Source organism: Thermoflavifilum thermophilum (assembly GCF_900116565.1).
Taxonomy (GTDB): domain Bacteria; phylum Bacteroidota; class Bacteroidia; order Chitinophagales; family Chitinophagaceae; genus Thermoflavifilum; species Thermoflavifilum thermophilum.
Genome location: NZ_FPCJ01000001.1, coordinates 346,029 through 403,699, shown reverse-complemented (window position 1 = coordinate 403,699; position 57,671 = coordinate 346,029). Strand labels below are relative to the sequence as shown.

Here is a 57,671-nt window from a genome sequence, read left to right as displayed (position 1 = left end):
GATTTTTCCATCCCGCTGGATGGAGACAAAATTGTTTTTGATGCCGTGTTCAATATTATTCATGGCACACCCGGCGAAGATGGCCGGCTGCAGGGCTATCTGGACATGCTGGGTATTCCCTACACAGGTTGCAATGCCATTACATCGGCAATCACATTCAACAAGGCTTTCTGCAATAAAGTGGTAGCCTCATATGGGGTTGTGAAAGTAGCCAGAGGTCTGCATTTAATAAAAGGTCAGCCGGTGGACATGCAAAAACTGGCAGAACATCTTTCCTATCCCTGTTTCGTAAAACCTGCTGAAGGCGGTTCGAGTGTAGGCATTTCAAAAGTAAAAGCCAAAGAAGAGTTGAGAGATGCTGTGGATAAGGCATTTGCGGAAGATCAACAGATATTGATTGAAACCTGCATCAGAGGACGTGAATTCACCTGTGGGTTATTTGACCAAATAAATGGAGAAATTACGGTATTGCCCATCACGGAAATTGTTACCCAGCGGGAGTTTTTTGATTATGTTGCCAAATACACACCGGGTGCATCTGACGAAATTACTCCGGCCGATATACCGGTGCATGTGGCCAATCGGATCCGGGATGCAGCCAAAACAATTTATCTGAAACTCAATTGCAAAGGACTGGTACGAATTGATTTTATCCTGGAGGACGGTACGGAAGACTTGTATTTTCTGGAGGTCAACACCGTACCTGGCCAGTCGGCCAACAGCATTGTGCCTAAACAAATACGTGCTGCTGGTATGCAGCTGAGCGATGTGTACCGGCAATTGGTTGAAGATTGTCTGTTGCGGGCTGGCGTGGTTACCGGGAATCAGGTAAAAGATTGAAATGAATTGTATGCCTATGAATCCGGTGAGATGGTTATTGCAAAAGCCCTTCTGGGTAAATCTGCTGGCAGTATGCATGCTCGTGGTGCTGCTGGGTGTGTTGTTTTTTGCCTCTTTGCGATGGATTACCCGTCACGGCGAAACTGCTACTGTACCCGATATCATGGGCAAGCCTTATGATGAGGCCGTCCGCTTGCTGGAGCAGGCACATTTCCGGGTAGTGGTGCAGGACTCCGGATATACCGATACGCTGCCACCACTTACGGTGTTGCGCCAGGAGCCCGAAGCCCATGCAGTAGTGAAGGTGTACCGTACCGTATATCTGACCTTAAACAAGATTGTGCCCCCCATGGCAGTGATGCCCAATCTGGTAAACATGTCGTATCGCAGTGCAGTATTGACTTTGCAGACTTTGAAACTCAATGTGGGGGATACCGTTTACAAACCGGATATTGCTCGAAATGCCGTGCTGGCGCAATTGTACAACGGGCAGCCCATCAAGCCAGGGATTTTGATTCCCGAAGGCAGCCGGATTACGCTTGTGCTGGGCGATGGCATTGGCAACCAGGCCAACCCCGTACCCAACCTCATCGGACTTACCTTTATGCAGGCCCGGGAGCTGCTCAGTGCAAGCAATCTTTCGGTAGGGGTGGTTTTGTTTGATGGGCCGATTACGGATACCGCATCCGCTTACGTGTATAAACAGATTCCGGCTCCTCTGAATGCCAATGGCCAGCCTAACCTCATCTATGCAGGACAAAGCATAGACTTATGGGTTTCCCAAACACCACGCGACAGCACAGGGCAGCCCTTGCCACAGCCAAATTTCTGATGATTGCCCTGTGCTATTGAATCACGGCCAACTGCAAAATCAGTCTCAACGATTGTTTTAGGGGGGCTGTTTCATACAATCTGCAAGGGGTTGCCTGCGGCGTAATCGTAATTTCTGGAAACGCAGGTAAATTTGTATAAACCTTAAATGCTTTTGGATATGGATAAGATTACGGTTGAAGAACTCAAACAGCGGATGGACGCGGGAGAAGAGCTGTATATACTGGACGTCAGAGAACCGCACGAACATGAAGAATTCAACATCGGCGGTAAGCTGCTGCCATTGGGCGATATTCGTGCCATGATGATAGATGAAATTGAAGACTGGAAAGATAAAGAAGTAATTGTGTATTGCCGCAGCGGAAATCGCAGTGGGCAGGCCTGCCAGTTGTTGGAAGCCTATGGCTTTGTGCGGCCACGCAACCTGGAGGGAGGTATTTTACGATGGAAAGAAAAATTCGGAGGCTAAGGGCCAACGCTCAGCACCGTATCCAGCCTGCCTATTCTTCCTCTGTCGTCCATGCCTTCAATTACTACATGATAACGACGGGTAAAGTCATTGTTGTAAAACCGGATTTTAGCTGGTCCACCAAGGCTGTCTGATTGCAAATCGGGATTCCAGTACAGGGTAATGCGTTGATCCGGCAAATCATTATTGGGATTGGTTACGCCATAGTCGGGCGAATAAAATTGTTTCACCAACGTGTAACCCACCTTTTTATCCCGGGCCAAACCGCCGGTTGTGCTGCTACCTCCGCCTTTTTTCGTATAGACGGCAATAGCTCCGTTAGCCCCGTTAAATCCGCCCATAAATGGCGGCCTGAACACTTTCACCAGGGCAATATCATTGACATTGATACTGCTTAAGGTCTGCGCATCCACGGGCATTTCATCCAGATAAAGGGCCGGCCGTCCTCCCCGCCAGGTAATAACCGGATCGTTTAAATCACCCGTAATGCTAAGCCCGGCTACACGTCCCTGCAGATATTGAAAAATATTCAGGTAAGCAGCATGTTCCTGGGTAAGATCGAAACTCACTGCATCACCTCCCCGAAACATGCCACTGGTGTATTCTTCATCCAATTTCTGTGCTGCTGTTTTCTTTTCTCCGGTAATGGTAACAGATTGCAGTAAAATGCTGCGGCTGATCATCATCCGGTTGATGCGGTTTCGTTCATTGGCAGCTGTCAGAAACTGAATCAGCTGCTGCTTGTCACGAATTACAGGTGGATACAGGGGGCTTTCCAGTGGTATTTGTGCCAGGTTATCAGTAAAGGATCCGCTCAGGTGGATGTTTGCGCTGGAATATTGATCTTTACCCGTTTGTCCTTGAAAAAATACCTGTGCTGTATCGTGAAATTTCAATCCTGTCACCATAAACTCACCCAGATTATTCACCGGTGCACTCACAAAAAAAGTTTGGGTGTCGGCTGGCACACGGATGATCATGTTCACCGAGCCTCCGTTCATGGCATAAGCCTGTCCTTTAATCACCAGGTTGGCATTTTCTGCCGGGTAACGGATGGCAGGGAACTGATTTTGCAGGATTTTTTCCCATGCAAATCTGCGCCAGCCATGGGTGAGCATCACCAGGTCAAGTGCCTTCAGGGTAGCGGTATCGGTATTGCGGAAATACCATCCCGGATGGTAGATATAGCCTTTGATATCAGAGTTCAGCAAGGTGTACGACAAAATATTGTTTTCGTCCGGAAATGATAGCAGGGCATCCGCATCGGTAATGGAAATGGAAAAATGCCCATTCACGGCGTCTGGGGCACTTAGTTGCCAAAGGTTGAGCGAACGCGGATTATTGTGCAGCTCATCTGTTGTGAGTTTTAAATGAAGTTCGTCGGGTTGACTGACGAATACCAGGCGTTCGGCCAGAGGCGTGGCGGTGGTGTCAAATACGGTAATGTGGAGCACGCCTGAAGGCAGTCTATCAGTAGGAATCATGCCGCCCGAAAGCCCTTCATCAAAATTGATATCGGCCATGAATACGGGCACCTCTTCCATTTGAGCCACAATCTTCAGATGATTGTACCGCTCCTTGTGCTGTTCGCTGCGCATCACATTGAAAAATATCCTCGAAGGAACCGTGTAAGAGTTTAGCACATGCAGCACAATACCTTCAGGCCGGGCTCTGGGCAAATCAAAAGATTGCACTGCACCATTGCTTTGTGTAAAAACGGCCCGGTACAGGCGACCCGGCTGAGGTGTAAGCGTAAAGCTGCCCATGCCGTCATGCAGTGAATGAAGGGTAGCCACCTGATGTCCCTGATCATCCATCACCTTGCCATCCACGTTGATCGGCAGCCCGTTTTCATCGACTGCTGCAAAAGCTACTACAGAAGGCACACCTACAACCAGATCACCTCCTTCAGGCAGAAACTTCACGCTGTAATGCAGCTGGGTGGTAGCATGCACGCTGGCAGCCTGTTGTACCAGCGAGTCGGGAATAGATTGCCCACGCGCCAGGGCCGGGAAAATGCGGATATCTTTATGAAACAGAAAAGCATGATCAAAATTCAGCATCCATGCGGTATAGGCGCGGATCCGATATGCCCCCGGTGGTGTTTGGTCGGATAATTCAAAATCACCGGCAGCACCGCCATGCTCAATGGGCAGGATATCGCGCTTCACAATCTCACCCCGGGCGTTGATCAGTTCTACGTACAGATTGGTGCTTAGCGGGGTGGGTGTGCGGTTTAATGTAACATAGGCTTTAAACCAGATGGTCTCACCCGCTGCATAATAATCCTTGTCTAACTGCACATATACTTTCTCTTGCGGGTATTGCTGGTGAAACTGATGCAGGGCCTGCAAAATGCGCTCGCCCAGCGGATCCTCAGCCACAAAAGATAAAGCTCCCAGCAAAAGAATGACCCATAGACCAAACACCAATCTATTTTTCATGAGCTCCGTAAGTTTAAAGTCAGGCAGTAGCTATCCATATACAAGCGGATAAAATTAAGAGATTTACAGGGAAAGATAGTGCACGCCAGGCTCATACTCGTAATCCAGTGCGTGTACAATTTGCTCGAATTGTTCTGGTTCATGTTCAAAATCGGCATCCGATACATCAATCATCAGGGTAGGCAGTGATTGCTGGCGAATGAATTGTACATACATCTCCTGAATTTTAAACAGGTACTCATCGGGAATATGCTGCTCATAACTGCGATTTCGTTTTTTGATATTTTGTTGCAAACGAGCCACAGGCGCATAAAGAAATATCAGCAAATCAGGCTGGGGGACCTGCGGATGAATGATATCGAACAAGCGATGAAAAAGATGATATTCATCATCCAACAGATTAATGCGGGCAAACAACAGCGATTTCATCAGCAAATAATCACTGACCAGCACTTCGGCAAACAAATCGGGCTTGGCAAACATGTTTTTCAACTGCTGGTAGCGTTCAGCCAGAAAAAACAATTCCAGCGGAAACGCATATTGCCTGGGATTTTCATAAAACTTCGGAAGGAAAGGATTATCGGCAAATTGTTCCAGCATCAATCTGGCCTTCAACCGATCGCCCAGCATTTTTGCCAGGGTGGTTTTCCCCGCACCGATGTTGCCTTCGATAGTGATGAAACGATATATCATAACCAATAATCAAAGCGGGTTGCAAGTTCAGGATAATGCTGAAAGAAAGCAATAAGCAAGGGTCAGGATGCTGAAACCAATGAAGGGTTCCTGAACGGTGTAGGCTGAGGATGTGGTTTCCAGTATTTTACGGCAGATGGATCCGGGCACAGGCTTAATAATTCGGCGATGGATTTATGGTAAACCGGATGGATATAGCCGGGGATGAGTTCAGCCAGAGGTATCAATACAAATTTCCTGACTGCTATGCGTGGATGGGGTAATATCAGCCGTTCGGAATGATAGATGAGCCTGTCATAGAAAATCAGATCGATATCCATCACCCGGGGCTCCCACATGCGGGTCCGTACCCGACCCAGCTCGGCTTCAATCTTTAATGCCACATCCAGCACCTGTTCGGGCAATAAAGCAGTTTGTACCCGCAATGCCTGATTGAGGTAATCGGGCTGTTGATCGCCGCCCCAGCAGGCCGTTTCATAGATGGCGGAAGCTTCCATCAGCTCCCCAATCCGAGTTTGAATGGCTGCCGTGGCCTTTTGCAGATAGGCATATCGGTCGCCCAGATTACCGCCCAACAATAAAATAATATCACTCATGGATAAGCTGCTGATCAAAAGTAAGAATAAACCTTATTTTTGAAACGTTTTTCCATCCTTCGGTTTCCCGGGGAGGAAGCTGTTATACAACAGATGGATATTTCGGGAAAATATCTCAACATTCATTTGCAAAACACGTAAACCGCATGAAACGTTTTCTGAGCAGTTTTCTGGCTTCTTTACTTGCCCTGATTGTGTTTTTTCTGATATGCTTTTTTTTGCTTTTGGGCATTGTGGGCGGACTCACCATGACTACCAAAAAAGTTTCGGTTGAATCCGGTTCCTGGCTGGTCATGGATCTGAGCAAGCCATTGCTGGAGCAGGAATTGCAAAACCCCCTTCTAGTTATTGCAGGCAAGGGGCAAACAACTATCATGGGTTTGCATGATGTGGTAAGGGCTATTCACCAGGCAGCACACGACCAGCGCATTGCAGGGATTTATCTGAAATTGGGAGAAACACCCAACGGATTCGCTACTGCTGAAGAAATTCGCAATGCCCTGGAGGATTTTAAACACCAAAGCCATAAACCTATATATGCTTACGGTGATATAGCCTCGCAGCGGGCCTATTACATGGCTTCCGTGGCCGACAGTATATTCCTCAATCCACAGGGTGTCTTCGAATTCAGAGGTTTTGCCGTACGCCTGGCTTTTCTCAAAGGCCTGCTCGACAAATTGGAAATCAAACCTCAGATTTTTTACCAGGGAAAATACAAGAGTGCGACGGAACCTTTTCGCCTTACCCGGATGAGTGAAGCCAACCGGATTCAGACAACTGCTTTTCTGCAGGATTTTTACCGGCATTTCCTCAATGGCATTGCCCTGGCCAGGAATCTGGATACTGCTGCACTTGCCCGATATGCGGCGCAGGGTGTAATTCAGCAGCCCGTAGATGCCGTAAAGCTCCACCTGATTGATGGTGTGAAGTATGATGATCAGATGCAGGAAACGTTGAAACGCGCAGTGCAGCTTGGCGAAGACGAAAGGTTGCATACCATCACCATCAGCAATTACTGGAAAGCTATTGCCGACAGTGTGCATGGACAGGGAGCCGGCCAGCCTGCCATAGCTCTGATTTATGCGCAGGGCGAGATCATTGATGGCAGTGCAGAAAACCAGCCCGGAGATCAGGTCATTGCTGCCGATGACTACATCAAATGGATTCGGGAAGTGCGCAGGGATGATCGTGTAAAAGCCATTGTTTTCCGTGTAAACTCACCCGGAGGAAGTGCACTGGCGGCCGATAAAATCTGGCGGGAGCTCTATCTGGCTCGCAAACAAAAACCCGTAGTGGTGTCAATGGGCGACTACGCGGCATCTGGCGGGTATTATATTTCGTGTATGGCCGATAGCATTTTCATTCAACCCAATACACTTACCGGTTCTATCGGCGTTTTTACCATTATCCCCAATCTGCAAGATTTCTTTCAGCATAAACTGGGGGTAAGTTTTGATGGCGTAAAAACGGCTCCTCTGGCAGATATGGGGACTATTGATCAACCCCTGACAGATGTAGAAAAAAAATGGATCCAGAATCAGATTGATACGGTGTATGCAACTTTTTGTCAGCGGGTGGCTCAGGGCCGACATATGCCAGTAGCATTGGTTGACAGCCTGGCGCAAGGCCGGGTGTGGAGTGGGCTGGCGGCAGTTCAGAATGGATTGGCTGACCGGATTGGCGGACTCGATGATGCCTTGCAATGTGCAGCCAGCATGTCGCATCTCAAAACCTACCGGCTCGAGGAGTATCCACCCGTGAAAAATCCTATCCAGAAAATCATTGAAAGTTTCAATGAAGAACTGACCACCAGTAGGCTTAAAGCCACATTGGGTAACTATTATCCGCTGCTTCAGCAATGGTCGGAATTGAAATCAGCCATGGGTACACCTCAGGCCAGGCTTCCTTTCTGGATCTTTTTGCCCTGATTTAACGGAACAGATTCCCCAATGTCGGGAAGCGTTTCTTAAGTTTGCATCGGTTTTTTGCAACATGGAATATTCGTACAGTCAATTTAGGGCTATGATGGCCGTGGCGAGGGCCAGTTTCATTGCCATCCTCAAAAGCCCGTCTGCCGTGGTGTTTAGCATAGCATTTCCGCTGGCTTTTATTCTGGTGTTTGGCTTTATTGGCCAGAATCAGGTTTTGCTGAAAGTGGGCTTTGCGCCACAAACGGATGTGCATAGCCCTATTTATCGGGCATTGGTGCAGATTCCTGCTTTGAAGATTGTCCGGGAGCCACAACAGCAGCTGCTGGCCGATTTGCAGAAAGGGCGGATTGATGGTATTCTGGAGATTGACAGTATGAGTACCCATCCTGCAGATCCAGTTCCGCCGTATCATGTCAGTGTGCTATTGTCAACCGCCAATGCCGGTACAGCACCTGTTTTGGAAGGGGTGGTAAGCAATACCATTTACCGGATTGATTCCACGCTATTTCCCAATCGACAATCCGTAGCGAAACTGGAAGTGAAACAGATTCCCGGCCGCAGATATAAACCTATTGACTTCATTTTGCCTGGCATGCTGGGCTTTGCCCTCCTCAGTGCTGGCATTTTCGGTACTGCATTCGTATTTTTTAACCTCAGACAAACACTTGTACTGAAACGCTTTTTTGCTACGCCTATCAAAAAAGGTTACATTGTGTTGGGTGAAGCCATTGCTCGGGTTGTGTTTCAGATGCTCAATGCGATCATAATCATTGCTCTGGGTTATTTTGTGTTTGGATTTACCCTGTATCATGGGTGGATAACAGTTTTGGAAATGCTGTTGTTGTCGTTTGTTGCGCTGACCGTGTTTATGGGTTTTGGTTTTATCATCAGCAGCATTGCCCGCAATGAAAGCAGCATTCCGCCGCTTGCCAATATTGTAACGTTGCCACAGTTTTTGCTGGCGGGTACCTTTTTTCCGATTGATGTATTGCCTGGATGGTTGCAACCCATTTGCCGGATCATGCCATTGAGTTATTTAAACACGGCCCTGCGTTCTGTAGCATTTGAAGGTGCGTCCTTTCAACAGATTGCAGGCCCTTTGCTGGGAATCTTGGTCTGGGGAATAGTGATTTATGCAGTTACTTTCCGGGTCTTTCGATGGGATTGAATGTTTTTGATATATGATGCGCTGGCTCAGGTTTTTTATCATTATCTTAATCGGCTTTCTTGTCTTTGTATTTTTATTTTCCCTGTTTTTGCCTTCTGTGGGGCATACGGAAAGAGCCGGGATGATTGACGCTCCTTTGGATACTGTGATGATAAGGCTTACGGATGTACATCATCTGGCCCGCTGGTTGCAGGGATGGTCAACGGATTCTGTGGACGCAGCCTTGCAGTTTCAGTTTCCGCAAACAGGCCGGGATGAGCAACCCTGTTTTAGCTGGGCCTATCATCCCACTGAAAATCGTGACGGAGGAAGTTTTTGCATAACCCATGTAGACCTGAAGAAGCATCAGGTGGATTATCGGATGGATATGAAAAGTCTGCCGCCGATTACCGGACATTTTGTGCTGGCTCCGGCACTGGATGGAGAACACACCTGGATCAAATGGACGATGGATTTGCAGCTGGGTTGGTGGCCCTGGTGGAAATATTATGGTGTGATGCTCGATAGGTTGGTAGGGCCCGGTATGGAGCATGCTTTGGGAAGTTTAAAAGCTGATTGTGAACGAGCCGACACGCTGGGCTATCAAATTCATCGCATACCACTGCCTTTTCATACCATCCTTGTATATGCCGATACGATTCCGGTTTCATTTAAATACCAGGCACTTCAATATGCTTATCGTGTATTGCAAAATCGTATCCGGCAGCTGGGCATCTCTCAACAAGCCCCTGTGATTGCACAATATTTGCCCATGCGAGATTCACTTTGTGAAATTCATGTGGGTATTCCTGTTCAACTACCCCGGAATATGACTGCCAATCAGCTGCAAAGTCGGCTACGGGCAGCTATGCATGTGCTAACCATGCCTGAAGGTGGTTTTGTATTGGTGGCCAACATGAAAGGACAAGCTCGCCAGATTCCGGCTGCGTATCAGGCTCTGCAACGATACCTGTATAAACAGCATCTGCAATCGCCTGCAGGTCCATGGGAACAATATCCGGAAAGGCTACCAGACAACGACACCAGCCAGATACTGGTAAAGGTATATTGGCCGGTGTTCTAAACCATTATGCTTTCTGTAACAGTTTATCACCCAGCGCATAGGTGGCTTCGTACACCCGCTGCAATTGTGCATCCGTAATGCAGTAGGGTGGCATGATGTAAAGGGTATTACCCAGCGGACGCATCAACACACCCCGTTCCAAATAAAACAGATACAATTCATCGCGAAGCGGGCTGGTATAATTCGATTCGCTGAGCACTTCAAAAGCTGCAATGGTGCCTAAACAGCGAGCGTTACGAAAACAAGAGTAGGCCTGCAGCTTCTGCAAAAATTCCTGATGCCTGGTCATAATCCGCCGGATTTGATGTTGCGTGGAAGTGGTTTGCAAAATATCCAGGCTTGTCAGGGCAGCTACACAGGCAATGGGATTGGCTGTATAGGAATGCCCGTGGAAAAAGGTTTTGCGTTTATCGCGGGAAAGAAAGGCTTCGTAAATTTTTTCCGTGCAGGCCGTAACGCCCAGGGGCAGTGTGCCGCCGGTTAATCCCTTTGATAGACAAATGATATCTGGTTTGCACTGCAGGTAATCGCATGCAAACATTTTACCGGTCCGATAAAATCCTGTCATCACTTCATCGGCAATCAGCAGCACATCGTGTTTCCGGCAAGTCTGCAGCCAGGCATCGAGCGCTGCTGCATCGTACATACGCATGCCTCCGGCTCCCTGAATCAGGGGCTCGAAAATGAATGCCGCATATTGTTGCAGGCTCGCTTCATCCAGCGGAAAGGGTTTTTCAGCTTCAGGTAGCGGAAGATAGGTTACTTCAAAAAGATAAGGTTCAAAAGGTGCTGTAAACACGCTTTTGGCGCCCACGCTCATGGAGCCGAAAGTATCGCCGTGGTAGCCACCTTCCAGTGCCAGAATTTTGGTGCGTGGTATGCCCTGGTTATGCCAGTATTGAATGGCCATTTTCAGCGCTACTTCCACACTGGTGGAACCATCATCGGAATAAAAAATACGGCTGCATGTGCCGGGCAGCACTTGCAACAGCCGCTCTGCCAGCTGAACTGCTGGCTCATGTGTCAGGCATGCAAAAATGCAATGCTCAAGCTGGCGGGCCTGTGCTGCGATTTTTTCAGCTACAAGTGGATGGCCATGGCCAATGGTATTTACCCACCAGCTGGCATTTGCGTCAATATAGGTTTGTCCTTGTTCGTCTATGAGCAGAGCGCCTTCGCCCCGTACGACGGGGATTGGCGCGGGCTCGGTAAGCATTTGTGTATCAGGATGCCAGATGACTTTTGCATCTCTTTCCACCAGGCTTTGTGCAGGCATAGCTGTGTTTTATGCCTGCAAAGCTAAGCCCATTCAAAATAATAAAAGATTCTGGTGCATGTTTTTTTGTCCGCAATATTTTCAGGACAGTATTTTTTCTTTCAGATAATTAATCAAACGGGTTCGCATATCCTGCAGCAACTGTTCAATTTCAGCTTCCTGTTTTCCTTTGATATGAGCAATTTCAGCAACGGCGTAGCGTTCCAGATAATGCATCTCAAATACAGATAATGCATAACTATCTTGCTCCCGCAGCCATTGTTTCATGGTTTGCTCAGCTTCTTCGGTTTCAAATTGTTCGATTTCCTCATCTGATAAGCCTGCATCCATCAGAATCTCATCCCAGGCATATTGTTTCATGTGATAGGAAACATCATCCAGATCTTCCACCAGTTCGGGCATTTCTTCAGCATTAGCTGTGAGTTCTTCACTTTCGGCTGTTTCTGCTGCTGGCATCCAATCACGTTCCACACCAAATTCTTGTTTGTATCGTTCGCTGATTTCCTGCAGTTTTCGATCTGCGATTTCATAAACCCACAAATTCAGTTTTTCAGGAGCTTCTTTTAGTTGTCCGTATGCATCGTAAATGCTGATATACAGATCGTTCAGGATATCATTTATTTTGAGTTTATTTTCTTTGATCAACATCCTCAAGAGAGGTTTACGAAATGCTTCGCGCATGACATGTTGCCTTAGATCAGGTAAAATTTGATCCAGATAATGGATGAAGTTTTCCGCATCGCTTTCCTGGTGAAGCTGACTAAGAATCTGTCTGCCTTGCTGGGTACGTTGTTCGAGTTGTTGTTTCCTTTTGAATAAATAATCTTTTCGCTCCACCCGCTTTTGTTCACGCACGGCTTTGCGTAGCGTATCCAAAGCATTGTTCACAGTCAAGACAGCCGATGTACCACGGTCCTTTACCAGCAATACTTTGGAAAGCATGGGTAAAGTAAGTGTAATCACATATTCAGCACCTTCCTTTTTGATATGCACAGCAAGCGTTGGAAGTTTAGGATATTCTTTTAAGATCCGTTCAATGCGTTTGAGCTTTTTCTGGATTTCTTCTTCAAAAAATGTTTGCTGTTGAGGTGGTTGCACCAGATGTAGATTTTGAATATGATATTTCATAGTCATTCCTGTTTTTATATTAAGATTTAAGATGAAACCTGTGATAAGCTCAGCAATTGATTCAGCAGTGTTTGCCGGTCAATCATGCCGGTATGACGCCATTTGATTTGTCCCTTCTGAAAAATAATGAATGTAGGGATAGCCTGAATTTGATATTGCATAGCTGTTTGCTGATTTTTATCTACATTAATTTTAATCACCCGTGCTTTGCCCTGCACTTGACGAGCCACATCCTGAATAATCGGATGCATGGCCTTGCAGGGACCGCACCAGTCGGCATAAAAATCAACCAGCACAGGTTGTTCGGATTGAATCAGTTGATGAAACGGTTCCATAATTTTCAGTTTTTTTAATTGTGATCAAATTGTTTTAATGATGTTGTATGGTTGCGGGAGTTGCCGATAAGATGGCTACGATTTCATCGCGATTCAACACTTCTTTTTCGAGTAAAGCCTGTGCCAGTTGATCGAGCAGCTCCCTTTTTTCGGTTAATAATTGTTTGGTTTCTGCATAACATTGTGCTATGATCTGATAAGTTTCTTCATCAATTTGTTGTTCCAATTTTTCGGATCGCCTGTCGGTGTAGAGTTCATTTTTCAGGAATCCCGGTCCGCTTTGTGTTACCAGCGATAGGTTAGGCAGTTTATCACTCATGCCATACACGGTGATCATGCTGCGGGCCAGTTGCATGATGCGTTCCAAATCGTTGGAAGCGCCGGTGGAAATTTCGTTGAAAACAATTTCTTCGGCAGCCCGACCGCCCAGCAGGCCTTTGATTTTGCCCAGCAGTTCCGATTTGGTCATCAGGTAACGGTCTTCCAGGGGCATTTGCAGGGTATAGCCCAAGGCGCCGATGCCGCGCGGCACGATGGAAACTTTTTGTACTTGATCAGCTCCCGGTGTAAAATATCCTACGATGGCATGGCCTGCTTCATGATAGGCCACGATTTGTTTTTCTTTGGGACTGATGATACGGCTTTTGCGTTCCAGCCCGGCAATCACGCGCTCAATAGCGGCTTCAAAATCGCTTTGCATCACGGCTTCATGGCCATTGCGCACGGCAATGATGGCGGCTTCATTGCACACATTGGCAATTTCGGCGCCGGCAAATCCGGGTGTTTGGGCCGCCAGCTGTTTCAGGTTTACGGAAGGATGCAGTTTTAATTTTCGGGTGTGCACAGCGAAAATGGCCTCTCTGCCTTTCATATCCGGTCTGTCGACCACTATTTGCCGATCAAAACGGCCGGGCCTGAGCAGGGCTGGATCGAGCACCTGCGGCCGGTTGGTAGCGCCGAAGATGATCAATCCGCTGGTGGGGTCAAAGCCATCCATTTCCACCAGCAATTGGTTCAGCGTATTTTCCCGTTCATCGTAGCCACCCATGAAGGCGGCATTGCCAGAGCGGCTTTTGCCAATAGCATCCAGCTCATCGATGAAGATGATGCAGGGAGCTTTTTCTTTGGCCTGGCGAAACAGGTCGCGCACCCGTGCAGCGCCTACGCCCACAAACATTTCCACGAAATCTGATCCGCTGATGTTGAAGAATGGCACCCCGGCTTCGCCTGCCACGGCACGTGCCAGCAAAGTTTTCCCGGTGCCGGGCGGGCCCACCAGCAGCACGCCTTTGGGCAGCTTACCCCCCAGGCGGGTATATTTCTGTGGATTCCTCAGAAAATCCACCACCTCCTTGACTTCTTCCACGGCTTCGTCAATACCGGCCACATCACTGAAACGCACGGGATTTTGCTGGTTTTCATCATGGATCTTCAACTTCCCATCGCCCACCTGCAGGAAATTATTTTTGGGAAACATGCGGCGGAATAAAAATCCATACAACGCCACAAAAAAGATGATGGGCAAAATCCAGTTCAGGAAAAAGTTGCGCAGGGTGTGATCCTCAATTTTACCTGAATAATCTACGCCATGATCATCCAACATTTGCAGCAAGGAACGATCATCCACATTCGGAATACGACTCACCACAAACTGACGATTGACTTCATTTTCCACTTCCTGCAGCCGGATGCGCCAGGGCGTAGAGGGACTGGTTTCTATTTTACCGTTATGATGAGTAGAATCGGTATTTTTCAGCAGGCCTACTATCTTGTCGGGAAAAATCACCACACGTTCTACCAGCCCGGAATCTACTTTATGCTTGAATTGTGTATAGCTCAATTCATGCGTGGCATACTGGGGCGGAAAGAAAAGCCACTGCAGCAACAGGATGCCCGCCATGAGACTAAGAAAATACCAGAGCGTAAATTTTTGATTCTTTTCCATGATGTTGTTTTTTATAGGTGATGACGAATCCAGTAGAGCAGAAAACGCGCTGTGCGCGTATCTTTCACGGGCAGGTGATGGATGAGCAGTTGGAAGGCTTCACTCGACATCATCCAGCTGCGCATCAAACGACCTTGTTCATCTACAAACACTGCATGAATATGATCATCAGGATATTCACCAGCCAGCAGTAAAATGCGTTTGGTTTGATCAATCAGCGATTCTATCTCATCTTGCATGCATAGCTCCATCCGTTGCAGCCAGTATGCCAGATACATGCGTCGTTTCCATAATTGCATTTCGATTTCATTTTCGATCAGGCGGTGCAAGATATCCTGATAATCGTATGCTACCGGGCTTAAGGTATTCATAAGTTTACACTTTTGCATGTTCAAATGTTTGTTTCATTTGCTCCACGGCTCTGCGTTGTTCTTCGGTGAGCCGGGTGGGCATCCACAGATGCACTTCCACCAGCATATCGCCAAACTGGCCGGGCTGGTTATACACGGGCATGCCTTTGCCACGGATGCGCAGGATTGATCCATGGGTCGTGCCCGGGGGTATGGTCAGTAAAATTTTACCGGAAGGCGTAGCCACTTCTTTCTTGGCACCCAGCAAAGCATCCCAGAAGGGAATGGTGATGGTTTGTTTCAGGTCGTTGCCGTCCCGGATGAACTGATGATGCGGCAACACATGCAGGGTGATGTACAAATCTCCAGCAGGTCCCCCGCCTACGCCAGGCTGGCCTTTACCTGTGATGCGGATTTGCATCCCGTCGTACACGCCTGGCTTCAGCTTGATGCGCATCTTTTGGCCATTCACTTCAATGAGACGTTCCGTGCCATGATAAGCTTCGTCGAAGCTCAAGGTCATGCTGGCCTGCAAATCGGCTCCCCTGGCTGATCCTGCGCGTGTACGGGTACGGGATCCAGCTCCTCTTCTATGTCCGAACAGATGTTCAAATATGCCGCCCAGTCCGGCATCACCAAACAGATCCTCGATATCGCCTTCATAGTAAAAGGTTTGTCCACTTCCCGGGCTACCCCAGCTATAAGTTTTCCCTTGCTGGCCAGCAAATTGATCGGCATATTGCCATTGATCGCCAAACTGGTCATATTTTTTTCGCTTCTCCGGATCGCTCAGCACTTCATACGCTTCGTTGATTTCTTTGAATTTTTCCTCAGCTTCCTTATTGCCCGGATTTTTATCCGGATGATATTTGATGGCCAGCTTGCGATAAGCCTTTTTGATTTCATCCTCAGTTGCCGATCGCGATACACCCAAAATCGAGTAATAATCTTTTTTAGCCACGGTACGATTTTTTTCAGATGGAAAAATAAAGGGGCAGAACCCTTCTGCCCCCTTATGACGCCCTTACTGGTTGAATGCATTATTCAACCGAAATTTCTTTGGGGGCTTGCTTTACGGCGATTTCCTTTTTCGGGAGTTCCAGCTTCAGCACCCCATCTTCATACGATGCCTTGATTTTGTCGGCATCCACGCTATCCGGCAGTGTAAACGAGCGGCTGAAAGAAGTGAAGTTGAATTCCCGCCGGGTTACTTTTCTATGCTTTTCTTCTTTTTCTTCTTTTTTCTCTGCGGAAATGGTCAGCACATCGCCATCTACACTGATTTTGAAATCGGATTTCTTCAATCCCGGCGCAGCCAGTTCCAGTTCATAGCTGGTGTTGGTTTCATGAATGTTTACTGCGGGAACGCGTGTACCGGTTTGCACACCCCGAAACCAGTCATCGCCGAAGAATTCATCGAGCAATTGAGAAAAGCTCGGAAATACATCGGATTCATTCCATTTAATCAGTGACATAGCCTTTTGTTTTTTAGGTTTTTCAATTTTGTTTTCATCTGTTATTGATGAAAAACTGTGCCGCATACTTGAAACTGAAAATTTGTATGCAGAATGATTAATTGTCTGACAATTAGTCGGTTTTATATAAATAAAAACGTCGTAATGGCATATGTTTTATGTGGCCATTTGGAATAGCAAAGGATAAAAAAACAGATTGAAGATGAAATATTAACTTTGCGGCTTTTGCAAATGCAAATAAAGCATGTCGGATTTATTAACTGAAATTCAGCGTCGGCGCACATTTGCCATTATTTCACACCCCGATGCCGGGAAAACTACACTCACCGAAAAGTTGCTGTTGTTTGGGGGTGCTATTCAAACGGCTGGTGCGGTAAAATCGAATAAAATTAAAAAACATGCTACTTCCGATTTTATGGAAATTGAGCGCCAGCGCGGCATTTCAGTGGCCACATCGGTGATGACGTTTGCTTACAAAGGCAAGCTCATCAATTTGCTGGATACACCCGGGCATAAAGATTTTGCAGAAGATACGTATCGTACTCTTACAGCTGTAGATAGTGTCATACTGGTGATTGATAGTGTCAAAGGAGTAGAGGAGCAAACCAAACGCTTGATGGAAGTATGTCGCATGCGCAACACACCGGTTATTGTTTTTATCAACAAACTGGATCGGGAAGGACGACCCCCATTTGATTTGCTGGATGAACTGGAATCTTTGCTTGCAATTCGAGTAAGACCGTTGAGTTGGCCTATCAATATGGGACGCGAGTTTAAAGGCGTTTATCACATCTTCGATCATAGCGTTTTATTATTTCACCCACATGAAAAAGCAAGTGATGATGATCGTATTTATGTACAAGATGTAAATGATTCGAGGCTTGAAGCTTTGTTGCCCGAATCAGATTTGCGCCAATTGCGTGAAGATGTTGCTTTGATAGAAGGCGTGTATGATCCGTTTTCAAAAGAAGCATATCTGAAAGGTCAGTTGGCTCCCGTGTTTTTTGGCAGTGCATTGAATAATTTTGGTGTCAAGGAATTGCTCGATACTTTTATTGAAATTGCTCCGCCTCCGCAGCCACGCATGACCAGCGAACGCGTGGTACAACCTGAAGAAGAAAAGATGACGGGATTTGTGTTTAAGATTCATGCAAATCTGGATCCTAAACATCGGGATCGGATTGCATTTTTACGGATTTGTTCCGGAAAATTTGAACGCAATAAGTTTTATCATCATGTGCGCTTGCAGCGCAATTTGCGCTTCAGCAATCCTTACAGTTTTCTGGCTCAGGAAAAAAATGTGGTGGAAGATGCTTATCCGGGCGATGTGGTGGGTTTGTTTGATACGGGCAATTTTAAAATTGGCGATACCCTTACAGAAGGTGAGGATTTTTATTTTACCGGTATCCCCAGTTTTTCTCCTGAAATATTCAAAGAGTTGGTGAACAAAGATCCCATGAAAACCAAACAGCTGGAAAAAGGTATTCGCCAGCTTACAGATGAAGGTGTGGCACAGCTTTTTATTCAGCCACAAGGCAATCGCAAGATCATTGGTTGTGTGGGAGAGTTGCAGTTTGAAGTGATTCAATATCGTTTGTTGCATGAATATGGTGCATCCTGTGCATTTGTGCCGCTTCCTTTTTACAAAGCCTGTTGGTTGCGGGGTGATGAAAAAGATATTGAGGCTTTCATTCGTTTCAAGCAAAATCAGGTAGCGAAAGACAAGGATGGCCGATGGGTTTACATGGCTCAGTCAGAATGGTTTTTGCAAACTGAAATGCAAAATCATCCCGAGATTCAGTTTGATTTTTATGCCGAGATTCACCATACCTCCGAGCCTGTTTCCTGAGTTGTAAGATGCAGGATTCAGTTTGGGATGCATTTACCCGAAAACCTTATCTTTTTCTTTCCCAGACCTGAAAGCTCATGGCATAAGGGTTTTTTTCATCCGCTTCGTGATATTGTTCACGGATCAGCTGCCATTCATGGGGATCAATATGTGGGAAATAACGGTTGCCTTCAATATCCGCATGGATACGGGTCAGGTAAATCCGTTGGAGGTAGGCCCAGGCCTGTTGGAAGATATCGGCTCCACCCGTTACAAACACTTCGCTGGTTTGGTATTTAGCAGCTGCACGGAAAGCATCGGATAGATTGTGTACGACTTCTACATCGGGAGCCGACCACTGCATTTGTCGGGTAATGACGATATGCGGTCGGCCGGGCAAGGCTTTTCCGCCCATGGATTCGAATGTTTTCCGGCCCATGATCAGCGGTTTTCCCCAGGTTGTTTGCTTGAAATATTTGAGATCAGCAGGCAGATGCCAGGGCATCACATTGTCTTTGCCAATCACATTGCCACGTGTAGCAGCTACAATAGCAGAAATGCGAAAGGGAAATAAATGGGCGGCATCTTGATTCATACGGCAACAGGTGCTTTAATGGCCGGATGGCACTGATAATGCAGCAATTGAAAATCTTCATACCGGAAGGAAAAAATATCTTTTACTTCCGGATTGAGCTGCATGATAGGCGGATCAAAAGGCTGGCGGGAAAGTTGCTCCCTGGCTTGTTCCACATGATTGTTGTATAAATGCACATCGCCAAAAGTGTGAATGAATTCACCCGGAATCATATCACATACTTGAGCCATCATCATCGTCAACAGTGCATACGATGCTATGTTGAAAGGCACACCCAGAAACACATCGCCACTGCGCTGATAGAGCTGGCAGCTCAATATTCTTTTTCCTGATTTTTCATCCCATCGTGTATAAAACTGAAACAGGCAATGACAGGGACTCAGGGCCATCTTCGGCAGATCGGCCACATTCCAGGCACTCACTATGATGCGGCGCGAATCGGGATCCTGTTTCAATAATTTTACTGCCTGGGCAATCTGATCAACACTACTTCCATCGGCTGCAGGCCAACTGCGCCATTGTTTGCCATACACCGGTCCCAGCTCTCCGTTTTCATCAGCCCATTCATCCCAGATGGTAACCCCATGTTCGTGCAGATAATGAATATTGGTGTCGCCTCGCAAAAACCACAGCAGCTCGTAAATGATAGACTTTAGATGCATTTTTTTGGTGGTCAGCAAAGGGAAGCCTTTTTGCAGATCAAACCGCATCTGATAGCCGAATATGCTGCGTGTTCCCACACCTGTACGATCATTTTTGGGTACACCCTGGTCTAAAATATAACGCAGCAAATCGAGGTAAGCTTGTTCCATACCTGCAAGGTAAGTTAGTTTGATTACTTATGCATGAAACCGGTGAAGATTGTGAGATGGATGTGAATATTGTTTATGCAGGCTGATCTTCGGCATACCAGCTGGCATAGGAAGAGGGCGTTTCGTACAGGGTAAGATGATGCAGCTGCACGTGAGCCGGAAGCACCGACTGGATTCGCCGGGCGAAGTCAATCACCAGATTTTCACAGGTTGGTGTATAATCAAGCCACACAATCCTATCGGTATGCTGTTGCAGGGCATCGGCCAGCTCAATGAAAGGAGTATGCTTGCATAGCAGCAGGGCATGGTCAAACTGTTCAATGATATGCTGCTGGATGCATTGCTTGATATCGCCAAAATCCATCACCATGCCTTGCTTGGGATGCGACGGATCCTGCAGGGGCTCTCCCATAAGCGTCACATGCAGTTCATATCCATGCCCGTGAATATGCCTGCATTTGCCGTCATATCCATACAATGCATGAGCAGCTTCAAAATGAAAAACACGCGTAACCCTCACCCTGTTCATGTGCAAATATTGACCTGCAAAGTTAGGATGTTCAGGTGGAAACCTATCCGGCGACGATCGGAAACGTTTGCGGAGATTTTCCTTTCAGTCAGGAAGAAAAAAGCCTAAGTTTGACCAGGTAAAAACTGCAAAGCGCGATGAAAGCAAAAATATTTCATTGGTTGTTTGTTTCGGTTGGCTTGTGCATGGCTGTTTTACCGGCAAGGGCACAGACCGATACACTGCTGGCTCCGTTGATTACGGATGTTCCTTACAGACATACGATCACACTCAATGGATCCTGGCATTACATCGTGGATCCGTATCAGACGGGATATATTGATTACCGGTACAGACAGACTACCAGGGGATATTTTCTGAATCAACATGCGGAACACCCCGACCAACTGGTGGAATACAATTTTGAAACATCGCCGGCCCTGCAGGTCCCGGGCGATTGGAATACACAGGATGCGAAGCTGTTTTATTACGAAGGCACGGTGTGGTATGAACGCGATTTTGTCTATCATCCCCAATCCGGCAGGCGGGTATTTCTGTATTTCGGCGCGGCCAATTATCATGCCGTGGTGGCTTTGAATGGCAAAATCATTGGCGAACATGTAGGTGGTTTCACGCCGTTCAATATGGAAGTAACCGGCCAACTGCGCAACGGAAATAACTTTATTGTAGTGATGGTTGATAATACCCGCCATAAGGAAGGCGTGCCCACCAATAATTTTGACTGGTGGAATTACGGTGGGCTCACGCGCGATGTATGTTTAATTGAAACGCCGGAAACGTTTATCCAGGATTATTTCATCCATCTGGATGATCTCCGCAGCCGGCAGATCAGCGGATGGGTACAGCTCAATGGTCCGCAGGCAGCCCGGGCATCTGTGCAGTTGCAAATTCCCGAATGGCGCTTCAGCCGCAGTTTTACGACCGATGTACAAGGGCGTGCCTATTTTTCTTTTCAGGCACCGGCCAATATGGAGCTTTGGTCGCCTGAGCATCCGCGTTTGTACAGGCTTGTATGGACCGCCGGCAACGACACCCTGGGCGATGAGGTGGGCTTCCGTACCATTGAAGTGAAGGGGAACGATATTCTGTTGAACGGGAAATCCGTATTCCTGAGGGGAGTCAGTATTCATGAGGAAGCTCCATTTGGAGGCGGGCGGGCCTACAGTGCAGCACAGGACCATATTTTACTGCAATGGGCAAAGGAGTTGGGTTGTAACTATGTACGGCTGGCTCATTATCCGCACAATGAAGCTATGATCAGAGAAGCGGAAAAAATGGGTCTCTTGGTATGGTCAGAAATACCCGTTTACTGGACAATTGACTGGACCAATCCCGGCACATTGGCCAATGCAAAGCAGCAACTCACCGAAGAGATTACCCGGGATAAAAACCGCGCCAATATTATCATCTGGTCTGTGGGTAATGAAACGCCCCGCACAGCTGAGCGGCTGAAATTTATGAAAGCGCTGGTAGAGCAGGCCAGGGCCCTGGATAGCACGAGGTTGATTTCGGCGGCTCTGCAAATCAGCCATGTCCGCAACGATACATCCTGGCTTGATGATCCCCTGGGGCAATATCTGGATGTATTGGGATGCAATATTTATCCCGGCTGGTATGGCCCTTCGGCTGATGCAGGTGCCCGTTTTGCCAGCATTTACCAGAAACCGCTCATCATGAGTGAATTTGGTGCCGGAGCCCTTCAGGGATATCATGGCGACAGCACCCAACGCTGGACGGAAGAATTTCAATATCGGGTGTTGGATGAAGATATTCGTTTGCTGAAAACCATCCCCTTCCTGCGGGGCACTACACCCTGGATACTAAAAGATTTCCGGTCGCCCAAACGCCTGTTGCCTTTTTACCAGGATGGCTGGAACCGAAAAGGGTTGGTGAGTGACCGGGGTGTGAAAAAGGAAGCATTTTATCTGATGCAGCAGTTTTACACTGATATTGCTTCCGGTAAAATCAGTTTTGGAGGTGAACGTTTCGGACCCTGATCAAGCCACAAACAAATCTACCCATTCATGTACCGGCATGTGGATGAGCCGTTCGTAATCCAAAGAATGGGCAAGGATTTGCTGTTGTTGTTTTTCTGCAAAACGATGGCTTACATGCCGCTTAAATTTTTCAACCAGCAAAGGAATGCCTTCCTCCCGTCTTCGTCTGTGCCCGATGGGATATTCTATAACTACTTCTGGCAGAGTAGTGCCGTCGTGCAGGGTGATGGTGAGTGCATTGGCAATGGCTCTTTTGTCGGGATCATAATAATCACTTGTGAATCCCGGATCCTCTTCGGTTTCCATTTTGGCACGTAATGCATCAATGCGGGGATCGCGGGCTGTTTCATCTTCATAATCTTCTGCATTGAGGCGACCAAACAGCAATGGAATTGCAATCATGTATTGCAGGCAGTGATCGCGGTCGGCCGGATTGTGCAGAGGGCCTTTTTTATCGATAATACGGATAGCTGCCCGATGTGTACGGATGCGGATATGGGCAATGTCGTCAGCTGATTTACCCATTTGCTGAAGTTGCCGGTGCAGCTGCATGGCGGCTTCCACGGCGGTCTGGGCGTGGAATTCGGCCGGATAGGATATTTTGAACAACACATTTTCCATCACATAACTACCGAAGGGGCGAGCCAGCTTTAGGGGTTGGCCGCGCATCACGGCATCCTGAAAACCCCATTGGGGCGTGGTGATGGCCCCAGGGTAGCCCATTTCGCCAGTACGGGCAATCAATGCCAGGCGTACGCCGCGGGCAGTGGCATCGCCGGCAGCCCAGGATTTGCGGCTTCCGGTGTTGGGCGCATGGCGGTAGGTGCGCAGCGGATGTCCGTCAACAAATACATGGGAAACAGCATTCATCAGTTCTTCCTCGCTCAGTCCGAGCAATTTTCCGGTTACGGCTGTGGTGGCCAGTTTTACCAGGATTACATGATCAAGCCCCACCTGGTTGAAGGCATTTTCCAGCGCCAGGACGCCCTGGATTTCATGGGCGCGGATCATGGCATCCAGCACGTCTTTTATCAGCAGGGGTGTTTTATGTTGAGCCAAGGCTGTGCGCGACAGCCAGTCGGCCACAGCCAGGATGCCACCCAGATTATCGGATGGATGACCCCACTCGGCAGCCAGCCAGGTATCGTTGAAGTCGAGCCAGCGGATCATGGACCCAAGCGTAAAGGCAGCCTGCACGGGATCCAGCTGATATGAAGTACCGGGTACACGTGCGCCATGAGGCACGATGGTTCCAGGTACAATGGGTCCCAGCAGTTTGGTACAGGCGGGGTAGTTAAGTGCTTCCAGTGCGCATCCGATGCTATCCAGTAAACAATAATGGGCTGTGTGCCACGCCAAATCGCTGCTGATTTCGGTATGGAGCACATAATGAACAATCTCTGCTATCAATGCATCGGGTTGGGGACGTTCGTTGGAGGAACTTGCCATACAAGTTAGGTTTGAGCTCAAAAATACAGGAAAAATGAGGCATCACAGGCACTTCTGGCTGCTCATTATCCGCAAAATCCTGCCGGATCGATAAAATAGGCCGAATGATGAAATTATCCTTCTTCCGTGGCTGGCTTGGGTTGTGCCGGAAGGGTAAAATAAAAAGTAGTGCCTTTATTTTCTTCACTCTCAAACCAGATTGAGCCACCATGGCTTTCTACCATTTCTTTGCATAAGACAAGTCCCAGCCCTGTACCAATTTCATTGGCCGTACCACGGGATGAAAAGTTTTCCATGCCAAATACCTTGGGCCGATCAGCAGGCTTGATGCCCACGCCGTCGTCTTTGATCCAGATTTTCACCATCCCATTCAGCTTTTCCGCACCAATGAAAATATGTCCGTTTTCGTGGGTAAATTTGATGGCATTGGTAGTGATATTGCGCAGGATGATGCGCAGCATTTCCCGGTCGGCATAAACCTGCAGCCTTTCAGGCACATCATATCGGATCTGGATTTTTTTCTTCTCGGCTTGCCACTGGCAGAAGCGTATGTTTTCCAGTACAATATCTTTCACTTTTATCAGGGTGGGTTTTGGTTGAATCCCATGCATTTGGCTCTTGGACCATTCCAGGATGTTGGTCAGAAAATTATTGGTTTCAGCCAGGCTTTCCGAAAGGCTGGAAGTCACATTGGCAATTTCTTCCAATGACAGGCTGCCGGTTTTCATCAGTTCCAGCATCATTTCCATGCTGGCAAGCGGATTCCGGATATCATGGGAAATAACCGACAGGATGCGGTCTTTGATTTTGTTGAGCTTTTCCAGCTCTTTGTTTTTTTGTTCGAGTTCGTTGCGGGTGGTTTCGATGCTTTGATTTTTTTGCTGAAGTTCTTCGAAATGTTTTTTGCGAAGCTGATTGTCTCGCCATAGCAAAACGGCAATAATGGCTATCAGCAGCAGGATGCAGCCAATGGTAATCACCCAATAGAGCTGGCGGCGGATGATGTGTTGCTGTACTTGTTGTTGCTCACGCAGGCTAACGATGAGACTTTCATTTTTCTGGCTTCTGTACTGACCCAATAATTCTGCAATGGTTTTGCTTTGTTGCAGGCTGTTGAGGCTATCGCGCAGTTGTTCATAGCGGTTTTGGTAAAATATGGCTTCATCGGGCATGTTTTTGATAGCTTTCACCAGGGCCAGTTTCAGGCAACTGTTCATGAGCAGAAAGGGATCGTGCTGTTCGGAAGCCATTTGATAGGCATTTTGCAGCTGTTTTTCAGCATCATCATATTTTCCCTGTGCCAGCAACAAAGCGCCTATTTCGTAGGAGAGACGGGCTATGCGTTGGGGTAAATGCAGGCGCTGGAATATATCGAAAGCCGTTGAGAAATTCCATGTGGCTTTGTCGTATTGTCCCTGCATCAGGTAGATATAACCCATGTTGTCCAACGCATCGGCAATGCCTGTAGAATCATTTTTGGCAGAAGCCAGTATAAATTCCTGGTTGAAGAGTTCGAATACCTGGGAGAAATCGCGCAGGGAAGGGGGCTTTTGCGCCAGTTGTCGGATGCGGATATTACCCAGAGCGCCTGACAGATGTATAAGGCTTGCGGTATCGCGCAGGCGTTGCTGCAGGGAGTAGGCACGTTGATAAGCGTTTAAAGCCAGCGAATCAATGCCCAGTCGGGCGTAAAGATCGCCCAGTTGCTCCTGGATGCGGGCAGCATGAAAGTTATCCTGATTGTTTTCAGCAACAGCCAGCGTGTTAAGATAAAGTGCCAATGCCTGCTCATACTGTTGGCGTTGCATGAACAGAAAAGCGCGGATCATCTGCGCTTCTGTGAGTCCCGGCATGTAGGCAAGTGTCTGGGAAAGTTCAGCCGCACTGGAAGCGAAATATTCGGCTAACCCGGGATCGCTGGTCAGATAAGCCCGGGCTACCTGCAGTTGAAGATTCACACGCAGGCTATCTTGCTGGGGATGGGCAGAAAGCAGCCTGAGCAATGAATCCACTTTTACCTGGCCGCTCAGGGAAAAGGCACCCCATAGAATGCAGGTAGTAAAAAGAAAAAAAGTAAATACGCTGCGCAATAACTTCATACATTTTGAACGTGACCACCCCTACCGGCTTGTTCATGGATATGATCGTGCAGATGCGATAAACAAGAGCAGAAGCCTGCTTCAAGCCCCTAAAATACTATAAAAAACCAGAGTTGGGCTGCCTTTAACAGGGTTTTTATCCCCACGTGGTTAATTTTTCAGGAATCGTAGCCAACCGTTCGGTTAACGTCAGGGAATGAACCCTTACAATCATGTGAAAAAATTCTTTAAACCGGATGCTTGATTTTTTCATTTATGTACTTTTGCAACCTGTTATTTGAAAATTTGCCCGGAACGCATTGCATTCGATCTTGTTAACCAAACTTCATATGTATTTGGGATTTTATTTGTTCACTTCAATTACCTTTTGGGTTAAATGAACAACACATACACCGACCTCGTCCGGCAAACATTTGAATTTCCGCAGGAAGGATTTGAAATCAAAGACAATTATTTGTACTTCAACGGGGTGAACCTGAAAGCCTTGATCGACAAGTATGGAACGCCCATGAAAATCACCTTCCTGCCCAAGATCGGCATGCAAATCCAGAAAGCCAAGCGCATGTTCAGGGAAGCCATGAAAAGGCACCGCTACCAGGGCAACTATTACTATTGCTATTGCACAAAGAGCTCACATTTCTCTTTTATTGTGGAGGAAACGCTTAAGCATGGAGTGCATCTGGAAACATCTTATACCTATGACCTGGAGATTATCCGCAAGCTGTACGAGCGAAAGAAAATCACCAAAGATACCATCATCATCTGCAATGGATATAAGACAAAGTCCTATACCCGCGCCATTGCCCGACTCATCAACAATGGTTTCAAAAATGTCATTCCGGTGCTGGACAATAAAGCGGAACTGGATGATTACCGCAAGCTGGTGCGCACCCGTGAACCGGTGAAAATAGGTATTCGCATAGCAGCAGAAGAAGAGCCAACGTTTGATTTCTATACCTCTCGCCTGGGCATTCGTTCCAAAGATGTGCTGGAATTTTATGTGGATAAAATCAAGGGCAATCCGAAATTTCAGCTCAAGATGATACATTTTTTCCTGAACAAGGGTATCAAGGACGATATTTATTACTGGAGTGAGCTGAACAAAGTGCTGAACATTTATTGCCAGCTGAAGAAGATTTGTCCCGAACTGGATTCGCTTAATATCGGCGGAGGCTTTCCCATCAAGCATTCCCTGGCATTTGAATATGATTATGAGTACATGGTGAACCAGATTGTGATGAATATCAAAAAAGCTTGCAAGCGCAGCCGCGTGCCTACACCCGATATTTACACCGAATTTGGTTCCTACACGGTTGGTGAAAGCGGTGCCATGATTTACAGTGTGCTGGGCGAGAAGCTGCAGAATGATCGTGAAATCTGGTACATGATTGATAGTTCGTTTATTACCACATTGCCTGATACCTGGGGTATTGGAGAAAAGTTTCTGATGCTGCCCATCAACAAATGGGATTCGGAATATCAACAGGTGAATTTAGGGGGACTGACCTGCGACAGCCATGATTTTTATACTTCCGAAGAACACATTAATCAAGTGTTTCTTCCCAAGCTCGATAATCATGAACCGCTTTATGTAGGCTTCTTTCATACCGGAGCCTATCAGGATCAGCTTAGCGGATATGGAGGTATCAAACATTGCCTGATTCCTTCTCCCAAACATGTGGTCATTGAATATGACCGCAATGGCAAGCTGGTGGACTGGCTATATGCCAAGGAGCAAAGCTCCAAGAGCATGCTGAAGATTCTCGGATACTGAATGCCTGACGGCTTACCGGGCTTGCCTGACGGATGAATTTCGTACAATGAGTTCCACGGGAATGGTGATGGTGATGGGCGAAGGTGCTCGTTTTCTGTCGCGATGCTTGATGAGGTCCAGCATGGTTTGCAGGGCAGTGCGTCCCAGCAGGTATCCTTTTTGGTCGATGGTAGAAAGGGAAGGGCTGATAAGCTCTCCGGCCGGGTCGTTGGAATAACCCACAATGCCAATCTCGTCTGGAATTCGAATGCCACGGGCCTGTAAGAGTTTGATGCTATGCAGCGCGCTGGTATCATTGGCGATGAAAATAGCATCGGGCTGAGGGTCCAGCCGTAAAAATTTTTCAATAGCCTGAGGGGTGGATTCGGCTGTTAGTTCATGTTCTATAACCCAGCGTTTGTGAAAAGGCAGGCCAAACTGTTGAAGAGCAGCCCGATAGCCTGCCAGCCGCTGTTGATAGATGCTGGCACTCAGCTTTCCGCAAAAATGCGCAATGCGCCGGTAACCTTGCTCAATGAGATGTTGAGTGGCTAACCATCCACCCTGAAAATCATCACCCACCACGCGATGATGATGTCCATGCTGAGGTGTGCGATCAAAAAACAACAGCGGAATGTGATGCGCTTTGCATTGGGCAAAAGCCGAGAAATTGGTCGTGTACATGGTGGGTGATACCATGATACCATCCACGCGGCTTGAAATCATGGCATTGAGTTGCATGTGTTCTCGTTCAATCCGTTCATTGGTCTGGCCGATCAGGATGGTGTAGCCATGCTCCTGCGCTTCATCCTGCATGCCGCTGATTACAGTGGCGAAAAAATGGCGATTAATGCGGGGCACAATGATGCCAATGCAATGCGTCCGGTTCATCCGCAAGCTGGCCGCAATGGTGTTTTGCCGGTATTTCAGCTTTTTTGCCAATGCCTGCACCTGCTTTCGGACTTCTGCACTGATCACCGGATTGTCGTGCAAGGCTCGGGAAACAGTAGATGGCGATATGCCCAGTTCGCGGGCAAGATCGTAAATCGTGACAGGATTTTTTTTCGGCATGGTGATGATGTAGCTTTGGTTTCAGCGGGTTAACGAATAAAAATACTTAACCAGGCCAGCTCTCAGCAGGTCTGCCTCTCGGAATTCGAAAGATAATGATGATTTTTCTTTCCTTCATCTATTTACTCATTTTCTGTGCGGGTCTATTTTTGAACGACAACGTAGGGGAAATATTTTTCTTATACCATCCATCCACTGCAGCGTCCGTTGATCGACTGTTTGTACTTTTTATGAAAAATATCCATGCATGGTTACGATTCCGCTTAAATTTGTGATATGCGCCAAAGCTTGCAGATTTTTGCTAACAGCCTGTGGATGACCATTGAAGAATTAAAGGTCAACAGGTTGCGCACTTTTCTTTCCCTGCTGGGTGTTACGGTAGGTATTTTTTGTATCATCGCCGTTCTTACCATTACGGGCAGCCTGGAATACAACATTCGTCAGGAAGTGCAATCACTGGGTAGCAATGTGATATACATCCAGAAATGGCCCTGGGGCGGGGGTGGGGAATATCCCTGGTGGAAATATGTGAATTGGCCTGAGCCTACTTTTCAGGAGTACAAGGAATTAGAAAAACGTGTGAATGGTGCATCGGCGATGTGTTATGCTTTCAGTGCCGGTGATCAGGAAGTAGATTACGGTGATAGCTACATGAGTGGTGTCACGCTGCAGGGCGTTACGCAACAGTTTAATCAGATTATTGATCTGAATTTTGAGCAGGGCCGGTATTTCACTCCTTATGAAGGCACAGGCGCTTCGCCAGTGGTGATTCTGGGAGCCAACATATGGGAAGGATTATTCAGCAATGCCAGTGATGCAATAGGCAAATATGTGCGCATCAAAAACAAGGAATTGCGTGTTATTGGTGTGTTACAAAAATATGGCAGCAGTTTTATCAATGCATTTGACTTTGATAATTCTGTGTTTATTCCCTATTTCACGGCGCGCACCATTGTTAAGGATCAGGATCCTGTGTTTATGGTAGAAGCCGCTCCCGGCGTGGCTTTGGATGCGCTGAAGGAAGAGTTGCGGGGTGATATGCGGGCTGTTCGCAGGCTGCGCCCAACAGATGAGGACAATTTTTCCTTGAATGAAATCAGCGCCGTGAGTGGCACACTCAATCAGTTGTTTGGGAGCATCAATACCGGCGGTTGGTTTATCGGTATTTTTGCCCTGATAGTAGGTGCATTTGGAATTGCCAATATAATGTTTGTATCCGTAAAGGAACGCACCAATATCATTGGAATCAAGAAAGCTATTGGCGCACGTCGGGGCACCATCCTGGGTGAGTTTTTGATGGAATCGGTTATCCTTTGTCTGATCGGAGGGTTGATGGGAATTTTTCTGGTGTATATAGGTACCAGGCTTGCCTCGGGTTTTTTCAGCTATACGGTGTTTTTATCTGCAGGCAATTTCTTCACGGGTATAATTGTTTCCGTTTTAACGGGTATCATAGCCGGTTACATTCCGGCGTACCATGCTGCCCGGCTGGATCCGGTAGTGGCTATTCGCAGCTGATTAATTTTTTTGTTTGCTTTCCTTGAAGGGCATCACATAATCCATCACGTGCTGTGCCGTAATGGTTTTATCGGAGAAGATAATCAATCTTTCTATCACATTGCGAAGCTCGCGGATATTGCCTGTCCATTCCATTTCCTGCAGCAGCTGAATCGCTTTGGGTTCTATCTTTTTTTTGAAGATGCCATAATCCTTGCAAATCTCTTCCAGGAAATAATCGGCCAGCAGTGGAATATCTTCCTTGCGTTCATTGAGTGAAGGTACATGTATGATCACTACGCTCAGGCGATGATAGAGGTCGAGCCGAAATCTTTTGGCTTCCACCTCCTGAAGCAGGTTTTTATTGGTAGCTGCAATCACCCGTACATCCACCTGAATATCCTTATCGCCACCCACGCGTGTGATTTTTCCTTCCTGCAAGGCACGGAGCACCTTGGCCTGTGCGTCGAGGCTCATATCTCCAATTTCATCCAGAAACAATGTACCTCCATGAGCCTGTTCAAATTTACCAATGCGTTGTTTGATAGCCGATGTAAAGGAACCCTTTTCGTGTCCGAACAATTCACTTTCAATGAGTTCAGAAGGAATAGCGGCACAATTCACCTCCACCATGGGACCTTTGGCCCGATGGCTTTTTTCGTGAATCCAGCGAGCGACCAGCTCTTTGCCTACACCATTTTCACCGGTAATCAGCACCCGTGCCTCTGTGGGCGCGACTTTATCAATCGTTTCCTTGATTTTCTGCATAGCCGCCGATTCACCAATCATTTCCTGCAGATTGTAAACTTTCTTGCGCAAAACACGTGTTTCGGCCACCAGCGAGGTTTTATCGAGTGCATTGCGCAGGGTAATCAGCAGCCGGTTTAAATCAGGGGGTTTGGCAATATAGTCAAAAGCGCCTTTTTTAACGGCATCCACGGCAGTTTCAATGTTGCCATGTCCGGAAATCATGATGATGGGTACATCGGGATTGATTTCTCTTGCCTTGCTTAGCCACTCTATGCCATCTATTTTCGGCATTTTGATATCGCACAACACCGCGTCGTAGGTTTTGTTTTTAAACATGGTTAAACCCTGTTCGCCATCTGCGGCTTCTTCTACCTGATATCCCTCGTAACTGAGAATATCATGCAAGGTTTTGCGAATAGCTTTTTCATCGTCTATCACCAGAATGGTGGGCATAGTACCAGACATTATTTACTTACTGCAAAGATGTGGAATATTTCAGTTGAAAAAAAGATGAGAAAGTTTAAGTACGTACCCGATGGATCACTTTTCAATCGCTTCTACGCTTATAGCTATCCAGCTCCATTTGTTTTTGTGTTGTTGATAAAAGAGAATGGCCCGGCCCGTTAGTTTTTGTTTGTTTGATAGATGAGATTTCAAAAGAGAAGCATCGATGTAAACATCATTCACAAAGCCATAACGGCCAGATGCATGCAGGTGCAAATTGCCTGTAAAAGACTTGCAAAAGCTATCGGGGTAATCATGACCGGGTGCCGGAAATAAGGATACCCATTGATAAAATGATTGCTTGGCTTGTTCATGAAATCGGACACGCAGGGCATCGCCCAGGTGAAACTCTCGCGCCTTTGCTTCGCCAACATAAAAAAATCCGTGGCACGACTTGTCGCGAATAAATCCGATTACTCCTTTTTCTGGATTCAAATGATTGACATACACAATTTGCTCTGGTAAATCGAAATAGAGCACTTCATCGGCTTTTGGTGCATATTGCCTGTAAAGCTGTTCAGGATGCACTTCTGGGTAGCTTCGTTGAAACCATTCTTGTTTGGTATGATTTTGTATTTGTTGAGGTATCTTCCAGTTTTGTTGCTCATACGTACGTACAAGCTTTTCAATTTCTTTTTTCGCTTCCGCAAACATACCCCTGGCTATTAACCTTTCTACAAATGCCGTTCGTACACGTACCAGATAATCGTCTCTTGTTCCCAGCGATAAAGCTTTGCAATAACAAGCAAACTGTATATCATCATCTTGACTAAGCTCGGCCAGGAGCTGCCATACCCAGAAATCTTTCTTTTTCTTTCTGGCAAAGGGTATGAAGGTATCCCATGCCTGTTGCATATTTCCCTGAAACAAAAGAAACCGGGTTTTGTAATAATACAGAAAATCGTAATTCGGATATTGCTGTAGTAGCTGATCGAGCCTGGATTGAAATTCATGTATGCGAAAGTCATCGCGTCGCACCGTTCCACTCATGTGCAACTCCTGAAGCAGGAGCTTGCTATAACGCATATAAGCCCGGTAGGCGAGAGGTTGAATCGTGTATTGAGGAAGAACAACCGGTTGATAATCTTCTGGCAGGAAATAATCTAATCCCCACCAATCGGCAAATTCCAAATAAAATGGAGTATCTTTTATAATGTTAAAGAAGCTCTTAAACAGGAAAGAGTAGCTCGCAGATGGTTTTGGGAAAGGTATATTTCGTATACACTCAAAAAAAGGATACACCCAAGCGGAGGTTTCCACGTTTTGTTTGGTGAGTGTATAAACCAGTTTACCAACCGACCAGGCGCAGGCTTCGTAAAACTGAGTTTCGGTGGCTGGGATTTGCAGCAATTGAATTTTGCCAAGTATGTCTTTAAAGGATTCTACATCGCCTTGTTCAGATTTTTGTTTCAAGATTTTATAGTGTTCCCATGCATCGGATAGGGCGTTGGGCTGATGCATATCCAACCTGATTTTTTCGATAATATACAAATTTTACAATTTAATTTCCTCTTCATCAATGCAGTGAAGGATAATTTCTTCTTCTGTATGACTTTTTCGCAAAAGCTGGATGATTTGGCTAATAAGCTTTTCAGGAAGGTTCAGTTTTTCCTGATGATATACCTTGCCTTTATTGTCGATGATGGAGAAAGTGCAATCGAGGTACCTGATATCCACAATACCCCGATAATCTTCTATCACCACCTGCAGGTAAACACTCAATTCATGACTCATACGAATCTGAACTTTTGTTTCCTGAACCAGCTTTTGGGTAGATGTAATTTTTAATGTCCTGTACATAATGAAATTGGTTTTTATCGATAATCATTAAGTTCTGTTGAAATATAAAAGATGCAAAAGTTTTTAAACGATTCAAATAGTTCAGCTTTTGCCTGATAAATGTGGGTAAGGTCTGCCAATACAGGCATATCTCTGACTTGATTTATGAAACCTTCTGAAAAAAATGACACACGCTTACCATAAAGCGTATCATAACGTAAACTCACGTGTTCGATGCTTCGAAATAGCCAGTCTTTTTCGTGTTTAATATGATGTTTTTTCGCCCTTTTCTTATTAATTTCATCCTGAGACAGCATAAGCTCATAAGATACCTTGTAATAAAGGACTGTGAAGCTGAACAGATCCTCTATTCTCATATTCTTCTCAATGTCAAAGATGAACCATTTGTCGTAGTTTTCATAGTGAACAAGCATGGCTCTATTTTTTATAGGATAAAATCAAATTGTTTGCAAACATATTCACATTGTGTGTATTGTATCTGCACGGCATAAATTTTTAAGCCCGATGGATATGTGGTGAGGCTAACAATAGATTTTCCTGTGGATAAGCATGGAACAGGCTTTTGAGGACTAAAGGCCTGCATTCAGTTTCGTGGTGGCATGGACAAATCCTGTTTCTGACATGTAATGCGCGTATTCATAAGATCGATTGGGAACCCGGTATTTTCAGCAGCGGGAAAAACCTCATTGTAGCCTTTCTTCACGCATGGCTGCATGAATCATGCATTTCCTGATTGCAGGTTGCGGTTGTATGGGTGCATAATTTCCGGCTTACATTTGTTTTGCTTTTGTTGCAATTGCACTGCTGCCAATGAATTGTTGTCGGGGAATGCTCAGTTTGGGATAAGCTGAAGGAGGCATAACAGGGATCTCCAACTCATCATTAAATGTGCAGGTTAAACTTGCCGGATGGGTTTGCACATGTCCTATGGCCCATACTTCAGCTTTTCCATGCCAGGACTGATCCTTTGAATCAAATTGTAAGCTTATTGTATGTTCACCAGGCTGTGAAATGATATCTGACAGCGCCATCCATTGACCGGGAGATTGTTGAACAATAGGTTTCACTGGTTTGCCATCTACCTGCATGATGCAATCGGGCAAAGGCTTTCCTGCATCCAGGCTATCAGGATACAGAAATACAACACACCGGAACGATTGAGTGGTTTGCGGAGCAGCTAATTGTATGTACAAACCTGTGTGGATGTTTTGCAGATTGGCTGAGCTCAGCAGTTGCGGTGCTGTAAATTGGGTTTGCATTTGAAAGAGCTGTGAAGGCTGGCCTTGTATCTGTACGTTTGTGATGGCAGATGGGTTGAGCCATTTGATTGGACCTGTAGTGTCGAGCACATGGATAGACATGGTTTTGGAATCAATGGCTTTCATGTCAAATACAGCATTGCTTAGCAATGGCCGATGTGCATCCCGCAAAGGATACACTTCATAAACTGCTGTTTCAAAACCCTGCAATGAAAAAGATAAAGTACCGCCTGCGCTATACATATCGGGTGCTATCCAGTGGGTAGGATACACTTTTTCTACAACCAGGTTTTTGGCTCCGGCATTTATTCCCTGTTTGGGATCCAGTTTAATCTGAATGTTTTGTACATGCATTTGTGGATTACGTACCACAATAATTCCGCTGTCACCCTGGAAGTGTACATAACCGTAAGGCTCGCCCAGAGCAGGATTTCCACCTACCATATAGGTGTGTCGCAAAACAGAATAACGTGATTTTGCCCATTTCAGACCTTCACTCAATATTCGCCATTCATCTGCTGTAAAAATATCCGGTGAAATATACAATTCATACATACTCACACCACGGCCGAAATACAACATCACATCATGGGCAAAACTTTCAAGAGGATCATCATCTTTTCCCACGGAAGCCAGCCTGGCCTTGATGATGCCATGGGTCATCACATGATTCATAGGGAACCATACTTCATGCATGCGGTAATCGTCGTACAATACCATGTCTTTATACGTCATGGCTGCATCCCGGCTTAAGATAGATGGAGTAGTGGAAAAACCATAGTCAGCTCCCTGCATCCAGATCTGATCAGCCATGGTTAGCCACCACGGGCTCATCCAGGTCCCCGATGTAATGTTGATATACATGTTTGGATTGAGCTTGCGTACAGTATCGGCCATAGCTGCAATGTGTTGGAGGGCAATACGTTCGGAAAAATAACCTACGGCAGAGCGGCCTGGCTCAGATGAGGAAAATTGAATGCCATCCCATTTAAAATAACCAACACCTTGTTTGGTAAAATCAACAGCCCGGGATCTTAGCAGGTTAAAATATTTGGGACCCGTGATATCGAGCATGATGTGATTCGGACCATTTCCAACGGTTTCATATCCATGTGCTTTCATCCAGTTGATGCGTTGCATCCGGAATGAATAGCCACCCGTGGGTCCTATCCAGATGCCCAGCGAAGTATGCAGTGGTTTCAATGCATTTATAATTGGTTGCAGGCCGTGCGGAAAGGTTGATTTTCTGAGTTGCCATGGGCTTGCATATTCATCCCATCCATCATCCAGCACAAAAGCATCCAGATGAATATCGTAAGGCTGAATCATATTTTGCTGAAACTGACGAATAAGCCTGAGTACGTTTGATTCATTCATGATATGCTCGGCTGCTACATCCTTGAATGCAGGCGAGCGCAGGTCATACCAGCTGTTGTACAGCACATAAGGCCGGTCTGGCCTCACTTGTATGTCGGTAAGATACTGGTAAAAGTCTTGCTGAAGATGATGTTCGGGTGAAAGCCCTTCTACTACCCAATCGCTGCATAACCATTGCGAGTCAATGATATTGCCCATCCATTCCTGGCAGGTAAGAATAAGTTTTTGATTATTGTCGACAGCAAGGCGATTCACGGCTGCGGGATATTCGGTACCCCAGAACACGCCGGTATGCTGAAAATCCACGGCAACAGGCTGTCCGAAATCACCCTTTTTAACTATTACAAACGGGGAATGCTGTTCATCCGATTTCATTTCCTGTTGCAGGATATGCATACTGGTTTCTTCGTGCATGCCATAACGCAACGATATGGAATGCTGTATTTCAGCTATTTCACCTCTTCTGGGATAAACAGCAGCCAGCCAATGATCCTGCCCTGTTGAATCGGCCAGTGCAACCTGCCTACGTACATAGGTTTTGCCCGGCAGCATTTCATAACTGAGTCTGCACCATAACGGATTTTCCGGATCAATGGCTTTGAAATACAAATGCAGAATCCGGGCACCATTGGGTTGGTCATGCGTTTTTGCATAGCGAAATATGAAATCATGCTGTGTAAGCTCCACATGCAGATCGCCATTAAAATATTTTCCCGGCGCATTCCAGCCGGTCCACATCAAATCAAATGCATATCCACCATCATCAAAAATACCCGTAGGTGTTGGTTTGGTTACATCGAGCAATTGCTCTTCCTGCAGCATGCCGTGTTGCAAAACAATCCGTTGTGAAATATATTCATTGCTAAGGGTAAAGATTTGTTCGGATTCATGTTGTTGCATCGTCATTTGCACCTGTTGGGCATGTGAAAACAAATACGTCAACAAGCATGCAAATATCAGCGTGTGTATCCGAAGTATATGGTGGATGTGAAACATAGGAATAAAATTTAGATAAATAAAATGGCCCTATAGCAAAACTATGGGGTTATTCAGAAAAACATTTCCTCAATCGTTTGCTATTCAAGCACGAGACTGCCAGGCCTTTTTGCGCATTATCTGATAATGCTTTAATTTAGCCGAAAATTTGCATCATGAATCTGCATGAATATCAGGCAAAAGAGTTATTGAAGAAGTTTCAGGTAGCCGTGCAAGAGGGCATTCCCGTGGATACACCGGAAGCAGCAGCTGAAGCTTATAAACATTTGAAGATTCAATATGGCAGTGAATATGCTGTGGTGAAGGCGCAGATTCATGCAGGAGGCAGGGGGAAAGGTAAAATTAAAGGTACCGAACAGCGTGGGGTAGCTGTAGGCAAAAACGCCGAAGAAATCAAAACCATTGCGGGCAACATTCTGGGTGGCATACTGGTTACGGCGCAAACCGGCCCGGCAGGTAAAAAGGTGAATAAAGTATTGGTTGCACAGGACGTTTATTATCCGGGGCCTCAGCCTACCAAAGAATTGTATTTATCCATTCTTCCGGATCGCACAAGGGGTGAAAATGTGATTATTTATTCTACGGAAGGAGGTGTAGATATTGAAGAAGTGGCACACAAATCACCGGAAAAAATTTTCCGCGAATGGGTACATCCTGCTGGAGAACTGCAGCCTTTCCAGGCCAGAAAAATTGCATTTAATCTGGGTTTGAAGGGAGAGGCATTTAAAAACATGGTGCGTTTTGTAACGCAGCTTTATCATGCTTTTGTTTCTCTGGACTGCAGCCTGCTTGAAATCAATCCCCTGTTTAAAACCAGCGATGATAAAATCATTGCGGTAGATTGCAAAATGAATCTGGATGACAATGCCTTGATTCGTCACCCCGATTTAGAGGCATTGCGGGATATCAATGAAGAAGATCCTACAGAAGTAGAAGCGTCTAAGTACAATCTCAACTTTGTGAAGCTGGATGGCAATGTGGGATGCATGGTTAATGGTGCCGGGTTGGCCATGGCCACGATGGACATGATTAAATTGAGTGGTGGCGAACCAGCTAATTTCCTGGATGTGGGAGGCACTGCTAATGCGCAGACTGTAGAAGCCGGTTTCCGCATTATTCTGAAGGATCCAAAGGTAAAAGCCATTCTCATCAATATTTTCGGTGGCATTGTGCGGTGCGATCGGGTAGCACAAGGTATTATTGATGCCTATCGCTCTATTGGTGATATTCGCGTACCTATCATTGTGCGTTTGCAAGGTACCAATGCCGAAGAGGCCAAACGCCTGATAGAAAATTCAGGATTAAAGGTTCAATCGGCTATTTTGCTGAGTGAAGCCGCAGAGCTTGTCAACAAAGCCGTGGCTCAGGCCAGCTGAGCTGGAGAGCAAATGTGCAAACATTTCCTTCGTTTTCGTTAGTTTCATCATCACTTTTATTGTCTTTCAGCATGTAATGCTGCGGTTTTGTACAATTGAACATCGGTTCAACGTTTAATTATTGGTTCTCTTTTTTTGTTTTCATCAGAGAATTGCTTTCCTGCAAACAATTCGGGACTTGCTTTGTTTTTATCATAAAAAATATGGAAAGTCTTTCCCGCAAACACATTTTGATATTTGGCGCAACGGGTGGCATTGGAACAGCATTATGCAGTTTGCTGGCAGCCAGTGGGGCTTATATTTGGATCAGTGGAAGAAACAAAGAAAAACTGCAGTCTGTACAAAAACAATTCCCCACCCCAATATCAGGCATTCTCCCCTGTGATATCCGTGATGAATCAGCTGTTGAGGCACTTGCAGGAAAAATTCAGTCAGAAATTGGCCATTTGGATGTGCTGATTAACCTGAGTGGCATTGGCATACTGAAGCCATTGGAGCAGCTATCAGTGGCTGAATTTGAGGAAGTAATGCGTGTCAATGTGTTTGGAGCTTTTTACATTATGAAACATTTTATGCCTCTGTTCAAAGCTCGCCAGCAAGGCCTGATTGTGCATGTTCCGGGTATTCTTGGCAAAGTTCCGATGTCCGGAGCTGCTGCCTACTGTGCCTCGAAATATGCTCTGGTAGGCATGATGCAATCTATACGTGAAGAAATTAAGCGTACCCGTATCCGGATCACACTGCTTTATTTCGGAGGCGTGGATACACCGTTTTGGGATCAGATGGATGGAAGATTTCAACGCGAACGGATGATTCGGGCCGATGAAGCCGCACGTGCTATTTGGTACATTTGTCAGCAGCCTGACTCGGGTGTGTTAAACGAGATGGTGCTGCAACCCTTTTCGCATCAGGTATTGTGAAATAGGCATCAACAGGTTATTTCTGCATATACATCACTTCCTTCACCAGTTTCACGGTGCGTTCAATGCTGGGCAGATACGCTTTTACGAGGGTTGGAGCGTAATGCATCGGTGTATCGGCCGAAGCCAGGCGCCGAACGGGAGCATCCAGATAATCGAAATATTCTTTCTGGATGCGATAGGCAATTTCAGCCCCTACAGAGGCAAAAGGCCATTGTTCTTCCACAATCACGAGGCGATTGGTTTTCTTCACAGAATCACCTATTGTTTGCCAGTCGAGCGGACGAATCGTGCGCAGGTCAATCACTTCCGCCTCAATCCCTTCCTTGGCGAGCTCTTCAGCTGCTCCCAGAGCCACTTTCATGGTTTTGTTGTATGAAACGATGGTCACATCCTTACCTGCACGTTTTACATCAGCCTTCCCGATGGGGATCAGGTATTCTTCTTCCGGTACTTCGCCCACGTCGCCATACATGATTTCGCTTTCCATGAAGATAACCGGATCATCATCCCGGATAGCTGATTTGAGCAGGCCTTTGGCGTCATAAGGCGTGGAAACGGAAATTACTTTCAGCCCGGGCATATGGGCATACATGGCTTCAAAAGCTTGTGAATGCTGGGCTGCCAGCTGACCGGCAGAGCCGTTAGGCCCGCGGAATACGATGGGACAGCCGATCTGGCCACCGCTCATGGCAAGCATCTTGGCTGCATTGTTTAAAATCTGATCCAGCGCCAGCAGGGCAAAGTTCCAGGTCATGAATTCAATGATGGGGCGAAGGCCGTTTTGTGCGGCACCTACCCCAATAGCAGCAAACCCAAGTTCAGAAATAGGCGTATCGATAACCCGTTTGGGGCCAAACTCCTCCAGCATACCCTGGCTCACTTTGTATGCACCGTTGTATTCTGCAACCTCTTCACCCATTAAAAAGATGGTTTCATCACGGCGCATTTCTTCTACCATAGCTTCACGCAACGCCTGTCGGAATTGTATCTGTCTCATATAATCGTTGATCTATCGGAAAAAAGCGGGACAAATTTAGGCCAAGCCCGGCAGATAAAAAAATCGCGCTGGTTTATCTGTTTTCCCGGATGGTGCTTGTTTTTGCACGTGGCATGCGCTTCGTTAGAAAGATTTCTGCAGGACTCGATTCATTCAATCCCTGTGGATGGGTGCCTCGAAGTTTATGCAAAGCTTGCAGGTCGGCCTGTGCGTCCAGTTCTATCAGGCTGTATTGATCCAGGATAATCAGCTTACCTATAGCCGATTTGGGCAGGCGTGTATAATCCAGCAACCATTGCAGCAGGGAAGCTTTGTAAAGACCATGAGCGCGTCCTGCGTTCAGCCTGAAAGTAATCCAGTTACCCTCTGCTGGGCGTTCAGCCTGGAAAGCGGCATTTCTGTTATTGTTTCGGTTGGCAAGCCGGGCTTCAGGCAAAGGCACATTCAGGTCTTTGGCCTGGGCATAATGTTTTAACAGATGTTGAAATTCAAATGCAGCCATTCTTTCAATCAGATCCTCCCTACTTAGTTCATCAAGAGATGATTTTATGGCCTGCAAATAAATCCGGATGTCGGTTTGAGAGGGGTCTGTTTGTTTGAGTTGTTCGAAATAATGATATAGTTGTTTTTCACATATTTGTTGGCCGGAGGGAATGGAACGGCGGATAAACCGGATGTGGAGCATTTTTTCCAGCCTTCTGAGTTTTTCCATTTCATGCAGATGGATGATGGAAATGGAAATGCCGGTACGTCCGGCTCGGGCGGTACGGCCACTGCGATGGGTATAGGATTCCAGGTCGTCGGGCAATCCGAAATGAATCACATGGGTAATATTTTCCACGTCAATGCCGCGGGCAGCCACATCTGTAGCGAGCAATATATGTATGGCTTTGGCCCGGAAACGTTCCATCACCTTGTCGCGCTGGGCTTGTGACAGATCACCATGCAAGGCTTCAGCTTCATATCCCATCCTGATGAGTCGGTCGGAAATTTCCTGGGCTTCAGCTTTGGTGCGGGTGAACACAATGCCGTAAAGCTCCGGATAAAAATCAATTAACCTGCGCAGGGTTTCCAGTTTATGTTGTGCGTGAGTTACATAGTATTCATGGCTGATTCCGGATGCTACTGTGTTTTTGCTTCCCACAACGATTTCAGCGGGTTCGTGCATAAACTGTCGAATGATTTGCCGGATTTCTGCTGGCATGGTAGCGGAAAACAGCCAGCAGCATTGCCTTTGGGATGCATGTTGCAAAATGAAATGGATATCATCCCGAAAGCCCATGTTGAGCATTTCATCTGCTTCATCCAGGATCACCCATTGCACCGTTTGCAATTGCAGGGCCTGCCTTTGCATGAGATCCATGAGCCTGCCCGGTGTTGCCACCACAATCTGGGCACCTTGTTTGAGCTGGCGGATCTGTTGCTGAATGGAACTGCCACCATATACAGTTACGATATGCAGCCCCGGCAAATATTTACCCATATCCCGAAGGTCCTGTGTGATCTGCAGGGCCAGCTCGCGGGTGGGACTCAGTATCAAAGCCTGTATATGCCGTGCAGCGGTGTTGATATGTTGCAGCAAAGGCAAACCAAATGCGGCAGTCTTGCCCGTGCCGGTTTGTGCCAGTACAATGCTGTCGGTTGGTTGTGCTATAAGTTTGGGAATAGCCAGCTGTTGAACGGGAGTGGGATGTTCAAATCCCATGTCACGAATGCCTGCCAATAAGGGTTCACTGATTCCTAATGACTGAAATGAAAGTTCTGTTTGCATATGCATGTATATAAAATAAGCGGCAAAGGTACGCATTCCTTTTTGTTTCCCCTGATTTATTTGACGGAATGCATGATGCGTGTCAATTACACGCACCCATCATCAGTTCAGTTTTTTCAGCAAATGAAATGGCATTTCATCTAAAATACATGCATCTACTGGTATTATGCTTTGTGGAGTTTTGTTTCTGAAAGTTTTTCCTCTTCTGTAATTTTTTTCAACAGTTGCAACAAGTAATCAATATGGTTGCGATGTGTACGGAAAGAAAGCACAGCCAGCCGAAGCCAGTATTCGCCATTCAGGGATGTACTGGAAATAAATACTTTGCCATCAGCATTTACTTTTTTCAGAATTCGTGCATTTAATTCGTTGATTGCAGCAGTATTTCCTTTCAGGTGTTCCGGCACATACCGGTAAATCATCACAGATAATTCCGGGAAAGGCCCGGTTTCAAAACCTAATTTTTTCACTTCATGATAGAAGTACTGGGTAAGCAACATTTTCTCTTCGAGTGCAGCGCGGAAAGGTTTTAGACCATGCAACTGCAGCGGCAGCCAGACTCTCAATCCACGAAAGTGACGCGATAATTCGGGAGAAATATCGGCCGGAGAGATTTCATCATGATAAGGAATAGCATCCTGCATGTAATTAGCATCGAAATGATTGGATCGCCATAAAGTTTGCACGTCTTTCACAATCACAGCGCCGGTTCCGTAAGGCATAAACAATCCCTTGTGCGGATCCATTACCACTGAATCAGCGCGGTGAATGCCTTTCATTTTTTTTCTTCCGGTTTCAGTAAGCAAAAAGAATCCGCCGTAAGCCGCATCCACGTGGAACCACAAGCCGTATTTTTCTGCGATATCGGCAATATCGTTGAGCGGATCGATGGCACTCACATCAGTTGATCCGGCTGAAGCCACTACCAGCCAGGGATAGAGCTGATTCCGCAGATCCTCTTCTATCATTTCCTGCAAGGCTTCAGCACGCATTTCATAGGCATCGGTCATGGGCACCTCACGAATGACGCATTCAGCCAATCCGGCTACGCGCAAATCTTTTAACACGCAATGATGAACCTGATGCGTGAAATATACCACGCTGCGGGGCACGCGTTCGGCTTTGACCTGTTTGGCGTCGCGAGCGGCCACGATGGCCGAAAGATTGGCCAGGCTACCCCCGGATGTCAGATAACCGCCGCTTTTATCGGCCGGATATCCTACCAGTTCGCACATCCAACGGATGAGCAGGTTTTCCATTTTCACAGCAGCCGGTGAAATGTAAAACACCGTAGAATATTTGTTGGTCACGGCAGCCAGATAGTCACCTAAAGAGGCATAATACAAGCCACCTCCGGGAATGTAAGCCAGATGCCCGCCTGAAGCGGCATTTAAAGAAACATTATCAAAAACTTTGCGCAATACGGAAAATACTTCATCGGCCGGACGGGGTTCATCCTGTACCGGGTATTGCTGCAGCAGTTTGGGAGTGGTTACATCTTCTACAAAAGCTTTTTGGTCGGGCAAGGTTGATAAGAATTCCCGGGCATACGAAAAAGCTGCTTCAGCAGTTGGTTCTGAACCATGCGTACGAAAAGCTTCATCTGGTTGTTCAAGCTTGCGGGAAATGAATTCAAGTTCCTGCAGGCGATTTTGTAGTGATGAGAGTGTGTCCATAGTGATTTGAAATTTTTGTATCAAGGGTAAAATTATTGAAAATCCTGTTTTGTATAATGGAAAGCTGCTATCAACTTATAATACCATCACATCCATAGATGGTGCGATGCTTATTTTTTTTTACAGATCATGATCTGTAGCGGATATAACATCTGCCTCAATCATTTTTTTGCAAAATTGAAGCATGTCATCAATCATGCAAATTTTGAAAACATATATTGATGAAAAGAAGCAAGTAGCGGTATGGGATCATCAAACTATGGATTTTTTATTGATCAATCTATTCACATCACATACCAGAAATTTGTGAAAAAATTTCCCTGGCTGAATAGCTATTGGTATATCTTTCATCACATCAAACACAAGCCATGTGGGTATGAGAAAGATTATTTTATGATTTGCATACGGAAAATTTTCTCATTACATTTGGCTGTTCATTCTCTCATGGTGTTAAAACGCATCCAAAATGAAATGGCAAATTTTTTTGTGTGCATCAGCCTTGGCTACAATGGCTGTTATGCGCTTTGCGGTTGCACAGCAGCAATTCCTTACTTCTCCACCACCGGAAAACAAACACATGAAGCCTGAAGAAACAGAATTTTATTCGCCTGTACCGCCGGTGGTTACGCCCGGAAATGCGTGTGGAGAAGCCCCATCTGATGCAATCATTCTTTTTGATGGGAAAGATCTAAGCAATTGGGTGAGTGCCAACGATACGACAAAACCAGCTGAATGGACGGTTCAGGATGGTATAATGACCGTAAAACCCGGCACGGGTAACATCCAGACGCGCCAGCGATTCATGGATTACCAATTGCATCTGGAATGGCGTGAGCCAGTGGAAACCGCTGACCATACGGGACAGGACAGGGGTAACAGCGGCCTTTTCCTGGCTTCCGTAGGCCCCGGTGATGATGGATATGAATTGCAGATCCTGGATTCGTATCATAACAAAACTTATGTGAATGGCCAATGTGGTAGCATATACAAGCAATATCCGCCACTGGTAAATGCCTGCCGTCCGCCCGGTGAATGGCAAACCTATGATGTGGTATGGATTGCTCCCCGTTTTAATACGGACGGTACGTTGAAAAGCCCAGCACGGGTAACCGTTTTCCAGAATGGTATTTTAATTCAAAACGATGTGGTGTTAAAAGGCAGAACGTTGTATATCGGCCATCCTTATTATTCGCCGCATGGTCCTTCGCCTATCAAATTGCAGGATCATCATCATCTCGTCAGCTTCCGCAACATCTGGGTGTGTCCTCTGCATTTTTCTGAATAATATTTTTAAGCCCTCTGTTGCATGAGCCATATCACACGATATGGCTCTTTTTTTGAATCATGATTTCAGAAAATATTCTTTCTGCAAAAAGATATGTTACCCAAACATTTCATACCAACACGTAGAAATCAGTATAGATGAATATTTTGTTTGTTTTTTGTTTGAATGTACCAACGGCGTTACAACTCTGGTATAAACTTGTTAACAAATCATTTCATTTTGTAAATTCATTGCCAAAATAAAAAGATGCCTGAAATTATTGCTTGCTTCATGGGGTATATTTTATCCTTGGGCTTACATGTACAGTCAAATAATCATTCATCCAGAATGAAGATAGTCAACCCCGTGCCAGATGAAGTGATTCGTTACAATCAGCTGGGGTATCTGATACACAGTCCTAAAGTGGCGATATGGGCTTCATATGTGAAGCCTGTTCCTGATTCTTTTTCCCTCTGCAGGGCTGATGACGGGCAATGTGTCTGGAAAAGCGCATGTAGCCGCGATTTTGGGGTATATGGTCCTTTCTCTCATACAGCCAGATTGGATTTTACGGATTTTCATATCCCCGGCACCTATGTGCTGAAAGCTGGGAATGCGACTACTGCTGCATTTTCCATTGGTGATGAAGTATATCGGGGTATAGCAGATTTTTGTTTGCAATACCTGCGGGCGCAGCAATGTGGATTGAATCCCGTTTTGCGTGATTCTTGCCATACCCATGATGGATATACACTCTATGGTCCGATGCCCGACTACACCCATGTGGACGTGGTGGGCGGCTGGCACGATGCGAGTGATTATCTGCGCTATGTAACTACTTCGGCCACCACTACTTATTATTTGCTGGCTGCCTATCGCAACTTCCCGGAGGTATTTACAGATAGCTGTCAGGCCAATGGTTTGCCGGGTAAAAATGGCATTGCTGATGTGCTGGATGAGGCCCGATGGGGATTGAACTGGCTGTTGAAAATGCATCCGCGTCCAGATTGGATGTTTCATCAGGTGGCCGATGACCGCGATCATGCCGGGTTCAGGCTTCCCAATCAGGACTCGGTTTCGTATGGCTTTGGGCTGGAAAGGCCTGTGTATTTCTGTACCGGTGCGCCTCAGGGGCTTAGCAGGTATCAAAACCATAGCACAGGCGTGGCTTCTGTGGCCGGGAAAATGGCAGCCTGCTTTGCATTAGGAGCTATATTGTGGAAAGATAAGGACAGCGTTTTTGCAAATCTTCTGCGCCAGAAAGCTTTTTCGGCATATCACTTCGGTGAGGAAAAACCCGGTTATTGCCAGACGGCTCCCAATCTGGCACCCTATTACTATACCGAACAGGATTGGCAGGATGATATGGAGTTGGGCGCAGCTTTGCTCTGGCAGATGAGCAGGCAGCCAAAATTTTTGCGCGATGCCTTGCGTGATGCCGATGCAGATCCGCTGAAACCCTGGATGGGCGCCGATACGGCCTTGCATTATCAATGGTATCCGTTTTTTAATGCAGCACATGCCGAGTTGATCGTTCATTTAAAACAAGATAAACTGAGAAAAAAACTGCTTGGCTATTATCGCAAAGGAATAGAAGCTGTATGGCAAAAAGCCAAGCAGAACGCATTTTACAGAGGTATTCCATTTATATGGTGTTCCAATAATTTAACAGCAGCCTTTGCTATGCAATGCTGGTTGTATCGGCATTTGTCCGGTGATCATACTTATCAGCCGCTGGAACAGGCTTGTATCGACTGGCTGTTAGGATGTAATCCCTGGGGAAGTTCATTTATCATTGGACTGCCGGGAAGTGGCATCTGTCCGCACGATCCACATGCAGCTTTTTCACACCTGGCACATATACCCATCCATGGCGGATTGGTGGATGGTCCTGTTTATGGCAGTATTTTTCATGGATTGATTGGCGTGCATTTGTCAAAGCCTGATTCCTTCGCAGCATTTCAATCAGATCTGGCCGTGTACCATGATGATTGGGTCGATTATGCAACCAACGAACCCACCCTCGATGGAACCGCAACGGCATTGTATTTGTTTGCTGCGATGGAAGCGGAAGGGAGAGGAATAAATAAATGAAGAATGATTGATAAAATATTCTAAACCTGGGTACGTTCAGTTAACATAAGTGAATTCGATTTTGTTTATCTCATAAAATTTATCTTATGAAAAAGTTCTGGAAATATTTGCTTATTGCATTTGCTATCCTGCTATTGGTGGTTATACTTACACCTTTCCTGTTTAAAAAACAAATTGTAAACCAAATTAGGTTGATGGCCAACAAACAATTAAATGCCACATTGGATTTTGATCCTGACATTTCACTGAATCTGCTTTCACATTTCCCAAATTTGAGTGTTGGCATTCATGATCTGTCTGTTACAGGTAGAAATGAATTTGAAGGCGATACACTTCTTTACGTAAAACGTTTACAAGTGGTAATTAACCTAAAATCTTTATTTGGTGATAAACCTTATGAAATCCGCTATGTGGAGTTGCAACAACCTGATGTGCGGCTGATTGTCAATCGTGCCGGTGTTGCCAACTGGGATATTACAAAGAGCAGTCCTTCTACGGAAGCAACCCAGTCTGCATCTACCTTCCATGCAGCTTTGCAACAATACGTAATTCAGGATGGCAGTCTGCAATATGCAGATAGTACGATGGATTTATATTTATCCATGCAACATTTTGATCATACAGGAAAAGGTGATTTTACGCAGGATGTGTTCAATCTACAGACCCAGTCTGTATTGCCATCGTTTACCTTGATATACGATCATATTCCTTATTTGAATAAAGTGCATGCAGATGTGCAGGTGAATATACAGGTAGATGTACCCCATCAAACCTATCGTTTTAAACAGGGTATAGCCAAACTGAATGGATTGACCTTGCTTGCCGATGGAGAAATAAGTTTGCCCGATACCAATCAGGTATCGATGGATATTCAATTTCAGACAAAAGAAACTGATTTCAAACAATTGCTTTCGCTGATACCTGCCATCTATTCAAAAAACTTTGACCAATTAAAAGCATCCGGTACGGCAACTATCGCAGGAAATATTAAAGGATCCTATCAGGATGATCGGATTCCAACATTTCATATCCAATTACTGGTGCAGAACGGCATGTTTCAATATCCTTCATTGCCTGATGCAGTTCAGCATGTCAACCTGCTGGCCGAAGTAACCAACGAAGATGGGGTAACAGATCATACCGTCATCAACCTTAAGCAATTGCATCTGGAAATGAATCAACAGCCTGTGGATGCACATTTATTGATTAGTTATCCGCAAACCCGAATGCTGATTGATGGAGCCGTGCATGGAAAACTTGATCTGGCAGCTATTTCCAGAATTTATCCACTTGATAGCCAAACAAAGTTGAATGGTTCACTGGTTGCAGATGTACAATTGAAAGGTTCATTGGAATCCCTTCAGCGTAAACAATACGATCAGTTTCAGGCAAAAGGATATATACTTGCCAACAACATTCATTATCAATCCATTGATTTTCCACAAGGTGTTGCTGTTTCAACTGGTAAGCTCACGTTTTCGCCCCGTGAGGTCATGCTTTCCGGGCTGCAGGCTCAAATAGGAAAATCAGATATCCAGGCTGAAGGCAGTTTGAATCAGTTTTACAGTTACTTGTTTGGTACCCGATTACCCGATGGTCAAAAAAGCCAACTGCAGGGCAATCTTCGTCTTCAATCCAAACTTATCGATTTGAATGAATGGATGGTTGGCTCTTCGCAATCGCAGCCAGACACTATGTCGACAGTGAAAGCCATTGTAATACCACGCCATATAGATTTTACTATTGTAGCCGATGTGGATCGTTTCATCTATAGCAATTATGATCTGCGGCAGGTTCAGGGCCATGTGGTGATTGCCGATGGGAAAGTGCAACTGAATCAGGTGAAAGCAAATATGCTGGGAGGAGAAGTGGCATTGTCCGGAACATATAATACACAGCGTCCTGAAAATCCGGAAACTTACATGGAGATTTCGGCCCAGCACCTGGCAATCCCGCAATTGCTGCAGACAGTGACGATTGCACAATCATTTTTGCCTTTACAAAAAATTGTATTGGGACAATTTTCTGGTAAAATATTGCTTAGTACTTCACTTACCGACAAGCTGATGCCTGTACTTACTACTGTGAACAGCACGGGTACGCTGCAGGCAGAAGATCTGAACCTGTTGAACTTCGTGCCTTTGCAGAAAATTTCGGCAACCCTTGGTCTGGAACAACTTATCAAATCCACATGGCCTGTTGTGAAATTTGGTTTTCATATTGACAGTGGTTATTTGTTTGTGCACCCGTTTCAGTTGAATGTGGATAGTGTGCAAATGACCATTGCCGGGAAAAATGGGCTTAACAAGCAAATTGATTATACGATACAGATGATGGTGCCCCGTTCAAAGCTGGGAAAAGCCAATGCCACTTTTCAGCAGCTTCTATCCAACGCCAATGCAGCGGCAGGCACCCACCTGGAAGCCAACGAAAAAATTCCGATCCATATTCATCTCACCGGCTCTTTGCTAAACCCTCAGTTGCAGGTAGATTTCACACCCGTAACATCGAGTGTGAAACAATCTCTGACTACGGCTGCCCAGCAAAAATTGGAGGAAGAAAAACAAAAACTCATGCAAAACCTGATGCAAAAAGTCAATCATCAGTCCGATAGTGCACAAACAGGCGTAGCTTCATCAGATACCACATCGGTGAAAAAACAGTTACAGCAAACCGTTGAAAAAACTATTCAAAAAAATATTCAGAAAGGCTTGAATCAGCTGTTCAAAAAGAAAAGCGATACTACGAAATAATGACCCGGGAGATCTGGTAGAAAGCTTACAGGAAACATGCTTGCTGGAGGTCCCGAGCGGATTCGAACCGCTGTATAAGGTTTTGCAGACCTCTGCCTAGCCACTCGGCCACGGGACCGTCTGCGGGTGCAAACATAGTGAAAAATCGGGAACTTACTTTTTTAATGAGGTAACTTGTCCCGAATAGCTGCATAGACCCAGGTGCCAGCAATCGCACTCAACATGGTGATGATGACAACGGTGAAGCCCGCTCCCACCTGTGCATACAAAGGACCCGGGCATGCGCCTGTCAACGCCCAGCCCAGGCCAAAAATAAATCCGCCCAGCACATAGCCCTTGTGAAATCGCTTTTTGGGAATTTCGATGGGCTCGCCATTCCAGGCCTTAATACCTAATTTGCGAACCAGCCAGATGCCAATAGCGCCTGTAACCACGGCCGACATAAAAATGCCGTACATGTGAAAGCTCCGGAAATAAAACATTTCTTCAATCCGGTACCATGAAATAGCTTCGCCTTTGGTAAGCACCCATCCAAAATAAATGCCCGGAAAAATGAATACCCAATCGGGCAGTCCTTTTCGCCGGGACGTGCCTGATTGTATGTGTGTGGTTGAAGTCATAACAGATTCAGCCATAGGAAATTGTTTTAGGAAATTATTGGAACAGTAAGGGTAAAATCAGGTGTGCACTTACAATGCCCCCTGCAAAAAAAGCCATCAGAGCAACAAGTGAAGGCCATTGCAAGGTTGATAAACCAAATATCCCGTGGCCGGATGTGCAACCATCGGCATACCGGGTGCCGAAGCCTACCAGGAATCCACCTACTACAGTCAGCATCAACCCCTGCCAGCTTAGCAGCTGATGCCAGTTGAACCACTGCTCCGGCAAAAGTCCGGCTCCTTGTTGGATATGCCATTGTTGCAACATGGCCTGCGTATGTTGCGAAACCGCCACCGGATGCGGATTGGCAAATACATACCCCGCCAGAAAGCCCCCGATTAATATGCCCAGGACGAAATACAGGTTCCAGCGTTGTTGTTTCCAATTATATTGCAAAAATGGAATTTTGCCGGGCATGCAAGCCGCACAAATATGGCGCAGCGAAGATGAAATACCAAGTCGCTTATTGCCCATTACCAGCAAGAGGGGCACGCTCAAACCGATGAGCGGACCGGCCACATACCAGGGCCAGGGTTGTTGCAGCCAGTGTATCATAGTCAATGTGTTTGTGTACAAAAATACTCTATCTTTTCGGTGGAGTTAATTTTTTCTTTTTCATAAATAGAAATAATTTTTAACAACAGGGTGACGAACTTTTTCGGGTAATAAAACGTAAATTGATGAGTACATTGAAAAGCATGGCATGAAAAGCTGTTTTAAACCTGTTCATCTGCTTTGGATCGTATTTTTCAGTCTGCACAGCTTGGTTTCATGCGGACAAAACGATGCGCGGCAGCCAAACACGAAAAAAATCTATTCTATGGCAGCATCATCACACAAACAACTCGACACGGCCACCTTTGCAGAAGGCTGCTTCTGGTGCACAGAAGCTTTTTTTCAACAACTGGAAGGAGTAGTGGAAGTCATTCCGGGTTACACGGGTGGTCATGTACCCAATCCTACTTATGAAATGGTATGCAGTGGTACTACTGGCCATGCCGAAGCGTGCAACATCATTTACGATCCGGAAAAAATCAGTTATGAGGAATTACTGAAAGCTTTCTGGTACAGCCATGATCCTACTCAGCTCAACCGACAAGGCAATGATATTGGTACGCAATATCGTTCGGCTATTTTTTATCACAATGAAACTCAGCGCAGGTTGGCAGAAGAATACAAAAAACGCCTGGATGCCTCCGGTGCCTGGGATAAACCCATTGTCACCACCATTGAACCCTTTACTGTTTTTTATCCGGCCGAAGATTATCATCGGGATTATTACAATCGTCATCCCGATCAGCCTTATTGCCAGTTTGTGATCAGGCCCAAGCTGGAAAAATTTGAAAAAGTTTTTAAGGATAAGCTCAAAACGCATTCCTGATCGCTTTGCCAGGATTTAATTCCTGTTTTCAGGCGGAACGGTTGCCCTGAAAATCATAGCCGGCTTCTCACCCTGAGCGATGCATTCAATTTGTTCACCGTAAAACAACACCACACTTTGGCCGGCTGTCAGCAGCAGCTCGTCTGAATTCTGGACGATCAGGTGGCCGTCGAGCAGCAACAGAATTTCGGTCGTACGGGCGGTGACTGAAAAATGCTGTCCGGGAGGTAAACTAATGTGGCTGAGCTGGAAATCAGGGACAGGAGTGTGATATACTGCTTCCGCTGCAGCATGTGGAATATGTGTGGGTTGGATGATGTGGGGGTGAACAGGTGCAGCCAGCACATGACGCAGCAGTTCTGCCACATCCACATGTTTATGGGTAAGGCCACCCCGAAGCACATTATCGGAGTTGGCCATGATTTCTACATTCTGTCCGCGCAGATACGCATGTAACACGCCCGGCCCTTGAAAGATAGCTTCACCGGGACGCAGATGTACGATGTTCATCAGGTAAAATGAAAATAAACCCTTGTCCAGATGTTTACCTGGCGGATGTTGCCTTACAGCCTGGGCAACCCAGTATGCCGGATCACTCACCGCGTCAGGCCATTGATCTGATTCCAGCCTGCGGGTAGCTTCTTTCACTATCGGCCACAGCATGGCATCAGCACGGGCAGCCTCCATCAGCATCACTTCTTCGTAGAGGCCCTGATATCCTGCCTGTTGAAACCGTTTGACCAATGGAAGCAATTCCGGTACCCGCTCCAGTGTAGCCAGCAAATCGGCTTCAGGTCTGAAACCGTGCAATAGCCAGAAATCGCTGAGTGCTACCATCAATTCGGGTTTGTGGTTGCGGTCTTTAAAATTACGGTGAGGGGCATGCAAAGGAATGCCTTGTTGTTCTTCTTTTTCAAAACCGGCTATGGCAGCCTCTTTGGTAGGATGCACCTGTATTGATAACATATGCCGTACATCCAGGACTTTCAGCAAATAAGGCAACTGTCCAAATGTCTCATACACGGTTGGTCCAAGCGTATCAAAGGGATATTTTTGGATGTATGCATGAAGTGAATACTGTTTATCCTGATCCAGTATTTCGGCTGAAGCTGCGGGGTGAGCCCCCAGCCAGTATTCCGCATAGGGCTTATGCTGGGGATTTTCAATCTGCAGCAGCCTTGGAATGAATTCATATCCACCCCAGTCGTAATGCTGGATTTTTCCGGTTAACAGGTATAACTTTTTATTCATGATCTAACAGATGCGTTCAAAAATAAAGTTATTATTGCGATAGCCTGAAATTTATTAAACGATTCCTTTGGCTGTACATCATCAAACCGGCAAAGAAGGGGAAATGCTGGCCCGGCAATACCTGGAAAAGCTGGGTTTTGAAATTTTGCATCAAAATTGGCGGGATGAGCATCGGGAAATTGATATCATTGCCCGCAAAGATAAATTGCTGGTATTTGTGGAAGTTAAAACCCGCAGGGGATATCGGGGCGGATGGCCGGAATACGCCATCCATGCGAAAAAGGAGGCCGATTTATTAACGGCGGCCCAGCATTATCTTGAAGAAAATCCGTTTGAAGGGGAAGTGCGTTTTGATGTGATTGCCATTGTATTCGATGCCAGGCAACAGCCGCATGTACATCATATTCCCGATGCTTTGCAGTGAAGCATGTTCATTTTATGATACCCACGTAATTCCAGGGTGTGATTTGTTTCATCTGGTTTTTCAATGATGCGGGAATCTGCAGCTGATCAATGAATTGATGGATGGCTTGTTGATTGAGCTTTTGTCCGCGCGTGAGAGCTTTGAGCTGTTCATAGGGTTCCGGATATCCGGCCTTGCGCAGCAGCGTCTGGATGGCTTCGGCCACCACTACCCAGTTATTTTCCAGATCCTCGTGGATTTTTTCGGCATGCAGTTGCAGGCGGGCCCATCCTTTTTGTAAGGAAGAAAAGGCCAGCAGGGTATGTGCGAAGGGCACGCCTAAGTTGCGCAACACGGTAGAGTCGGTCAGGTCGCGCTGCAGGCGGGAGATGGGCAGCTTGTTGGCCAGATGATCCCAGCCGGCATTGGCCCAGCCCAGGTTGCCTTCGGCATTTTCAAAGTCAATAGGATTCACTTTGTGGGGCATAGCGGAAGAGCCCACTTCTCCGGCGTTTACCTGTTGATGGAAATAATCGAACGCGATGTAGAGCCAGATGTCGCGACAAAAATCAACCAGGATGTTGTTGATGCGGCGCAGGGCGTCGCATTGGGCTGCCAGGTGGTCGTAAGGCTCGATTTGGGTGGTATAGCGGATGCGGGTCAGCCCCAGGGTGTCGTCCACGAAGCGATCGGCGAAGTCTTCCCAGTTGATATCGGGAAAAGCCACATGATGAGCGTTGAAATTGCCGGTGGCGCCGCCGAATTTGGCCGTGAAGGGAATGGCCTGCAGTAAATGCATCTGTCCGCGCAATCGTTCGATGAAAACCCGAATTTCCTTACCCAGGCGGGTGGGCGATGCGGGCTGTCCGTGTGTACGGGCCAGCATCGGTACATCGGCCCACTGTTCGGCTCGTTGTTCCAGTGCATCCACCAGCTCATGCAAGGCAGGCCAGTATTGCTCTTCGATAGCTTTTTTCCAGAGCAACGGTATAGCCGTATTGTTGATATCCTGTGAGGTCAGGGCAAAATGTACCCATTCGCGGTAGGCCGAGAGCCCCAGCCTGTCAAGTCGTTGTTTGACAAAATATTCTACGGCTTTTACATCGTGCCGGGTGGTTTGTTCGATGAGTTTCACCTCTTGGGCATCGGCTTCACCAAACTGTTCAAACAAGGCTAATAAAGCAGGCCTGGCCGTTTCCGGAAGATCGAATATGCCCGCATCGGCCAGAGCCAGAAAATACAGTACTTCTACCTGAACCCGGTAGCGTATCAAGGCGTATTCTGAAAAATATTCACCCAGGATGCGAACTTCCCGGTAATATCGGCCGTCGATGGGTGAGATGGCCGTAAGCGGTGAAAGCATTTCCTCCATGGCGGCCAAAATTACGCGCGATTCATCAAATATTTCTGTAAATCCCCTAATTTTCCTTTCATTTGTAGGATATGCTTCGACCCAGCTTATTAAGCAAGCTCATCCGCCCTATTAATTTGCGACTGGAAATTGAAAAACGTAAACAGCCCTGCACAGACAATGCTATTGCGTGGCATATGCTATGCGAAACCTGAGCCTATGGCGATACCTATCCACATAAACGGGTTCATGCAATGCATGAGGTTCAGCACATGCATCCGGTAAAACAATTCACAGCACTATCATCTTGAAGTTATTTATCAGTTTTCCGTCAAAAAGCATATACCCGGAAAAGAACAGGCCGGGTAAGGCGCAGTTGGCTAAATTTGCAGGCGCGGAATGAATGTTTAGCTATGGAGCAATCAAAAACACAGATCGATAGGGCCGAAGATGGCAACCATATTTGGCGTGTGGCCGGAGTGAGTTATTTGAATACACGTCCGCTGGTGTATGGATTTCGTTCTCATCCCGTACGCAAGCAAATGGTGCTCATCGAAGATTATCCTGCCCGAATTGCACAACAATTGATTCACGATGAAATTGATATAGGCCTCATTCCTGTGGCCATTATTCCAGAATTACCCAATGCTTATGTGATTTCCAACTATTGCATAGGTGCAGAAGGGCCGGTGGCCTCTGTATGCATTTTTTCAGATGTACCGATTACGGAAGTCAGGCAGCTTTATTTGGATTATCAAAGCCGAAGTTCGGTGAGGCTTGCAAGGCTGTTGCTGGAGCGATACTGGCATTTGAATCCTGCGTTGATTCCAGCAGAGCCGGGCTTTGAAGACCAGATTCAGGGCCAAACGGCTGCCGTTGTGATAGGCGATCGGGCATTGAAACTGCGGCATCGTCATGCCTACATATACGATCTGGCTCAGGTCTGGATTGAATATTCCGGTCTGCCCTTTGTATTTGCAGCCTGGGTTGCCAACAAGCCTCTTCCCGAAGCATTCATTCGGGCATTTGATGAGGCCACCTCTCTGGGCCTGCAACCTGGCCATCTGGATGCAGTGATAGCTGCACATTCATTTCCTGATTTTGATGTAAAAACCTATTTCACGCAGCACATCAGCTATTCCCTTACGGATGAAAAGCGAAAAGGCATGCTTCGTTTTCTGCATGAAATTCATTCAACCACACCGGTACATTTTCTTATCGGTACTGTTTCTGTGTGATTGATTTTTGTTTTGCTTTTGAACACAAGGGTAGGTTACGTGAATCAGACTATCTTTACCAAAATCTTTTCATCTTCCGGCATATGGAAAATGCGCATTTACCTAAATTATCCATCATTACAGTATGTTATCAGGCCGGTAAATCTATTGAACGCACCATTCAAAGTGTAATCACACAAACTTATCCCCATATTGAATACATTATTGTGGATGGCGGCTCAACCGATGAAACTATTTCTATTATTCACAAATATGCTGATCGGATTTCCAGATGGATTTCTGAAACAGACAAAGGTTTGTATGATGCCATGAACAAAGGCCTGCGGCTCGCTACGGGCGATTATGTAATGTTTCTGAATGCAGATGATTATTTGTATGCAAACAACACGATTGAACAAGTCTTTACATTTTGCAGCCAGGCAGATGCCTATTATGGCGAAACCATGTTTGTAGATGTCATGGGCAATCCGGTAGGTTTGCGTTCAGCTGTTACACCTCACCGGCTGCCGGAGAAGCTTAACTGGAAAAGTTTAAAATATGGCATGACGGTGTCGCACCAGTCCTTTATTGTGCGTCGTGAACTGGCGCCATATTTTGATATCAGGTATCATGTGTGTGCAGATATTGATTGGATGATTGTTTGCTTAAAGCGATGTCAGACGGTTTGTCATACCCGTATCGTCATCAGCTGTTTTCGTACAGGTGGCTTATCCAAGCAACGCCAGCGCAAAGCCTGGAAAGAACGATATCTGATTTTGCAGAAACATTATGGTGTATTACCCAATTTTTTTCATCATCTGCTGATCGTCCTGCGTTATTTGTTTTCAGGCAGAAGATATTAACCAGCTTTTATCTTCCGGCCATATCCTGTGCATTGGTTTCTTTGATTCGGCCACCTGCAGCATAATGTTGTTTCCAGTAAGGTTCATCGAGATTGCTGATGATCACACCATTGCTGGTGGAAGCCTGTACGAAATACCGGTTTTGCAGATACACACCCACATGATTAATGTGTTTGCCATGTCCGGTATGAAAAAACACCAGATCCCCTTCGCGCAGATCAGCCTGATTCCGGATTAAATCCATGATGCGATAAAGGCCGAGAGCCGTTCGATCAAGGTGAATATGATAGACCTCATCATAAAGCCTTTGCACGAACGCTGAACAATCGATGCCCTGCTCATCATCACCGCCATATTTGTAGGGTGTACCCAGCCAAGTGTCAATGAACCGATAAAGCGCAATGTTGCTAATCATGGCAGGTGTCACATGCAGGATTCGTGCAAATTTTTCTTGTAATCCGGCTGTTGTAACAGAAGATGAATAGCTTTGCATACCATATTCGCCCACCTGATGCGAAGCTGAAGAGGCTGTTGAACGGCTTTGCTCCGGATACACATGGATATCATCAATAAATTGCAAGGAGGCCGTGGATGAGCTCTGTTTGCGGATAGGTGTATGTTTTGCAGCATAATGCGTAGAAGAACAGCTCATCACAAAACAGGCCATGGCAGCCAGATAAAGCACATGTAAATGTTTTATGCAGCTCATTTTATTCTCTGAAACGGTTTACGACACAAATATAAACAACATTGATTTGTGAATCATTGAATTTCAGGTCAAAACATAAACGTGTTTGGGTTTTTGATTATTGCGGATGAAATAGGATTTTT

Annotated in this window: 48 protein-coding genes and 1 tRNA gene (1 of these 49 only partly in view); 19 read left to right on the top strand and 30 right to left on the bottom strand. The window is 46.2% G+C overall.

The window, feature by feature from the left end; genetic code table 11:
• The 3 genes from BM367_RS01700 to BM367_RS01690 all read left to right on the top strand — a co-directional run.
• On the top strand, positions 1–840 hold the 3' portion of the coding sequence (locus BM367_RS01700) for a D-alanine--D-alanine ligase (protein ID WP_092456836.1). Its footprint begins 195 nt before the window's first position; 840 of the gene's 1,035 nt are visible here — the last part of the coding sequence; its start codon lies beyond the left edge, outside the window; it ends in the stop codon at positions 838–840.
• Between the two features lie 16 nt (positions 841–856).
• Positions 857–1,672 carry a PASTA domain-containing protein gene (locus BM367_RS01695; protein ID WP_092456833.1) on the top strand — a complete coding sequence of 272 codons (816 nt, stop codon included), beginning with the start codon at positions 857–859 and terminating at the stop codon, positions 1,670–1,672.
• A gap of 159 nt (positions 1,673–1,831) precedes the next feature.
• On the top strand, positions 1,832–2,140 hold the full coding sequence (locus BM367_RS01690; protein ID WP_092460863.1) for a rhodanese-like domain-containing protein: 309 nt from the start codon (positions 1,832–1,834) through the stop codon (positions 2,138–2,140).
• Here BM367_RS01690 and BM367_RS01685 read toward each other — a convergent pair.
• The 3 genes from BM367_RS01685 to folK all read right to left on the bottom strand — a co-directional run bounded on the left by BM367_RS01685 (position 2,137) and on the right by folK (position 5,873).
• A complete protein-coding gene (locus BM367_RS01685; RefSeq protein WP_092456830.1) occupies positions 2,137–4,584 on the bottom strand; it encodes an MG2 domain-containing protein in 2,448 nt (815 codons plus the stop codon). The genes BM367_RS01690 and BM367_RS01685 overlap by 4 nt on opposite strands.
• A 63-nt stretch (positions 4,585–4,647) precedes the next feature.
• Complete coding sequence (locus tag BM367_RS01680) at positions 4,648–5,277, bottom strand: deoxynucleoside kinase (RefSeq protein WP_092456827.1); 630 nt, start codon at positions 5,275–5,277, stop codon at positions 4,648–4,650.
• A 62-nt stretch (positions 5,278–5,339) separates the two neighbouring features.
• Positions 5,340–5,873: a 2-amino-4-hydroxy-6-hydroxymethyldihydropteridine diphosphokinase gene (folK, locus tag BM367_RS01675; RefSeq protein WP_092456823.1), complete on the bottom strand. Its 534-nt coding sequence runs from the start codon at positions 5,871–5,873 to the stop codon at positions 5,340–5,342.
• A gap of 146 nt (positions 5,874–6,019) precedes the next feature.
• Here folK and sppA point away from each other — a divergent pair, with 146 nt between their 5' ends.
• From sppA to BM367_RS01660, 3 genes are all read left to right on the top strand, one after another.
• Positions 6,020–7,801 (top strand): signal peptide peptidase SppA, encoded by a 1,782-nt coding sequence (gene sppA / locus BM367_RS01670; protein ID WP_092456820.1) that lies wholly within the window; start codon positions 6,020–6,022, stop codon positions 7,799–7,801.
• Between the two features lie 94 nt (positions 7,802–7,895).
• Positions 7,896–8,972, top strand: coding sequence for an ABC transporter permease (locus BM367_RS01665; RefSeq protein WP_245759867.1), 1,077 nt, complete (start codon positions 7,896–7,898; stop codon positions 8,970–8,972).
• Positions 8,973–8,985: 13 nt separating this feature from the next.
• Entirely contained in the window at positions 8,986–10,035 is a 1,050-nt protein-coding gene (locus tag BM367_RS01660) for an SRPBCC family protein (protein WP_092456814.1), read from the top strand.
• A 4-nt stretch (positions 10,036–10,039) separates the two neighbouring features.
• Here BM367_RS01660 and bioA read toward each other — a convergent pair whose 3' ends face one another.
• From bioA to BM367_RS01625, 7 genes are all read right to left on the bottom strand, one after another.
• Complete coding sequence (gene bioA / locus BM367_RS01655; protein WP_092456811.1) at positions 10,040–11,311, bottom strand: adenosylmethionine--8-amino-7-oxononanoate transaminase; 1,272 nt, start codon at positions 11,309–11,311, stop codon at positions 10,040–10,042.
• Between the two features lie 81 nt (positions 11,312–11,392).
• A complete protein-coding gene (locus BM367_RS01650; protein ID WP_092456808.1) occupies positions 11,393–12,439 on the bottom strand; it encodes a hypothetical protein in 1,047 nt (348 codons plus the stop codon).
• Between the two features lie 26 nt (positions 12,440–12,465).
• The gene (trxA, locus tag BM367_RS01645) at positions 12,466–12,774 is read right to left on the bottom strand and encodes a thioredoxin (RefSeq protein WP_092456805.1); all 309 of its coding nucleotides are present in this window, start codon (positions 12,772–12,774) and stop codon (positions 12,466–12,468) included.
• Positions 12,775–12,808: 34 nt separating this feature from the next.
• Positions 12,809–14,719, bottom strand: a complete 1,911-nt coding sequence (ftsH, locus tag BM367_RS01640) for an ATP-dependent zinc metalloprotease FtsH (protein WP_092456802.1) — start codon at positions 14,717–14,719, stop codon at positions 12,809–12,811.
• Between the two features lie 11 nt (positions 14,720–14,730).
• The gene (locus BM367_RS01635; RefSeq protein ID WP_092456799.1) at positions 14,731–15,090 is read right to left on the bottom strand and encodes a hypothetical protein; all 360 of its coding nucleotides are present in this window, start codon (positions 15,088–15,090) and stop codon (positions 14,731–14,733) included.
• A 4-nt stretch (positions 15,091–15,094) separates the two neighbouring features.
• Positions 15,095–16,030 carry a DnaJ C-terminal domain-containing protein gene (locus tag BM367_RS01630; RefSeq protein ID WP_092456796.1) on the bottom strand — a complete coding sequence of 312 codons (936 nt, stop codon included), beginning with the start codon at positions 16,028–16,030 and terminating at the stop codon, positions 15,095–15,097.
• Between the two features lie 79 nt (positions 16,031–16,109).
• Positions 16,110–16,544 carry an Hsp20/alpha crystallin family protein gene (locus BM367_RS01625; protein WP_092460862.1) on the bottom strand — a complete coding sequence of 145 codons (435 nt, stop codon included), beginning with the start codon at positions 16,542–16,544 and terminating at the stop codon, positions 16,110–16,112.
• Between the two features lie 244 nt (positions 16,545–16,788).
• Here BM367_RS01625 and BM367_RS01620 point away from each other — a divergent pair, with 244 nt between their 5' ends.
• Positions 16,789–18,393 carry a peptide chain release factor 3 gene (locus tag BM367_RS01620; protein WP_092456793.1) on the top strand — a complete coding sequence of 535 codons (1,605 nt, stop codon included), beginning with the start codon at positions 16,789–16,791 and terminating at the stop codon, positions 18,391–18,393.
• A 46-nt stretch (positions 18,394–18,439) separates the two neighbouring features.
• On the opposite strand, the gene BM367_RS01615 is transcribed toward BM367_RS01620, so the two are convergent.
• From BM367_RS01615 to BM367_RS01605, 3 genes are all read right to left on the bottom strand, one after another.
• Positions 18,440–18,967, bottom strand: a complete 528-nt coding sequence (locus BM367_RS01615; RefSeq protein WP_092456791.1) for a dihydrofolate reductase — start codon at positions 18,965–18,967, stop codon at positions 18,440–18,442.
• Positions 18,964–19,779 (bottom strand): thymidylate synthase, encoded by an 816-nt coding sequence (locus BM367_RS01610; protein WP_092456788.1) that lies wholly within the window; start codon positions 19,777–19,779, stop codon positions 18,964–18,966. The genes BM367_RS01615 and BM367_RS01610 overlap by 4 nt, the downstream gene beginning before the upstream one ends.
• 73 nt (positions 19,780–19,852) lie before the next feature.
• Positions 19,853–20,308 (bottom strand): 6-pyruvoyl trahydropterin synthase family protein, encoded by a 456-nt coding sequence (locus tag BM367_RS01605; RefSeq protein ID WP_092456785.1) that lies wholly within the window; start codon positions 20,306–20,308, stop codon positions 19,853–19,855.
• A 137-nt stretch (positions 20,309–20,445) separates the two neighbouring features.
• On the opposite strand from BM367_RS01605, the gene BM367_RS01600 reads away from it, so the two are divergent.
• A complete protein-coding gene (locus BM367_RS01600; protein WP_092456782.1) occupies positions 20,446–22,305 on the top strand; it encodes a glycoside hydrolase family 2 protein in 1,860 nt (619 codons plus the stop codon).
• On the opposite strand, the gene BM367_RS01595 is transcribed toward BM367_RS01600, so the two are convergent.
• Positions 22,306–23,754 (bottom strand): bifunctional 2-methylcitrate dehydratase/aconitate hydratase, encoded by a 1,449-nt coding sequence (locus BM367_RS01595; RefSeq protein WP_092456779.1) that lies wholly within the window; start codon positions 23,752–23,754, stop codon positions 22,306–22,308.
• 113 nt (positions 23,755–23,867) lie between these two features.
• Positions 23,868–25,853 carry an ATP-binding protein gene (locus BM367_RS01590; protein ID WP_092456776.1) on the bottom strand — a complete coding sequence of 662 codons (1,986 nt, stop codon included), beginning with the start codon at positions 25,851–25,853 and terminating at the stop codon, positions 23,868–23,870.
• Positions 25,854–26,229: 376 nt separating this feature from the next.
• On the opposite strand from BM367_RS01590, the gene BM367_RS01585 reads away from it, so the two are divergent.
• Positions 26,230–27,627: a type III PLP-dependent enzyme domain-containing protein gene (locus BM367_RS01585; protein WP_092456773.1), complete on the top strand. Its 1,398-nt coding sequence runs from the start codon at positions 26,230–26,232 to the stop codon at positions 27,625–27,627.
• A 12-nt stretch (positions 27,628–27,639) separates the two neighbouring features.
• Here BM367_RS01585 and BM367_RS01580 read toward each other — a convergent pair whose 3' ends face one another.
• A complete protein-coding gene (locus tag BM367_RS01580) occupies positions 27,640–28,677 on the bottom strand; it encodes a LacI family DNA-binding transcriptional regulator (RefSeq protein WP_092456770.1) in 1,038 nt (345 codons plus the stop codon).
• A 276-nt stretch (positions 28,678–28,953) separates the two neighbouring features.
• On the opposite strand from BM367_RS01580, the gene BM367_RS01575 reads away from it, so the two are divergent.
• On the top strand, positions 28,954–30,195 hold the full coding sequence (locus tag BM367_RS01575) for an ABC transporter permease (RefSeq protein ID WP_092456767.1): 1,242 nt from the start codon (positions 28,954–28,956) through the stop codon (positions 30,193–30,195).
• Here the strand turns inward: BM367_RS01575 and BM367_RS01570 are convergent, their stop codons facing one another.
• The 5 genes from BM367_RS01570 to BM367_RS01550 all read right to left on the bottom strand — a co-directional run bounded on the left by BM367_RS01570 (position 30,196) and on the right by BM367_RS01550 (position 36,860).
• Positions 30,196–31,377: a sigma-54-dependent transcriptional regulator gene (locus BM367_RS01570; protein ID WP_092456765.1), complete on the bottom strand. Its 1,182-nt coding sequence runs from the start codon at positions 31,375–31,377 to the stop codon at positions 30,196–30,198.
• An 87-nt stretch (positions 31,378–31,464) separates the two neighbouring features.
• A complete protein-coding gene (locus tag BM367_RS01565; protein ID WP_092456762.1) occupies positions 31,465–32,889 on the bottom strand; it encodes a DUF7017 domain-containing protein in 1,425 nt (474 codons plus the stop codon).
• Positions 32,890–32,922: 33 nt separating this feature from the next.
• Entirely contained in the window at positions 32,923–33,228 is a 306-nt protein-coding gene (locus BM367_RS01560; protein ID WP_092456759.1) for a hypothetical protein, read from the bottom strand.
• Between the two features lie 14 nt (positions 33,229–33,242).
• The gene (locus BM367_RS01555) at positions 33,243–33,641 is read right to left on the bottom strand and encodes a hypothetical protein (protein ID WP_092456756.1); all 399 of its coding nucleotides are present in this window, start codon (positions 33,639–33,641) and stop codon (positions 33,243–33,245) included.
• 357 nt (positions 33,642–33,998) lie between these two features.
• Positions 33,999–36,860: an alpha-amylase family protein gene (locus tag BM367_RS01550; protein ID WP_143103922.1), complete on the bottom strand. Its 2,862-nt coding sequence runs from the start codon at positions 36,858–36,860 to the stop codon at positions 33,999–34,001.
• A gap of 155 nt (positions 36,861–37,015) precedes the next feature.
• Between BM367_RS01550 and sucC the strand changes: the two genes are divergently transcribed.
• Positions 37,016–38,236 carry an ADP-forming succinate--CoA ligase subunit beta gene (gene sucC, locus BM367_RS01545; protein ID WP_092456750.1) on the top strand — a complete coding sequence of 407 codons (1,221 nt, stop codon included), beginning with the start codon at positions 37,016–37,018 and terminating at the stop codon, positions 38,234–38,236.
• 203 nt (positions 38,237–38,439) lie between these two features.
• Positions 38,440–39,156, top strand: a complete 717-nt coding sequence (locus BM367_RS01540) for an SDR family oxidoreductase (RefSeq protein ID WP_092456747.1) — start codon at positions 38,440–38,442, stop codon at positions 39,154–39,156.
• 16 nt (positions 39,157–39,172) lie between these two features.
• On the opposite strand, the gene BM367_RS01535 is transcribed toward BM367_RS01540, so the two are convergent.
• The 3 genes from BM367_RS01535 to BM367_RS01525 all read right to left on the bottom strand — a co-directional run bounded on the left by BM367_RS01535 (position 39,173) and on the right by BM367_RS01525 (position 43,603).
• On the bottom strand, positions 39,173–40,156 hold the full coding sequence (locus tag BM367_RS01535; RefSeq protein WP_092456744.1) for a pyruvate dehydrogenase complex E1 component subunit beta: 984 nt from the start codon (positions 40,154–40,156) through the stop codon (positions 39,173–39,175).
• Positions 40,157–40,229: 73 nt separating this feature from the next.
• Positions 40,230–41,927 carry a DEAD/DEAH box helicase gene (locus BM367_RS01530; RefSeq protein ID WP_177224066.1) on the bottom strand — a complete coding sequence of 566 codons (1,698 nt, stop codon included), beginning with the start codon at positions 41,925–41,927 and terminating at the stop codon, positions 40,230–40,232.
• Between the two features lie 164 nt (positions 41,928–42,091).
• Complete coding sequence (locus BM367_RS01525; RefSeq protein WP_092460861.1) at positions 42,092–43,603, bottom strand: pyridoxal phosphate-dependent decarboxylase family protein; 1,512 nt, start codon at positions 43,601–43,603, stop codon at positions 42,092–42,094.
• A gap of 466 nt (positions 43,604–44,069) precedes the next feature.
• Between BM367_RS01525 and BM367_RS01520 the strand changes: the two genes are divergently transcribed.
• The 3 genes from BM367_RS01520 to BM367_RS01510 all read left to right on the top strand — a co-directional run bounded on the left by BM367_RS01520 (position 44,070) and on the right by BM367_RS01510 (position 49,714).
• Positions 44,070–44,888 carry a 3-keto-disaccharide hydrolase gene (locus tag BM367_RS01520; protein ID WP_245759866.1) on the top strand — a complete coding sequence of 273 codons (819 nt, stop codon included), beginning with the start codon at positions 44,070–44,072 and terminating at the stop codon, positions 44,886–44,888.
• Between the two features lie 327 nt (positions 44,889–45,215).
• Complete coding sequence (locus BM367_RS01515) at positions 45,216–46,961, top strand: glycoside hydrolase family 9 protein (protein ID WP_092460860.1); 1,746 nt, start codon at positions 45,216–45,218, stop codon at positions 46,959–46,961.
• A gap of 86 nt (positions 46,962–47,047) precedes the next feature.
• The gene (locus tag BM367_RS01510; protein WP_092456735.1) at positions 47,048–49,714 is read left to right on the top strand and encodes an AsmA family protein; all 2,667 of its coding nucleotides are present in this window, start codon (positions 47,048–47,050) and stop codon (positions 49,712–49,714) included.
• A 44-nt stretch (positions 49,715–49,758) separates the two neighbouring features.
• Here the strand turns inward: BM367_RS01510 and BM367_RS01505 are convergent.
• The 3 genes from BM367_RS01505 to BM367_RS01495 all read right to left on the bottom strand — a co-directional run bounded on the left by BM367_RS01505 (position 49,759) and on the right by BM367_RS01495 (position 50,929).
• Positions 49,759–49,832 (bottom strand) — tRNA-Cys (locus tag BM367_RS01505).
• Between the two features lie 43 nt (positions 49,833–49,875).
• On the bottom strand, positions 49,876–50,349 hold the full coding sequence (locus BM367_RS01500) for a DUF6691 family protein (protein ID WP_092456732.1): 474 nt from the start codon (positions 50,347–50,349) through the stop codon (positions 49,876–49,878).
• Between the two features lie 19 nt (positions 50,350–50,368).
• On the bottom strand, positions 50,369–50,929 hold the full coding sequence (locus BM367_RS01495) for a YeeE/YedE family protein (protein ID WP_092456729.1): 561 nt from the start codon (positions 50,927–50,929) through the stop codon (positions 50,369–50,371).
• Between the two features lie 265 nt (positions 50,930–51,194).
• On the opposite strand from BM367_RS01495, the gene msrA reads away from it, so the two are divergent.
• Entirely contained in the window at positions 51,195–51,755 is a 561-nt protein-coding gene (msrA, locus tag BM367_RS01490) for a peptide-methionine (S)-S-oxide reductase MsrA (RefSeq protein WP_092460859.1), read from the top strand.
• Positions 51,756–51,770: 15 nt separating this feature from the next.
• Here msrA and manA read toward each other — a convergent pair whose 3' ends face one another.
• Entirely contained in the window at positions 51,771–53,006 is a 1,236-nt protein-coding gene (gene manA / locus BM367_RS01485) for a mannose-6-phosphate isomerase, class I (RefSeq protein ID WP_092456725.1), read from the bottom strand.
• Positions 53,007–53,073: 67 nt separating this feature from the next.
• On the opposite strand from manA, the gene BM367_RS01480 reads away from it, so the two are divergent.
• Positions 53,074–53,430 carry a YraN family protein gene (locus tag BM367_RS01480; RefSeq protein ID WP_092456722.1) on the top strand — a complete coding sequence of 119 codons (357 nt, stop codon included), beginning with the start codon at positions 53,074–53,076 and terminating at the stop codon, positions 53,428–53,430.
• Between the two features lie 7 nt (positions 53,431–53,437).
• Here BM367_RS01480 and purB read toward each other — a convergent pair whose 3' ends face one another.
• Entirely contained in the window at positions 53,438–54,781 is a 1,344-nt protein-coding gene (gene purB / locus BM367_RS01475; protein ID WP_092456719.1) for an adenylosuccinate lyase, read from the bottom strand.
• Between the two features lie 392 nt (positions 54,782–55,173).
• On the opposite strand from purB, the gene BM367_RS01470 reads away from it, so the two are divergent.
• A complete protein-coding gene (locus BM367_RS01470; RefSeq protein ID WP_092456716.1) occupies positions 55,174–55,998 on the top strand; it encodes a menaquinone biosynthetic enzyme MqnA/MqnD family protein in 825 nt (274 codons plus the stop codon).
• 83 nt (positions 55,999–56,081) lie between these two features.
• Positions 56,082–56,840: a glycosyltransferase family 2 protein gene (locus BM367_RS01465; protein ID WP_092460858.1), complete on the top strand. Its 759-nt coding sequence runs from the start codon at positions 56,082–56,084 to the stop codon at positions 56,838–56,840.
• A gap of 7 nt (positions 56,841–56,847) precedes the next feature.
• On the opposite strand, the gene BM367_RS01460 is transcribed toward BM367_RS01465, so the two are convergent.
• Complete coding sequence (locus tag BM367_RS01460; protein ID WP_177224065.1) at positions 56,848–57,525, bottom strand: C40 family peptidase; 678 nt, start codon at positions 57,523–57,525, stop codon at positions 56,848–56,850.
• Positions 57,526–57,671 lie beyond the last annotated feature (146 nt).

Coding starts and splice junctions, on each gene's coding strand:
- BM367_RS01695 (WP_092456833.1), top strand. CDS start 857: ATGAATCCGGTGAGATGGTTATTGCAAAAGCCCTTCTGGGTAAATCTG.
- BM367_RS01690 (WP_092460863.1), top strand. CDS start 1,832: ATGGATAAGATTACGGTTGAAGAACTCAAACAGCGGATGGACGCGGGA.
- BM367_RS01685 (WP_092456830.1), bottom strand. CDS start 4,584: ATGAAAAATAGATTGGTGTTTGGTCTATGGGTCATTCTTTTGCTGGGA.
- BM367_RS01680 (WP_092456827.1), bottom strand. CDS start 5,277: ATGATATATCGTTTCATCACTATCGAAGGCAACATCGGTGCGGGGAAA.
- folK (WP_092456823.1), bottom strand. CDS start 5,873: ATGAGTGATATTATTTTATTGTTGGGCGGTAATCTGGGCGACCGATAT.
- sppA (WP_092456820.1), top strand. CDS start 6,020: ATGAAACGTTTTCTGAGCAGTTTTCTGGCTTCTTTACTTGCCCTGATT.
- BM367_RS01665 (WP_245759867.1), top strand. CDS start 7,896: ATGATGGCCGTGGCGAGGGCCAGTTTCATTGCCATCCTCAAAAGCCCG.
- BM367_RS01660 (WP_092456814.1), top strand. CDS start 8,986: ATGATGCGCTGGCTCAGGTTTTTTATCATTATCTTAATCGGCTTTCTT.
- bioA (WP_092456811.1), bottom strand. CDS start 11,311: ATGCCTGCACAAAGCCTGGTGGAAAGAGATGCAAAAGTCATCTGGCAT.
- BM367_RS01650 (WP_092456808.1), bottom strand. CDS start 12,439: ATGAAATATCATATTCAAAATCTACATCTGGTGCAACCACCTCAACAG.
- trxA (WP_092456805.1), bottom strand. CDS start 12,774: ATGGAACCGTTTCATCAACTGATTCAATCCGAACAACCTGTGCTGGTT.
- ftsH (WP_092456802.1), bottom strand. CDS start 14,719: ATGGAAAAGAATCAAAAATTTACGCTCTGGTATTTTCTTAGTCTCATG.
- BM367_RS01635 (WP_092456799.1), bottom strand. CDS start 15,090: ATGAATACCTTAAGCCCGGTAGCATACGATTATCAGGATATCTTGCAC.
- BM367_RS01625 (WP_092460862.1), bottom strand. CDS start 16,544: ATGTCACTGATTAAATGGAATGAATCCGATGTATTTCCGAGCTTTTCT.
- BM367_RS01620 (WP_092456793.1), top strand. CDS start 16,789: ATGTCGGATTTATTAACTGAAATTCAGCGTCGGCGCACATTTGCCATT.
- BM367_RS01615 (WP_092456791.1), bottom strand. CDS start 18,967: ATGAATCAAGATGCCGCCCATTTATTTCCCTTTCGCATTTCTGCTATT.
- BM367_RS01610 (WP_092456788.1), bottom strand. CDS start 19,779: ATGGAACAAGCTTACCTCGATTTGCTGCGTTATATTTTAGACCAGGGT.
- BM367_RS01605 (WP_092456785.1), bottom strand. CDS start 20,308: ATGAACAGGGTGAGGGTTACGCGTGTTTTTCATTTTGAAGCTGCTCAT.
- BM367_RS01600 (WP_092456782.1), top strand. CDS start 20,446: ATGAAAGCAAAAATATTTCATTGGTTGTTTGTTTCGGTTGGCTTGTGC.
- BM367_RS01595 (WP_092456779.1), bottom strand. CDS start 23,754: ATGGCAAGTTCCTCCAACGAACGTCCCCAACCCGATGCATTGATAGCA.
- BM367_RS01590 (WP_092456776.1), bottom strand. CDS start 25,853: ATGAAGTTATTGCGCAGCGTATTTACTTTTTTTCTTTTTACTACCTGC.
- BM367_RS01585 (WP_092456773.1), top strand. CDS start 26,230: ATGAACAACACATACACCGACCTCGTCCGGCAAACATTTGAATTTCCG.
- BM367_RS01580 (WP_092456770.1), bottom strand. CDS start 28,677: ATGCCGAAAAAAAATCCTGTCACGATTTACGATCTTGCCCGCGAACTG.
- BM367_RS01575 (WP_092456767.1), top strand. CDS start 28,954: ATGCGCCAAAGCTTGCAGATTTTTGCTAACAGCCTGTGGATGACCATT.
- BM367_RS01570 (WP_092456765.1), bottom strand. CDS start 31,377: ATGCCCACCATTCTGGTGATAGACGATGAAAAAGCTATTCGCAAAACC.
- BM367_RS01565 (WP_092456762.1), bottom strand. CDS start 32,889: ATGCATCAGCCCAACGCCCTATCCGATGCATGGGAACACTATAAAATC.
- BM367_RS01560 (WP_092456759.1), bottom strand. CDS start 33,228: ATGTACAGGACATTAAAAATTACATCTACCCAAAAGCTGGTTCAGGAA.
- BM367_RS01555 (WP_092456756.1), bottom strand. CDS start 33,641: ATGCTTGTTCACTATGAAAACTACGACAAATGGTTCATCTTTGACATT.
- BM367_RS01550 (WP_143103922.1), bottom strand. CDS start 36,860: ATGTTTCACATCCACCATATACTTCGGATACACACGCTGATATTTGCA.
- sucC (WP_092456750.1), top strand. CDS start 37,016: ATGAATCTGCATGAATATCAGGCAAAAGAGTTATTGAAGAAGTTTCAG.
- BM367_RS01540 (WP_092456747.1), top strand. CDS start 38,440: ATGGAAAGTCTTTCCCGCAAACACATTTTGATATTTGGCGCAACGGGT.
- BM367_RS01535 (WP_092456744.1), bottom strand. CDS start 40,156: ATGAGACAGATACAATTCCGACAGGCGTTGCGTGAAGCTATGGTAGAA.
- BM367_RS01530 (WP_177224066.1), bottom strand. CDS start 41,927: ATGCAAACAGAACTTTCATTTCAGTCATTAGGAATCAGTGAACCCTTA.
- BM367_RS01525 (WP_092460861.1), bottom strand. CDS start 43,603: ATGGACACACTCTCATCACTACAAAATCGCCTGCAGGAACTTGAATTC.
- BM367_RS01520 (WP_245759866.1), top strand. CDS start 44,070: ATGAAATGGCAAATTTTTTTGTGTGCATCAGCCTTGGCTACAATGGCT.
- BM367_RS01515 (WP_092460860.1), top strand. CDS start 45,216: ATGAAGATAGTCAACCCCGTGCCAGATGAAGTGATTCGTTACAATCAG.
- BM367_RS01510 (WP_092456735.1), top strand. CDS start 47,048: ATGAAAAAGTTCTGGAAATATTTGCTTATTGCATTTGCTATCCTGCTA.
- BM367_RS01500 (WP_092456732.1), bottom strand. CDS start 50,349: ATGGCTGAATCTGTTATGACTTCAACCACACACATACAATCAGGCACG.
- BM367_RS01495 (WP_092456729.1), bottom strand. CDS start 50,929: ATGATACACTGGCTGCAACAACCCTGGCCCTGGTATGTGGCCGGTCCG.
- msrA (WP_092460859.1), top strand. CDS start 51,195: ATGGCAGCATCATCACACAAACAACTCGACACGGCCACCTTTGCAGAA.
- manA (WP_092456725.1), bottom strand. CDS start 53,006: ATGAATAAAAAGTTATACCTGTTAACCGGAAAAATCCAGCATTACGAC.
- purB (WP_092456719.1), bottom strand. CDS start 54,781: ATGGAGGAAATGCTTTCACCGCTTACGGCCATCTCACCCATCGACGGC.
- BM367_RS01470 (WP_092456716.1), top strand. CDS start 55,174: ATGGAGCAATCAAAAACACAGATCGATAGGGCCGAAGATGGCAACCAT.
- BM367_RS01465 (WP_092460858.1), top strand. CDS start 56,082: ATGGAAAATGCGCATTTACCTAAATTATCCATCATTACAGTATGTTAT.